The organism is Streptomyces sp. NPDC047081, from assembly GCF_040643775.1.
Lineage (GTDB): Bacteria > Actinomycetota > Actinomycetes > Streptomycetales > Streptomycetaceae > Streptomyces.
In genome coordinates this window covers 57324-114020 of record NZ_JBEYUY010000030.1, presented here as the reverse complement: position 1 = coordinate 114020, position 56697 = coordinate 57324, and the positions used below count along the sequence as shown (strand labels likewise).

Below are 56697 nucleotides of genomic sequence, written 5' to 3'. Positions count from 1 at the left end.
CGGGTGGCGAGCGTGTACGCGGCGTGCGCGTCCGGAGCACAGGCGGTCAACACGGCGCGGGCACAGATACTTTCGGGGCTCGCGGACGTGGTGCTGGTGGTGGGCGCCGATGCCGCGCCCAAGGGGTTCTTCCGGCCCGCGGGCGGGGACCGGCCCGATGATCCGGACTGGCTGCGCTTCCGTGTGCTGGGCGCGACCAATCCGACGTACTTCGGGCTGTACGCCCGCCGCCGGATGGCCGTGCACGGGGACACTCCGGAGGACTTCGCGCAGGTCAAGGTGAAGAACTCGACCCTGGGGGCGCTCAATCCCAACGCCCGCTACCGCAAGCGGGTCACGGCCGAGGAGGTCGCGGCCTCCGCCGTGGTCGCGGATCCGCTGCGGCTGCTCGACATCTGCGCGACGTCGGACGGCGGAGCGGCGCTGGTGCTGTCCAGCATGGAGTTCGCCCGGCAGCACGGGGTCGCGGGGCCGGTGCGGATCCGGGCCGTGTCGACGGTGACGCCGCGGTATCCGAGCACCGTGCTCGATCTGCCGGACATCGCGACGGACTCCGCGGTGGCGGTGGAGCCCGCCGACGAGACGTTCCGGGCGTCCATCGCGCGGGCGGCCTACGAGGAGGCCGGCATCGGACCCGAGGACCTCTCCCTCGCGGAGGTCTACGACCTGTCCACGGCACTGGAGTTGCAGTGGTACGAGGATCTCGGGCTGTGCGGGGAGGGCGAGGGCGCCAAGCTGCTGCGGGAGGGCGCGACCGCGCTCGGCGGGCGAATACCGGTCAACGTGAGCGGCGGGCTGGCCTCCTTCGGAGAGGCGGTTCCGGCCCAGGCGATCGCCCAGGTGTGCGAGCTGACCTGGCAGTTGAGAGGGGAGGCGGGTGACCGGCAGGTCGCGGGGGCGCGCGTGGGGATCACGGCGAACCAGGGCTTGTTCGGGCACGGGTCGGCGGTGATAGCGGTGCGGTGAGGGGCGGACTTTGGTCTCAGGCGGACACGCGCGGCCTCGGGCGGACACGCGCGCGGCGCGGTGGCGCTGTGGCACTCAACAGGCTTCAGCTCCTCGACCCCCGCGCGAGCCCTCCGCCTCGCGATAGGGCGCAAGCCCTTTCTCGTACGCTGTGTGATTGGCCCGGAATCCTGCGTGAACGTCTTATGAACCGCGCCCAGGCGTGCGCCTGCGGGGTCATCATGCTCCCGTGCACTCCTGGACGGATACTCTCCGCTTCGCCTTCCAGCCGGTGGTCAATCTGACCACCGGAGGAGTGGCAGGGCTGGAGATACTCGCCCGCCCGGAGACCGGGGACATCCTGGCCGAGGCCCGCCGGGATCCCGAACTCGACGGCAGGCTGGCGGTGTTGGCGTTCCGTGCGGCGGCGCGCAAGGAGACACTGCTGCCCCTGCACGTCAACGTGTTCGCGGGCACGCTCGCCGACCTCGGGGGTCTCACCCCGCTGCACGACGCCGTGCGCGAGGCGGGACGGCTGCCCTGGGAGGTGACGATCGACGTCGGGCCGCCGTACACGCACGTGCCTCAGCAGGCACTCCTGGAGGCGGTAGGCGACCTGCGCGCGCAAGGCTTCCGGATCAGTGCGGACGGCATCGGGGACGGGGACGTACCGCTGCGGCTGCTCACCGACATGGCGCCGGACCTGGTGAAGCTCGACGCCTCGCTGCTGGCGCGGCCGGCGGCGGTGCGGGCGATGCGGACGCTGTGCGAGCAACTGGGGGCGCTGCTGTCCGTAGAGGGCGTGGAGACGGAGCTGCAGTGCGCGGCCGCGGTGGCGGCCGGTGCCCAGCTGGCCCAGGGCGAGCTGTTCGCGCCACCGACCCGGCTGCCCGCGGCGGACGTATACATTCCGCCCCGCTTCCCGGCGACCGCGACGCTTCCGAAGTCGGGGCCGTCGGTGCGCGAGTTCGTGCGGCCGGCCGCCCTGCTGCCCGTCACCGCGTCCGCGGCGCAGGTACGGGCCCTGCTGACCGGGTCGCCCGAGGTGTCCGGAGTGCTCCTCGTGGACGTGAACGGGGCGCCGGTCAGGTCGGTGCACCGCTCACGCTTCCTGCTGTCGATGTCCGGGCGCTACGGGCACGCCCTGTACGCAGACCGGCCCGCCGCCAAGCTCGGCGATCCGCCGCGGACGGTGGGCATCGACGCCACCGCGTGGGAGGTCCTGGACGTGGTCGCCGTCGGCGGCAGCGACCGCACCTCGGACGACGTGGCGGTGGTCGACCGGTACGGGCGGTGCGTGGGCGTCGTACGGCTCGCGGACCTCGTACGGGCGCTGGCCGAGAGCCGGGTCGAGGAGGCGGCCGGGCTCAATCCGCTGACGCGCCTGCCCGGCTCGGACGCGATCACCGCGGAGGTCGACCGGCGCATCGCGGACGGGCGGATCTTCGCCCTGAGCTGGCTGGACGTGGACCACTTCAAGCAGGTCAACGACGGGGCCGGGTTCGCCGCGGGCGACGAGCTGATCAGGTCCGTGGGGCGGGCGCTGCAGCACTCGGCGTCCGGGAGCACGCGCGTGGGCCACATCGGCGGGGACGACTTCCTCGTGCTGGCCGATCCGGAGCGGCTGGAGCCGCTGGCCGTCTCGGTGCTGGACGCGCCCTGGTCGGCGGGCGGGCTGCCGGTCACGCTGTCCCTGGCGACGGTGCTGTGCCCGCCGGGGAGCGTGCCGGACCACCGGCAGGCCGCCGCCTGTCTGGCGCCCCTCAAGAAGGCCGCGAAGGCCCTGCAGGGCGCCAGCTGGGTGCTGGGCCGGGCGGGTCTGCCGGGGCACGAGATCCTGCGCGGCGCGCACGCGGCGCCCGCCCAGGCCGGCTGAGCCGCCGTAGAACCGGACGAGCTCGTCGTCGTACCCCCACCGGCCCTGCGTCCCGGGCGGGGGCGGTCCCGGTGGCTGTCACCGTTGCGGTCCGCGACCTTGACGCTCCCAGGGCGCCGGTGAACACTTCCGGTGTCAGCCGACATCGCCGTACATACACGGTGTATCCAGGCACACGCCGCGCGGGCCCCGCCTGAAGAACAGGCCCACTCCCCCACGGGCGATTCGGCTGCGACGGCACGCTCGTCACGGACGCCGGGCGGGGCGCGGGACCTCCCTGCCCTTCGGCTGAAGTAGCCATGGGAAACGCACCCTGCACGGAGGACCGGGGTCGAACACCCCGGGCCAGGGCCTAGGAGCCGCCATGAGCAACGGAGACATATTCGTCGGTGAGGTCATCGGTACCGCGATTCTGATCCTCTTCGGCGCCGGTGTGGTCGCCGCGGTCGTACTGAACTACTCGAAGGCGCAGAACGCGGGCTGGGTCGTCATCGCGTTCGGCTGGGGTTTCGGCGTGCTGGCCGGGGCGTACACGGCCGCGCCGCTGTCCGGCGGGCAGCTCAACCCGGCGGTCACGATCGGTATCGCCGTTGACACGGGGAAGTGGGACAAGGTTCCGCTCTACATCGCCGGGCAGATGGTGGGCGCGATGCTGGGCGCGGTCCTGTGCTGGCTGGTCTACTTCGCCCAGTTCCAGGCCAACGCCGAGGAGGAGATCGCCCAGCCGACGCTCGGGATCTTCTCGACGGCGCCCGCGATCCGCAATCCGGTGGCGAACCTCATGACCGAGATCATCGCGACCATCGGTCTGGTGCTTCCCATCCTCGCCTTCGGCCTGACCAAGGGGCTCGGCGAGTCCGGCACGGCGGTGCTGGTCGTCTCGTTCCTGGTGGTCGGCATCGGTCTGTCGCTCGGCGGCCCGACGGGATACGCCATCAACCCGGCCCGTGACCTGGGCCCCCGTATCGTCCACAGCCTGCTCCCGATCCCCAACAAGGGGACCTCGGACTGGAGCTACTCGTGGATCCCGGTGGTCGGACCGCTGATCGGCGGGGTGCTTTCCGGGCTCATCTTCAAAGCAGCCTTCTGATCTTCACAGCAGCCTCCTGCCCCAGGCAGCCTCTCGCAGGAACGACGAAGGGGACGTCATGACGGACAAGTTCGTCGCCGCTATCGACCAGGGCACCACCTCCAGCCGCTGCATCGTCTTCAACCAGGACGGCGCGATCGTCGCCGTCGACCAGCGTGAGCACCGCCAGATCTTCCCCAAGCCGGGCTGGGTGGAGCACGACGCCACCGAGATCTGGTCCAAGGTGCAGGCGGTGGTCGCGGGCGCGATCGCCAAGGCGGGACTGCGCGCCGACCAGCTCAGCGCGCTCGGCATCACCAACCAGCGCGAGACCACGGTCCTGTGGGACCGTGCGACGGGCAAGCCCGTGCACAACGCGATCGTCTGGCAGGACACCCGTACCGCGGGGCTGGTCAACCAGCTCGGCGGCCCCGACGGCCAGGACCGCTTCCGCGAGCAGACCGGACTGCCGCTGGCCACCTACTTCTCCGGCCCGAAGGCCGCCTGGCTGCTCGACAACGTGCCCGGCCTCAGGGCCCGCGCCGAGAACGGCGAGATCGCCTTCGGCACCATCGACTCCTGGCTCATCTGGAACCTCACCGGCGGCACCGACGGCGGACAGCACGTCACGGACGTGACCAACGCCGGCCGCACCATGCTGATGAACCTGGAGACCCTCCAGTGGGACCAGTCCATCCTCTCCGCGATGAACGTCCCCGAGGCCCTGCTCCCCGAGATCAGGTCGTCCGCCGAGGTGTACGGCACAGCCGTGGGCCAGCTCGCCGGGGTGCCGGTGGCGTCGGCACTCGGCGACCAGCAGGCGGCCGTGTTCGGGCAGGCCTGCTACGACGTCGGCACGGCGAAGAACACGTACGGCACGGGCTCCTTCCTGCTGCTCAACACGGGCAACCGGCCGGTGCCGTCGAAGAGCGGGCTGCTGACGACGATGGGCTACAAGATCGGGAGTGAGGCGCCGGTCTACTGCCTGGAGGGTTCAATCGCCATAACGGGCGCGCTCGTTCAATGGTTCCGGGACCAGCTCGGCATCATCCGCAGCGCCGACGAGATCGAGCCGCTCGCGGAGAGCGTCGACGACAACGGCGGCGCGTACATCGTGCCCGCGTTCTCGGGCCTGTTCGCGCCGTACTGGCGCTCCGACGCGCGCGGGGTCGTCACGGGCCTGACCCGGTACGTCACCAAGGCGCACCTCGCCCGGGCGGTGCTGGAGGCGACCAGCTGGCAGACCCGTGAGGTCGTGGACGCCATGTACCAGGACTCCGGGGTGCACATCACCACCCTGAAGGTGGACGGCGGCATGACCAAGAACAACCTGCTCATGCAGCACCAGGCAGATGTGCTCGACGTTCCGGTGGTCCGCCCGAAGGTCTCCGAGACCACCTGCCTGGGCGCCGCCTACGCGGCCGGTCTGGCCACCGGGGTGTGGAACGACCTCGACGAGCTGAAGTCGCACTGGCAGAAGGACGTCGAGTGGACGCCGTCCATGGAGGCGTCGGTGCGCGACCGCGAGTACCACAACTGGCGCAAGGCCGTGGAGAAGAGCTTCGGCTGGGCGGAGGACACGGAGAGCTAGGCACGCGCGCGTACGCAGAGCCGGCCACGCGCGCGTGCGCGCATGACCGCGGCCCGTACCCCGGTCGGCGGGGGTACGGGCCGTGCGCGTGCCTCAGGTCGTGATGGTCTGCCGGCGTTCGGCGGCATACGCCATCGCGTGCTCGACCACTCCGATGAGCACCTCCTTGACGGAGGCCCGGTCGCGGGCGTCGCAGAGCAGGACCGGTACGTCCTCGTCGAGGTCGAGGGCCTGGCGCACGGCATCCTCCGGGTAACGGACCGCTCCCTCGAAGCAGTTGACGCCGATGACGAAGGGTATGGAGCGCCGCTCGAAGTAGTCGACGGCGGCGAAGCAGTCCTCCAGGCGGCGGGTGTCGGCGAGTACGACGGCCCCGAGGGCCCCTTCGGAGAGCTCGTCCCACATGAACCAGAACCGCTCCTGCCCGGGCGTGCCGAACAGGTAGAGCACCAGGTCCTCGCGGAGCGTGATGCGGCCGAAGTCCATGGCCACGGTGGTGGTGTGCTTGCCCTCCACGCCGCTCGTGTCGTCGACCGGACGCCCGGCCTCGGTGAGCAGTTCCTCGGTACGCAGCGGCCGGATCTCGCTGACCGCGCCGACGAGGGTGGTCTTGCCGACGCCGAAGCCGCCGGCCACCAGGATCTTGAGCGTGACGGGCTCGACCGGAGACTTCCCGCGCTCAGAACGCCCGAAGATCATCGATCTCTTCTCCTGCTCGATGGGCTTGTTGGGGGTCCGGCGACGGCGGGCCGTAGCCTCCGCCCCCAGGGGTTTCGATGACGAGTACGTCGCCGGCGCCGACGTCCGCCGCGTCGCTGCCGGCGAGCGCGGTGACCGTCCCGTCGGCGCGTTCCACCCGGTTGGCGCCCAGCGCGCCGGGCTCGCCGCCCGCCATGCCGTACGGCGGGACCCTGCGGTGCTGCGACAGCGTGGAGACCGTCATGGGCTCCAGGAAGCGGATACGGCGTACGGCGCCGTCCCCGCCCGGCCAGCGCCCGGCGCCGCCGCTGCCGCGCCGTACGGCGAACTCGTCGAGCCGTACCGGCAGCCGCCACTCCAGGACCTCGGGGTCGGTCAGGCGGGAGTTGGTCATATGGGTCTGGACGACGGGCGCGCCGGGGAAGCCGTCACCCGCGCCGGATCCGGAGGCGACCGTCTCGTAGTACTGGTGGCGTTCGTTGCCGAAGGTGACGTTGTTCATGGTCCCGGAGCCCTCGGCCTGGACGCGGAGTGCCGCGTACAGGGCGCCGGTGATGGCCTGGGAGGTCTCGACGTTGCCGGCGACGACGGCGGCCGGCGGCTCGGGTCCGAGCATGGAGCCGGGCGGCACGACGATCTTCAGGGGGCGCAAGCAGCCGTCGTTGAGCGGGATGTCGTCGGCGACGAGGGTGCGGAAGACGTACAGGACGGCCGCGTTGACCACCGCGAAGGGGGCGTTGAAGTTGCTGGTGAGCTGGGGGGACGTACCGGTGAAGTCGACGGTGGCGGAGCGGTTCTCGCGGTCCACGCGCACGCGTACCCGGATGACGGCCCCCGAGTCGGTCTCGTAGGCGTACTCGCCGTCGTCCAGAGCGTCGACGACCCGGCGTACGGCTTCCTCGGCGTTGTCCTGGACGTGCTTCATGTACGCCTGTACGACGTCGAGGCCGAAGTTCTCGATCATGCGGGCGACTTCGTCGACGCCCTTCTGGTTGGCGGCGATCTGGGCGCGCAGGTCGGCCAGGTTGGTCTTGGGGTTGCGGGAGGGGTAGGGCGCCTCGGTGAGCAGGCGGAGGGTCTCCGCCTCGCGGAAGCGGCCGTTCTCGGCGAGCAGCCAGTTGTCGAAGAGAATGCCCTCCTCCTCGATGGTGCGGCTGTTCGCGGGCATGGAGCCCGGGGCGATGCCGCCGATCTCGGCGTGGTGGCCGCGGGAGGCGACGTAGAACAGGATCCGGTCACCCTGCGTGGCCGCCGTGTCGAAGACGGGGGTGATCACGGTGACGTCGGGCAGATGGGTGCCGCCGTGATACGGGTCGTTGACGGCGTAGGTGTCGCCGGGCCGCATCGTGGAGCCGCGGCGCCGGATGACCTCCTTGACGCTGGTGCCCATCGAGCCCAAGTGGACAGGGATGTGGGGGGCGTTGGCCACCAGGTTCCCGTCCGGGTCGAAGAGCGCGCAGGAGAAGTCGAGCCGCTCCTTGATGTTGACGGACTGGGCCGTGGACTCCAGCCGGGCGCCCATCTGTTCGGCGATGGACATGAACAGGTTGTTGAAGACCTCCAGCAGAACCGGGTCGGCTTCTGTGCCGAGATCGGAACTCTGCGTAATCGCCGCGCGTTCCATGACCAGATGCCCGTCGTCTCGCGCCACGGCCCGCCAGCCGTCGTCGACGACGGTCGTCGCGCTGGCCTCGGTGATGATCGCGGGGCCGGTGACGGTGTCGCCGGGAGGGAGGTCCTCGCGGCGGTGGAGGGGGACGTCGCGCCAGGTGCCGCCGGTGTGGAGGCGGACGGTGTCCGGGGTGGCGGAGCGGCCTTCGTACGGGGCGAGGGCGGAGAGATCGGGGGGTTCGGTGATGCCGGTGGCTTCGACGGAGAGGGCTTCGACGACGATCGGGCGGTCGAGCGTGAAGGAGTACGTGGCGCGATGACGTTCTTCGAAGGCGTGCCGCATCGTTTCCGGCTCGGTCAGCTCGACGGTGAGGGTGGTGTCGGTGCCGTCGTAGCGGAGCTGGGCGCGGCGGGTGACACGGATGCGGTCCTCGGGGATGTCCTCGGCGAGGAGTTCGGCGCGGGCCGCTCCTTCGAGGTCGTCGGCGGTCTTGAGGACGGCCGGCATCGAGACGGGCTTCAGGGGTGCCTCGACGGACTGTTCGCGCATGGCGGTGGTGTCGGCGAGGCCGATGCCGAGGGCGGACAGGACGCCGGCCATGGGCGGGACGAGGACGGCGCGGATGCCGAGCGAGTCGGCGACCATGCACGCGTGCTGGCCGCCGGCCCCGCCGAAGGTGGTCAGGGCGTAGCGGGTGACGTCGTGGCCCTTCTGGACGGAGATCCGCTTGACGGCGTTGGCGATGTTGGCTACGGCGATCTGCAGGTAGCCCTCGGCGACCTGCTCGGGCGTGCGGTCGTCGCCGGTCTTCTCACGGATCTCGCGGGCGAGGGCGGCGAAGCGGTCGCGGACGAGTTCCTCGTCGAGGGGCTGGTCGCCGCCGGGGCCGAACACCCTGGGGAAGTGGGCGGGTTGGATGCGGCCGAGCATGACGTTGGCGTCAGTGACGGCGAGCGGGCCGCCGCCGCGGTAGCAGGCGGGCCCCGGATCCGCGCCCGCCGAGTCCGGCCCTACGCGGTAGCGGGAGCCGTCGAAGTGCAGGACCGAGCCGCCGCCGGCCGCCACGGTGTGGATGTCCAGCATGGGTGCGCGCAGCCGGACACCGGCGATCTGGGTCGTGAAGACGCGCTCGTACTCGCCGGCGAAGTGCGAGACGTCGGTGGAGGTGCCACCCATGTCGAAGCCGATGACCCGGTCGAAGCCGGCGAGCTGCGACATGCGGGCCATGCCGACGATGCCACCGGCGGGCCCGGAGAGGATGGCGTCCTTGCCGCGGAACTGCCCGGCCTCGGCGAGCCCGCCGTTGGACTGCATGAACATCAGGCGGACGCCCGTGAGCTGGTCGGCGACGTGCTGGACGTAGCGGCGCAGCACGGGCGACAGGTAGGCGTCGACGACCGCGGTGTCCCCGCGCGGGACGAGCTTCATCAGCGGGCTGACCTCGCTGGACAGCGAGATCTGCGGGAATCCGATACGGGCGGCCAGCTCGCCGATCGCCTGTTCGTGGGCCGGGTGGAGGTGACTGTGCATGCAGACGACGGCGACGGCGCGGATCCCGTCGTCGTACGCCTCCTGGAGCGGCCCGGTGAGGGCGTCCAGGTCGGGGGCGGTGAGGACGGTGCCGTCGGCGGCGATGCGCTCGTCGGCCTCCACCACGCGCTCGTGGAGCAGTCCGGGCAGCTCGATACGGCGGGCGAAGATGTGCGGGCGGTTCTGGTAGGCGATGCGCAGGGCGTCGCGGAAGCCGCGCGTGACGACCAGGAGCGTGCGCTCGCCCTTGCGCTCGAGGAGCGCGTTGGTGGCGACCGTCGTCCCCATGCGGACGGCCTCGACGGGGTCCTGGGAGCCGTCCAGCAGCGCGCGTACGCCCGCGACGGCCGCGTCGGAGTAGCGCGCCGGATTCTCCGACAGCAGCTTGTGCGTGAGCAGACGGCCGTCCGGGCGTCGCGCGACGATGTCCGTGAAGGTGCCACCACGGTCGACCCAGAACTGCCAGCCTGTCACGTCGCTACCCCGCTTCCGCGCCGCTCACAGCGCCCTGAGGCCGCTGATCACGTCGCGCAGAATACTCTCGTCCACCAGCTCCGCAGGCGGCACGGGCCGGGTCACATGGACGAATTCCCCGTCGACGAGGTCCATGATGAGGACCCGTACCACTCCGATGGGCAGATCGAGTTCGGCGGAGAGCTCGGCGACGGACTGCGGGGCGTCCCGGCACAGGTCGACGATGTCCACGTGCTCCGGGGAGAGCGTCGAGTCGGTGTCCGGATCGTCCGCGTCGGGTTCGGTGACGACCACCGCGATCAGGTCGAGGCGGTGCTGGCCCGGACTGCTGGTCCGGCCGCGCGTCATCGCGAACGGACGGACGACCGGACCGGCCTCGTCGTCGAACCAGTGGCTTCTTCCCTGACCGTCAGCGCTCATGACATCCCACTACCCGCCTGCGGGCAGATCGGTGCGCGGAGTGGCACCCAGATGCACGCCGACCCTCTTGACCAGGAGCGTCATCTCGTAGGCGACCTGGCCGACGTCCGAGTCGGCGTCCGAGAGGACGGCGAGGCAGCTGCCGTCGCCCGCGGCCGTCACGAACAGGAAGGCGTCGTCGAGCTCGACGACGGTCTGCCTCACGTTGCCCGCCTCGAAATGCCGGCCCACGCCCTTGGCCAGGCTGTGGAAGCCGGAGGCGACGGCGGCGAGGTGCTCGCTGTCCTCGCGGGACAGGTCCTGGGACACGCCGGTCGGCAGGCCGTCGCCGGAGAGCACGATGGCTTTGCGGATGCTCGCGACGCGATCCACCAGCTCGTCCAGGAGCCAGTTCAGCTCCCCGGCCTTGTTGGTCGCGCTGTGGCCGGTCGCCTTCGGTGCGGTCATCGACCGTCCCCCTTAGTCGTTCCTCGTGGTGCTGTGCCGCTGTGGGCATTGTCGCCCGCGGCGTTCTCCTCGCGGCCACGCTGCCAGCCGCGCTGGAGCGAGGCCATACGGCTGCGTACCTCGTCGGCGTCCCGCTCCGCCGGCTCGGCGCTGGTCTCGGGGCGCCTTGGGGCGGCCTGCTTCAGCTGCGGGGCCAGGTTGGCCTGGCGTACGCGCCGGGGCAGGGGGGCCACGCCGGGAGGCGGGGCAGCGCCGTCCGTGCCGCCCGGTGCGATCTGGGCGGGGCGGGTGCGTGCGGGGAGGCCGGGCAGCTGCGGGGCCGCGCCGGGAGCGTGCTCGGGCGTCGAGGACGCGCCTTGTTCGCCGAGCCGTTCGGTTCCTCCGGGGCGCAGCGACGAGGCGCCGCGCCGACGGGTCGGCAGGGGCGGCGCGCCCTCCGGCGCCGACCGGTCGGGGCCGCCGCCCATGGGCGGTTCCTCGCCTCTGCGGCGCGCGGGCAGCGGGGCGACGGCGTCCGCTTCGGTCCGGCCGGTGCCCGCCGACGGCACGTCGTCGGTGTCCGCGCGGCGCGACCGCTGCTCGGTGACCGGCCGTCCGTGCGAGCTGACCAGCTTGGGCGTGCGGCGGCGGGGCAGCGCCACCGGGGCGCCCGGCTGGTCGTCCGGGCCGGTGTGGGCCGAATGATGGCCGTCATCGGCGTACGGGAGCTGATCGCCGTGGTGTGCCGCGGTCTCGTCCTGCGCGAGGGCTATGGAGCGCCGCGGGCGGAAGATCCCGCCGCGTTCGCCGTCCTCGTCGTCGAGCGCGCCCGGGTAGTCCTCGATGGCGTCGAGGTCGACGGGGGCCTCCAGCTCCACCGGGCCGTCCAGCACGGAGGCGGGCAGTCCGGGCAGCTTCACGGGCACGTGGGAGAGCGCGGCGCGGTGGCTCTCCTCGAGCTCGGCCTCCTTCGAGAGGTGCGGCCGGTCGAGGCGGAAGCCGATGCCGTTGGTGTCCGGGACGTCGTCCGTGAGCAGGGCGTCGGGGATGAAGACCACGGCGGTGGTGCCGCCGTACGGCGAAGGCTGCAGGGAGACCCGGACGTTCTGCCGCTGGGCGAGCCGACTGACCACGAACAGGCCGAGCCGGTCGGTGTCGGACAGCTCGAACTCGGGTGTCTCGGCGAGCCGCAGGTTGGCGTCCAGGAGGGCGTCGGCTGCCATGCCGAGGCCGCGGTCGTGGATCTCCAGGGTGAAGCCGTTGGCGACCCGTTCGCCCAGGACCTGGACGGCGGTGTGCGGCGGGGAGAACACCGTGGCGTTCTCCAGGAGTTCGGCGACGAGGTGGGTGAGGTCGGCGACGGCCGGGCCGGTGACGGCGACCCGGGGCAGCCGGCGGACCTCGATGCGCTCGTAGTCCTCGACCTCGGCGACGGCGGCGCGGACGACGTCCATGAGCTGGACGGGTTTGCGCCACTGCCGGGAGGGGGCGGCGCCGGAGAGGATCACCAGACCCTCGGCGTGCCGGCGCATACGGGTGGTCAGGTGGTCGAGGCGGAACAGGTCGGCGAGTTCGTCGGTGTCCTCGGTCCGGCGCTCCATGGTGTCGAGGAGCGTGAGCTGCTTGTGCAGCAGGACCTGGCTGCGGCGGGCGAGGTTGACGAAGACCTCGGAGACGCCGGCGCGCAACTCGGCCTGCTTGACGGCCGCTTCGACGGCGGCGCGCTGCAGGGTGTTGAGGGCCTGGCCGACCTCGCCGATCTCGTTCTTGTCGTACTCCAGGCGCGGGACCTCGGTCTCCACGTCGACCTGTTCGCCCGCCGACAGGCGCCGCATGACGCTGGGCAGCCGTACGCCGGACGCCTCGTGGGCCTCCAGGCGCAGCTGGCGCAGGTCGCGGATGAGGCCGCGGCCGACGCGCACCGACAGGAAGAGCGAGAACAGAAGAGCGAGCAGACCGAGGACGCCGGCGACGGCCGCCTTGGCGATGACGTTCAGGGCCACCGGCCGGACGCGGTCCTGATAGCGGTCGCTCGCCTGGTCGTTGAGCGTGCCGAGCTTGTCGAGCACGCTTCCGGCCGCGGTGTCCCAGCTCTGCGCGGTGACCTCGCCGGTGCCGCTCGTGGCGGAGACGGCGGACTGTTCGGCCACGCGCAGCGGAGCGGTGGCGGCGTTCTTCCAGAACCGCTCGTAGCGATCGCTCTCCGAGGAGGGCAGCAGCGGCAGGTTCACGTCGTACATGAGGCTGCGCTGGGCCACCAGGTCGGTGATGTCACGGTCCTCGTCGCGCGAGAGCTTGCCGACGATCAGGGCGGAGCCGAGCAGGGCGTCCTCGCGGGAGAGCAGCTCCCGGGCGCGGGCGAGGTTGACCAGCGCGCGGTACTGCTTGTCCATCTCCACGTTGTCGACGACATGGAGGTTGGCGAGCAGGACGTAGCAGGGGTCGACCAGGCGGTTGTAGAGGTCGAGGGCCTGGGCGCGGCTGACGGTGCCGTCCTCCACGCTGCGGCGCAGCGACTCGATGCCGTCGAAGGCGTCCAGCACGGCGGTCAGCCGGTCACCCGCGTCCGCGCCCATGGCGTCGCGCACATCGGGGTTCTTGGCGTTCTTGCGGATCTCGGCGACGGCCTTGTCGGTGGCGGTCCGGCTGCGCCGGAGATCGGCAGGCCCGTCGGAGGCCCGCGGATCGGCGAGGTAGACCAGGGACTGGCGGCGCTCCTGCTGCACGACCCGGACGGTGTCCTCGATCGGGTAGGCGATCTTCTCCACCACGTCGGACACGTTGAACAGCTGTTCCGCCTGGCGTCCCGTCAGTACCGTGGCGAAACCCCAGATGGCTGTCAGGGACACCAGCGGCACGAGAAGCAGCGCCACGATCTTCCGGCGGATCGACTTCCCGCGAAAGCGCATGGCCTCCCCCAGCTCGTCCCCCGCCGGCCGGGGGTACACATGTACGTCAACAAACGGCGCGAGCCTACTACTGACACACAGGTAACTCGAAGAGCGGTCCGGAAGCTGAACTTCCGCGCGGGCGACGAGACATGGGGAGTTGTCCGGTCATGAGGGGAGATTGCCTCCCTGTTTCCCGAAGTGGTCGCCCGGACCCATCCGGCAGGCCCGCTCGGACAGTTGGCCGAAATTTTTCGTTGCTTGGGAATCTTCAGGACGCGTCGTTCGTCCTTCTCTATGGGAAATGGGGGCGGAATCGGCCACACGAGCCGCATCCCGCACCCGGGCGGCGTAAAACAGCGCAAGCCGGGCAACCACTGGGGAGCCGTGCCGTCGGGCACGGGGCGAGCGGTCTGCTGGCGGTGGGGAGTGACACGGTGATGGGCACGGCGGAGCGGCGCAAGGCGTCCGGGGATGGGGCGGTGGCGCACGTGACGGTGCAGCAGCGGGGCCTTGAGGCACCGGATCGCGACATTCCGGCGGACGTGGACGAGGCGGTGGGCGGCGCGGGGCAGGTTCAGGCCCGGCCGCTGTGGGTCGAGGAGCCGGCGCGGCGGCGCCGGATGCCGGACCCGGTGCGTACGGCGGCGGTGCGGGCGGTGATCATCATCGCCGTGACGATGATCCAGGCGATGGTGGCCTTCTTCTGCACCATGGCCGGATCGTGGCTGGCGTTCCCCATGGTCATCAGCAGCGTCGTCAGCACGGTGGTGGCCACCTGGGGCGCGCTGGACGTGTGGGTGACCCGCCAGGTGTGGAATCAGCGCAACGGCGTGGTCTCGACCCCCAGCAGCACGGCCCGTGCCCTGCGCCGCGAGCGTCGCCGGGCGCGGCGGCAGGGACGGGCGGCGGAGCGGGCGCAGGAGCGGATACGCAGGCAAGGCGGCACCGGCCGGCTGTCGCACTCCTGACGCAGGCCTCCGTCAGCCGGCGGCCGGTGCCGGCCGCTTGAACATCCGGGTCGCCGTGATCTCGCTGTGCACGGCCTCGTCCTCCCCGGCCGACTGCTGGGGAAGTCCCGGCCTCAGGTGCTCCTCCACGCTGATGTACTTCAGACCGGCCCTGAGGTCCGCGTCGTTGCGCAGCCGGATGACGAGCGGGAACTCCGCGAGTGCGGTGGTGTCGAACAGGCCCGTGGTGTACAGGAGTTGGACACCGAGCGCGTCCGACACGGCCCGCTGGAGCTCCAGCAGATAGGTGGCGTTGGCGCGGCCGATGGGGTTGTCGAGGAACAGTGTGCCCGCGTGCCGGTGCTTGTCGCGGCCCCTGTCGTTCGACCGCAGCGCGGCCATCGTGCAGTACAGGGCGATGGCGGCGGTGAGCAGCTGGCCGCCCGAGAAGACGTCGCCCATCTGGCCGACGGGCACCCGCTCGGCGCGCAGCACGGCGTCCGGCTTGAGGATCTCGACGGCCACGCCCTTGGGCTGAAGTGCCGCGCCCACGCCCCGCAGCAGCAGGGACATGCCGTCGCGGCGCAGGTCGGAGTTCTTCTTCACGGCAGCCCGGGTCGCCTCGTCGATGACCTCGCCGAGCCGCTCGGTGAGGGTGGCCTGGTCGGGCTCCTCGAAGCGGATGCGCAGGAACTCCTGCCCGGACCACTCGCCGAGCCCCTCGGGCAGCCGGGACAGTCGCTGCGCGGAGCGCAGGGTCGCGAGGGCGGACTCGACCAGTCCGCGCAGCCGGTCCACGATCGAGTCGCGGTTCCGCTCCAGCTGGGCCAACTCGTCGGTGAGCACCCGCAGTCGGGGCGCGAAGGCGTCCGCCCACTTCTGGGCGTGCTCGGGCAGTGCGGAGGCGGGCAGCTCGCGGATCTGCTGCCGGGCGGGTGTGCGCACCTGTTCGTAGCGCGTGGAGTTGGCGTGCCGGACGAGGACGTCGCTCGCTTCTCTTACGGAAGTCTCGGCGGCGGAAAGGTCGGCGGCGCAGCCGCGCAGGGAGCGTCGGGCCTCGGCGGCGGAGTGCCGGGCCTCTTCGAGGCTGCCGGGGTAGGGCTCCGGCTCTTCCGGCTCCTCCTCAAGGGTGTGCTCGCGCAGCAGGTCCCGCAGCATCGCGGCGGTCTCGTCGAAGCCGCCGGCGCCGTCCTCGGCCGCGCGGTGGGCGTCGAGCAGCTCGGCGTGGGCTTCCCGGGCCTGGGTCAACGCCTCGGTGCGCGAGGCCAGTTCGGCGGTGGCCGTGCGCAGCAGGGCCTGGGCGTGCTCGGCGTCGCGCGGCTCCAGCTCCTCGGGCAGCTCGGTGTGGGCCTCACCGTCCTCGGGCGCGTGCCGCTCGGCCTCGCCGCGCAGCCGGCCGAGCTGCTCGCTGGCGGTGGACATCCTGGTCTCCAGGAGCTGCACCAGCTCCTCGGCGCGGGCGGCGGCGGCCTGCCGGGACGGTCCGTCGGAGCCGTCGGGCGACTGGAGCAGCTGCTCGGCGCGGGTGCGGACCTTGTTGCTGAGCCGGTCCAGCTCGGCGCGGGCCGCGCTCTCGTCGCTTTCCGCCCTGGCCTGCTCCGCGCGCAGGTCAGCGCCGACGCCGACCTTCTCGTAGACCTGGGAGGCGGCCCGGTAGGCCTCGCGGAGCGCGGGCAGGGACGCCTTGGGGGTGTCCGCGTCCGTTTCCGGTACGTCGTCGGGGGCGCCCGCGATCTCGGAGCGCTCGGCACGCAGCGCGCGGGCGGTGCGGCGGGCGTCGTCGGCGGCCCGCTGGGCGGCGCGCCGGTCCTCGTCGGCGGCGCGGGCCCGCTCCAGGCAGGCCTGGGCGCGGGCCTCCGACTCGGCGCCCTCGTCGGCCAGTTCGCGCACCTTGACCTGCCAGCCGGCCCGCTCGCGCAGCCGGAAGGCGAGCCCAGCGAGGGCGTCGGCGGCGCGCCGGGCCTTCTGCGCGGCCTCCTGCCGCTCGTCCCGCACCTGTGCGGCCTCGGCGGCGGCCTCGTCGGCCTCCGCGCGGACGGTGCGTGCCTCGGCCAGTTCGGCCTCCGCCTCCTCGGCGAACGCGCCCGCGTCCCGCGCGGCCTGCGCCAGCTCGACGAGCCGTCCCGCCGGGCAGCCGGTGCGCCAGGAGGCGAGCCGTGCCGCGAGCTCCCGGTCCTTGCCGAGGCGCGCGGCGAGCGTCCGGATCTCCTCGTCCCGCTCGCCTGCCCGCGCGCGCAGCGTCTGGCGCTCCTCGTCGGCGGCGTGCTCGTCGTGCATGGCCGGGTTCGGCGGTACGAGGAACACCTCGCCGGGCTGGTCGTCCGGCACCGGTGTCGGCGCGAGCAGGGCGGCCGCCGTACCCACCGCCACGGCGGACCGTGGGAGCAGCGCGGCGTCGGCGAGTGCGTCGCGGGCACGCGCGTGCGTGTCGGGATCGGTGATGATCACGCCGTCGACCAGTTCCGGCCGGGCGGCGAGTACGCGCGCGTGGTCGGCGGGGTCGACGGCCTGCGCGAGGTAGCGCCAGCCGGGCAGCGCCGGGATGCCGTGCTCGCCGAGGAACTCCACGGTGGCCAGCACGTCCGGACCCGGCGGCAGCAGCCCGCCGTCGCCGAGCGCGCCGAGGATGCGCGCGTCGTCGGCCGCTGCGGTACGCAGCTCGAAGAGTTGCCGCTCGGCGGAGGAGACGGAGTCGTCGAGCAGTTCGCGCAGTTCGTCGGCGAAACGGTCCAGTTCCTCCGGGGTGAGAGCGCCCTCGTCGCCCTCCGCCTCCTGGCGGGGCTGCGGGACCGCGGACCGGGCGGGGCCGCTGCCGGACAGGCTGAGCAGCTCGGCGAGCCGCTCCTCCGCCGCCAGCGCCTCGGCGATACGGCGCTCGGCCTCGTACGACCGCCGGGTCGCCGTGGCCGCGTCCGCCGCACGGGCGGCGGTCAGTTCCGCGCGGGACTCGGCCGAGGCCGCCTCACGCGCGTGCTCGCCGGTCTTGCGCGCGGCCTCACGCGCCGTGTCCCAGGCGGCGACCGCGCTCTTCTCGGCGTCGCTGGCCGCGAGGGCGGCGCGGGCCGGGTCGGCGTCGGGCGCGCTGTCGTCGAGCCAGCCGGCCCGCACCGCCTCGGCGGTCTCCTGCTCGACCTCGGAGAGACGCTGGCGCAGATGGCCGACCTCACTGCGGGCCCGCTGCGCCTCCGTGGCCGCGGCGGTCGAGTCCCGGTAGGCGGCCTCGCCCGTCTCCTGGAGCGCGGCGGACCGCTCCTCCTCCTCGTTGGCGAGGGCCTCGGCTCTCTCGGCGGCCGCGTGCAGGGCTCGTACGAGGTCCACGGCGGCCTTGGCGCGGGCGGCGAGCGCGGGGGCCGCGTCCCGCTCGGCCTCCTGGATGGCTGCGGCCACGCGCGCGACGCGGTCGGCGGCGGCGCGGTGGCGCAGAGCGGCCTCGGCGGCCTGCCAGGCGGAGTGCAGGGTACGCGCGTCGGCCAGCTCGCGCTTCTGTGCGGCGGCCGACTTCTCGGCGCGGGCGAGCGCCAGCGAGGCGTTCCGGTAGGCGAGTTCGGCCGCGATCAGCGCGCTGCGTTCGCGGGCCGCCTCGGCGTGCGTGACGGCGTAGGCGGCCGCTGTGACGCGCTGGGCGAGGTCGGCGGCCCGCGCCCGCTCCTGCACGCCCCGCGCGGACAGCCGCCGCGCCAGGGTGCGCGTACGGCGCTCGGCGCCCGCGTGGATGTCACGCGCACGCGCACGCCCTTCGGCGGCCTCGACGATCCGCCCGAGGAGGTCCACCGACCCGGCGGTGAAGTCCCGTTCGGCGATCAGTTCGGCCCGGCGGCCCAGCTTGTTGCCGAAGCCGCTGACCAGGTCGGCGAGGCCGTCGGTGTCCCGGGTGTCGGTGACCGCGCGCAGCAGCAGGTCGGTGAAGTCGGAGTCCTTCTTGACCGCGAAGAGGCCTGCGGCCTCACCCTCGTCGGCGTTCATCTCCCGCTGGTAGCGGAAGAGTTCGGGGTCCAGGCCGAGGTCGCCGAGGTGCTCGATCCAGCGGTCGTGGATCTCCTCCCAGTGCACCTCCAGGTGCGGATACGCCTTGCTCGCCTCGGTGATGGCGTCCCGGAATCCCTTCATGGTGCGGCGGCGGCCCTGTGCGCCCGACTGGCCCTCCACGGGCGGCCGTACGGAGGTGGCCTCGGCGACCGGCAGATTGTCCAGCGACAGCCCCGGCCCGGGCCGGAACGAATACCAGGCCTCGGCGAACTTCCGCGGGTCGTTGGAGACTTGGCGTCCACGCCACTCGCTGACCTTGCCGACGACGACGCACTCGCCGGTCAGCGTGTGCTGCCACTCCAGCGCGACATGCCCGCAGTCGTCGGCGAGCAGGAACTTGCGCAGCACACCGGAGCTGGCGCCGCCCAGGGTGTTGCGGTGGCCCGGCAGCATCACCGAGAAGATCAGCTTGAGCAGCACCGACTTACCGCCGCCGTTCTCCAGGAAGAGCACGCCGGCGGGCGCGGGGCGGCGCGGCGGGCCGACTGGCTCGTCCTCGAAGAACTCCGCCTGCGTCGGCGCGGGGTCGGGGACGGGCTCGCCGACGCCCCGCAGGTCAAGCACGGTGTCGGCGTAGCGCGCACCGGCGGGGCCGATGGAGTAGAGGCGGACCCGGGACAGCTCGTACATGGCGGACTCTCGTAAGTCTTCGGCAGGTCGGGAAAGTTCAGGAGGAGGACGAGGCGTGGAACGGCAGCCCGGCGTCGGCCGCCAGCTCCAGGCCCTCGGTGTCCTCGGGTGGCAGCAGGGTGGGCGTGCCGTCGGTCACCGGGACGACGCCGAGTTCCAGCAGCTCGGCCATCGCGGCGCTGCCGGCCATGTCCCGCACCTGCAGCTGGTAGCGGGCCGTCGTCCGGTAGGTCCCGCCGTTGTCGTCGCCGGTGCGCTGCAGGAACCCGGAGTCGGTGAGGAAGGCGACCGCCTTGCCGATGATCCCGGTCGTCGAACCGGCGAGTCTGCGGGCGTCCTTGGTGGCTCCGGCTGCGCTGCGTCTCACCCAGATCCGCCAGGCGGCCTCCAGACCGGGCGCGTCGGTGGCCGGGTCGGTGTTCTCGCCCTGCTCCTCGGCCCGCTCCTCCAGACGCCGGCAGGCCTGCCGTACGAAGGCGTCGACGCCGTTGACCGTCACGCGGCCGATGTAGCCGTCGTCGGCCAGGTCCTCGGGGCGCGGGAACGCCATCGCGGCGACGGCGAGATGAGCCAGGCCGTGCAGGAAGCGGTCGCCGCCGTCGGCGGACGTACGACGGGCGTAGTCGCCCATGCGGACGGCGAACACCGAGTCCTCGGCCGCCGTCACTGCCATCCCGGCGCGCGGGGACACCTCCAGGACGACGAGCCCGAGCCCGGCGGCGACGGCGTCCGCGAGCCGGGCGAACGGCGGGTCCTCGCGGTAGCGCCGCAGCAGCTCGGCGTACTCCTGGTCGCGCGCGGGCTGCAACTTGGGCTGCAGCCCGAAGGCGACGAGCCGGGCCGCGTCGGCGGCGTCGGCGGGCGTGACGGCGGCGGGCGCCGACGGGGCCGGGGTCTCCGGGTCGCTCCATTCGACGTGCTCGGTCACTGCTCGGGCTCCTTGTCCATCACGTGCTCACTCATGCTGCTTCCGTCCGGTCCGCCGCCATCCCCACCGCGTCCAGCAGGGCGGTCCCCACGATCAGGTCGGCCCCGCCGAACTCCGGGTCGTCCAGCTCGGTCCCGTCGTCCACGGCGAACAGCAGCTTCTCCTCGCCCTGGCGATAGGCCGTGCCCACAGCCGGGCTCGCCGCGTGGACCGACAACAGCGCCACCAGATACGGCAGTTCGGGGTCCCCGGTGCGGCGCGCCTCGGCGAGCAGACCCGACAGGCGGCGCGGGGCGTCGGCCGGCAGGTCGAGCAACTCCTTGGCCGCGGCCAGCTGTTCCTCACTGAAGCGGCTGTCGTCGGGCGTGGCGATCAGGTCCGGCTCCGGCATCTCGGCCCCGAGGTGCTCCCGCTCCACGGGCGGCGTCAGCAGTATGTCGACGAGGTCCGACACCCGAACCGCCACCGGCGTACGCATCCCGGTCCCGCGGGCGAAGAACGCGTCCGTGACCCGGACCGCCTGCTCCAGCGGCAGCGGCAGCACGGGCGAGACCAGATGCCCGTACAGGTCTATCCCGGAGGAGGTCATCGGCGTGGCGAAGGCCTGCCGGTCCTGCTCGGCGCGGAACAGCGGTCCGGCCTCCAGGAGGCGGGACTGCAACTGCGTGTGCCGGCGGATGCAGTCCTTGACGATGTCGACCAGCTCGGCGGCCCGCCGCTTGTGCTCGGGGTCCTCCGTCTCGTCGCGGGCCTTGCGGATGTTGGTGAGGATCGCGTTCTCGTGCCGATAGCGGTCGGCCACGTGGTCCAGCGCCTCGGCGATCATGTCGGGCACGGAGTTGAGCCAGTCCACCGCCCGGACGTTGCGCCGCGTCGCGTCCAGGGCGCGGCGCAGCGTCTCCGAGTACTGCACGGTCCGGTACCGGGCCTGCTCGGCGGCGAGCTGGGCGTCGGCCAGGCGACCCCGGTTGATCAGGACCTCCAGCTTGACCTCGGCGGCGATCTGGGCGCTGGTGACATCGGTGTCGAGGGCGCCGACCAGGACGTTGACCGCCTCGTCCGTCGTCCGCAGATAGACCGAGCCGCCGGGGCCCGGCACCTCCTCGATCAGCTTGAAGTCGTAGTCGCGGCGGACATAGCTGCCGTCGGTCGCGAACGTGCCGTACACAGCCCGGAAGCCGCGGTCCACGCTGCCGACGTTGATCAGGTTCTCCAGCACCCAGCGCGCCACGCGCTCGTGCTCGGCGACCGGGCGCTGCGGGGCCTGGGCGGCGATACGCGGGATGAGCCTGGCCACTATCTGGTCGTGGTCGGCACCCGTGTCGAAGTCCATGTTCAGCGTGACCAGGTCGATGGCGGCGAGGGCGACCTCCGCCATGCCGTACACCGAGTACTCACCGGCGAGGTTCGCCTTGCGTGCGTCGAGGTCGTGCAGCGGCGCGGTGCAGGCGAGCGCGCGCAGCCGCCGCGCCAGTCCCTCGTCGGCGGCCGGGCCCGGAGCGGGGCGCGGCCCCGCGCTGAGCTGGGGCGGAACACGGTCCGTCGATGCAGGCGAAGTCACGGTGCACAGACTAGGTCCTTGGTCTGACAACGACCCAAACGACGCGGAACGCTCCGCTGGTAGGGCCGGGTGACTGCGGGTTGTCGAAACAGTGCGGGCCGGTGGGGGTTGTTCGCGCCCACGCGGCGGAGCCGCATATCGGATGCAGCCCCGCGCCCCTAAAAGGCCTTCTCGTCGCCGACCCTTCGGCGGTAGACGTCGACCACCCGCTCCAGAGAGTCGCTCAAATAGACCGCCAGCAGCTTCTCGGCCTCGGCCCGCTCCCCGGCCTCCAAAGCGCCCAGAATCTGGCGATTTCTGGCCAAATACGGCTCATGCAGGGCCTTCGGGTCGTCCACGATGTGGAAGGCCAGGCGGAGTTCGGCGAAGACGCTGCGCATCAGTTCGTCGGTGCGGGCGCTGCCGGCCAGGGAGACCAGTTCCCGGTGGAAGTGGATGTTGGCCGTACCCACTGATTTCCAGTCACCTTCGCCGGCCGCCCGCAGGCCCTCCGCGACGGCGGCGGCGAGGGCTTCGAGGCCGTACGGCGGGGCACCCAGTCCGCGGACGACGGCGCACTCGACGAGACTCCGGGTGCGGTAGATGTCCTCGACGTCCTCGACGGTCAGGACCCGTACGAACACGCCCCGGTTGAGCTCGTGGACGAGCAGGCGTTCGTGCGTGAGCAGCCGGAACGCCTCCCGCAGGGTGTTGCGGGAGACCCCGAGCGCGCCGCCGATGCTGTCCTCCGAGAGCCGGGTTCCGGGCGGGAAGAAGCCTTCGGCGATACGGCTCCTGAGGATGTCCGAGACGCGTTCGGCCGTGCTGGTACGGCCCAGGAGGGCGCGGTCGTCGGCCAGTCCGCTCAGCTGCTCTGCCATGCCGGAATTCAATCGCAGACACGAGAACGAAACAACACGGGTATTGAAGGATCGTTGAACGATCCTCTACCTTGCTGCTCATTGCACCGCTCAGCTCCGCACCCTCCGTCTCCCTCTGCGAGGTGCCCATGAGCACGACCCCTCCACCGCAGGCCCTGGTCACCGGCTCACAGGCCGGTGAACTCTCCGATCACGACGGCGCGTTGGGCTGGCTGCGCGCGCTCGGCCCACACGGCCGGCGCGCCTTCGCCGGCGCGTTCGGCGGCTACGCCCTCGACTCGTACGACTACTTCACGCTGCCCCTGAGCATGGTGGCGCTGGCCGCCTACTTCGGCCTGGACAGCGGTCAGACCGGCCTCTTCACAACCGTCACGCTGGTGGTCTCGGCGGTCGGCGGCGCCCTCGCCGGGGTGGTGGCCGACCGGGTCGGCCGGGTCAAGGCGCTGATGATCACGGTGATCACGTACGCGGTGTTCACCGTGGCCTGCGGCTTCGCGCCCAACTACGAGACGCTGCTGGTCTTCCGGGCGCTCCAGGGCCTCGGTTTCGGCGGCGAGTGGGCGGTCGGCGCGATCCTGGTCGCCGAGTACGCGAGCGCGAAGCACCGGGGGCGCACGCTCGGCGCGATCCAGAGCTCCTGGGCCGTGGGCTGGGCGCTGGCCGCGATCGTGTACACCCTGGTGTTCTCGTTCGCCGGTGACGACCTGGCCTGGCGGATCATGTTCTGGACGGGCGCGTTGCCCGCACTGCTGGTGATCTGGATGCGGCGCCGCGTGCACGACGCCCCGAAGGCGGTCGCGGTACGTGAACACAGCGCCCAGAAGGGCTCGTTCACGGCGATCTTCAAGCCCGGCCTGCTGCGCACCACGATCTTCGCCGGTCTGCTCTCCACCGGCGTCCAGGGCGGCTACTACACGCTGGCCACCTGGGTGCCGACGTACCTGAAGAGCGACCGCGGGCTCTCGGTGGTCGGGACCGGCGGCTATCTGACCTTCCTGATTTCCGGGGCCTTCCTTGGCTACCTGACCGGCGGCTATCTCACCGACCGGCTCGGCCGCCGCCGCAACATCTGGCTGTTCGCCCTCCTGTCGGCGGTCTGCATCCTGGCGTACGCGAACATCCCGGATGGCGCCAACACCCTGCTGCTGGTGCTGGGCTTCCCGCTCGGGTTCTGCATGTCGGCCATCTTCAGCGGCTTCGGGTCCTACCTGAGCGAGCTGTACCCGACCGCGGTGCGGGGCACGGGGCAGGGCTTCACCTACAACACCGGGCGCGCCGTCGGTGCCGTCTTCCCCACCACGGTCGGCTTCCTGGCCGACAGCTGGGGCGTGGGCGGCGCGCTGGTGTTCGGCGCGATCGGCTACGGCATCGCCGCGCTGGCGCTGCTCGGGCTGCCGGAGACGCGCGGGAAGGAGCTCGCGTGAACCGGACGGACGAGCAGATCGCCACCGACGACCGCCCCGTGCCCCTCGCCGACGAGCACGCGCACGCGTGGAGCCCGAAAACTGCCCGGACCCGCTTCCGGAACGGCCTCACCGGCCCCACCGCCGGGGTCGCGGCCGGCCACACCCAGGCCAACCTGATCACCGTGCCCGCCGACTGGGCGTACGACATGCTGCTGTTCTGCCAGCGCAACCCCAAACCCTGTCCGGTGCTCGACGTCACGGACGCGGGCGACTGGACGACCGTCCTCGCGGAGGGCGCGGACCTGCGCACCGATCTGCCGCGCTACCGGGTGTGGCGGGACGGCGAGCTCGTGGACGAGCCGACGGACGTACGCGCGTACTGGCGCGACGACCTGGTGTCGTTCCTGATCGGCTGCAGCTTCACCTTCGAGTCGGCGCTGGCCCGGGCGGGCGTGCCCATCCGCCATCTCGAACAGGGCCGCAACGTGCCGATGTACGTGACCGACCGCCAGTGCCGTCCGGCGGGGCGGCTGCGTGGGCCCATGGTGGTGTCCATGCGGCCGGTGCCACCGCGGCACCTGGCGGCGGCGATCGACGAGAGCGCGCTGCTCCCGGCGGTGCACGGCAGCCCCGTGCACTGCGGCGATCCCTCGGGGCTCGGCATCGACGACCTCGGCCGCCCCGACTTCGGCGACCCGGTGGACGCCGCGCCGGACGACATCCCGGTGTTCTGGGCCTGCGGTGTGACCCCGCAGGCCGCGGTGATGGCGTCCCGTCCGCCCTTCGCCATCACGCACGCCCCGGGCCAGATGTTCCTGACCGACGCCCGCGACGAGCAGTACCGCGTGGCCTGAGAAGAGACACCCCCGAGAAGAGACACGAAGGATCCATGACCTCGATCGATCTCAACGCCGACCTCGGCGAGGGCTTCGGCCGCTGGCGGCTGACCGACGACGAACGGCTGCTGTCCGTCGTCACCAGCGCCAACGTGGCCTGCGGCTTCCACGCCGGGGACGCGGCCACCATGCGGCGGGTGTGCGAACTGGCGGCCGAGCGCGGCGTCCGGATCGGCGCCCAGGTCTCCTACCGCGACCTGGCGGGCTTCGGGCGGCGCGCGATGGACGTGCCGCCCGCCGAGCTCACCGCCGAGGTGGCGTACCAGATCGGCGCTCTGGAGGTCTTCGCGCGTGCGGCGGGCACGCGCGTGTCGTACGTCAAACCGCACGGGGCGCTCTACAACCGCGTCGTGCACGACGAGGAGCAGGCCGGCGCGGTCGTGGACGGCGTGCGCCTCGCCGACGCGACCCTGCCGGTGCTCGGTCTGCCCGGCTCGCGTCTCCTGGAGTACGCCGACAAGGCGGGCCTCCCGGCCGTCACGGAGGCGTTCGCGGACCGCGCGTACACCGAGGAGGGCACGCTCGTACCGCGCGGCCAGGACGGCGCCGTCGTCACCGACCCGGAGGCGGTAGTGGAGCGCTCGGTGGGCCTGGCACGCGACGGCGTGGTCAGCTCGCACTCAGGGGCGCGGGTCGAGGTACGCGCGCGTTCCCTGTGCCTGCACGGGGACACGCCGGGCGCCGTCGAACTGGCCCGGCTGGTCCGACGGCGCCTCCAGGACTCGGGTGTCCGGGTGGAGGCCTTCGCATGAGGGCGCTGCCGGTCGGCGACCGTGCCCTGCTCGTCGAGGTCTCCTCGGGCGACGAAGCCCAAGCCCTGCACGCCGAGTTGCTGCGCCGCCGCGCGGAGGGCGCCCTGTCGGTCCGCGAGATCGTCCCGGCGGCCCGCACGGTCCTCCTCGACGGCCTCGACGACCCGTCCCGCCTGGCCGCCGAGCTCACCGCCTCCGACGTACCCCCCGCTCCCCCACGCGCGCGTGCGGCGATCGAGATCCCGGTACGTTACGAGGGCCCGGACCTGGCCGAAGTCGCGGCGCACTGGGGCGTGACCGAGCACGAAGCGGCCCGCATCCACGCGGACACCGAATTCACCGTCGCCTTCTGCGGATTCGCACCCGGCTTCGGCTACCTCTCCGGCCTGCCGCCCCGCTACGACGTCCCACGCCGGGCCACCCCGCGCACGGCCGTCCCGGCGGGCTCGGTGGCGCTGGCGGGCGCGTACACCGGCGTGTACCCGCGTTCCTCCCCCGGCGGCTGGCAGCTGATCGGCCGCACGGACACGGTCCTGTGGGACCACGCGCGCGTACCGGCCGCCCTGCTCTCGCCCGGCACGCGCGTGCGCTTCGTCCCGGTGGACCCCTCATGACGGACCGCGCGCTCGTCGTCGTACGAGCCGGAGCACTCACCACGGTCCAGGACCAAGGCCGCCCCGGCCACGCCCACCTGGGCGTCCCCCGCTCAGGCGCCCTGGACTCCCCGGCAGCAACCCTGGCGAACCGCCTGGTCGGCAACCCCGCCGAAGCGGCCGTCCTGGAGACGACCCTCAACGGCTGCGCCGTACGCTCACGTTCGACGATCACCGCGGCCGTCACCGGCGCCCCCTGCCCGGTCACGGTGGACGGCCGCCCGGTCGCCTGGGGAGCACCGATCCGGGTCCCCGCAGGCGCGCTCCTGGAGGTCGGCACGGCCGCTTCCGGAGTACGCAGCTATGTGGCCGTCTCAGGCGGCGTAGCCGTGGACCCGGTCCTGGGCAGCCGCTCCACGGACCTCCTGTCGGGCCTGGGCCCACCCCCACTGACGGACGGCATGGTCCTCCCCCTGGGAACGCCGACCACACACCACGCGCGCGTGGACGTGGCCCCCCAGCCCGCGCCCCCGTCCGAACTGGTCCTACGAGTGACCCTCGGCCCACGGCACGACTGGTTCACCCCGGAGGCACAACACACCTTCACGACGAGCACGTACCGCGTCTCCCCCGCCAGCAACCGCATCGGCCTACGCACGGAGGGCCCCACACTGGACCGAGCCGTGCGAGGCGAACTCCCCAGCGAGGGCATGGTCCTGGGCACAGTCCAGGTGCCGCCCGACGGCCGACCGGTGATCTTCCTCGCCGACCACCCGACCACAGGCGGCTACCCGGTGATCGCGGTGGTCCACCCACAGGACCTCCCGGCCACGGCCCAAGCTGCACCGAACACGCCGATCCGCTTCGTTGGGGTACGGAGGCGGTGATGTCTTTAGGGGCGCGGGGAACTGCGCGACCAGCCCCCACGCACCCGCAGTGCCAAAACCGGCCAAACCTCACACCGCGTCGGCCTGTTCGACAGACAACGCAGCCAAAGCCGCCGACACAGCCGCAGAAGCCCGCAGATCAAGCCGCGCACTGGTCCCCCGAGCCCGATGCCGCATCTCATCCGCAGCCAGCCTCAGCAACTGCGGCAACAGATCGGTGCACCGCCGAGCCACCCACCCCGTCCCCGCCGTGGCCAGCCACAACAGACTCGCCGACTTGGTGGGCTCGGGAAACTCCGGCTCGGCAGCCGGCACCGGCCCCACGGCAACCCCCGCCTCCGCCAGCAACGCATGGAACCGCACCGCCAGTTGCCGATGCCCCCGCTCCCCCGGATGCAGCCGGTCCGCGCTCCACATCCCGCGGTCCATGATCCAGTCCTCCTCGGCGGCATGCAGATGCACGGCCCCGTACCGGTCGGAGAGGGCATGGACCACCCGGTTCACCGCCCGCTGCCGCCGGGCCAGCGGACGCGCCAGCGCCCCCGGCAGACCGAGCATCGAGCCGGGGTCGGGCAGACAGGCCGTGAGCAGCGTCGCCCCCTGCCGGGTGAAGGCCGCGTACACCTTGTCGAGGCGTTCGGCGACGGCGTGGATGTCGAACGTGCAGCGCAGGGTGTCGTTCACGCCGATCACCACGGACGCGAAGTCCGGCTTCAGGGCGAGCCCGGCCGGCGTCTGGATCTCCAGCACCTCCCGGGTCTGCGCCCCGCTCACCGCGAGGTTGGTGAACTCGACGGAGTCCTCGGCAAGGCCGGCGGCGAGCAGCGCGGCCCAGCCGCGCCACCCGTCGCCGACGCGGTCGCCCACCCCTTCGGTGAGCGAGTCGCCGAGGGCCACGAAACGTACCGGTCTCATGCCACGCCCCCGGGCACGTAACGACGCACCGGTACCGTCGCGTCGTGAGCGGCGAGGAAGGCGTCGACTGCCGTGTTCCACCCGAAGCACTCCGCACGCGCGCGTGCGATCTCCCGGCGCTCCCGCTCGGGGAGTTCGAGGAGCATGTCGACGGCGTCCGCGAAGGCGTGCCCGTTGTCCGCGGCGACGGCACCGGCGGATCCGACGACCTCGGGCAGCGCGGACGAGGTGCTGACCACCACGGGCGTGCCGCAGGCCATCGCCTCCAGCGCGGCGAGCCCGAAGGTCTCGGCGGGCCCGGGCGCCAGGCACACGTCGGCGGAGGCCTGGAGCGAGCCGAGCATCCCGCGGTCGGAGACGTGCCCGAGGAAGGTCACCGGCAACCTGCGCTCACGCGCCCGCTGTTCGAGCCGCGCCCGCAGCGGTCCGTCCCCGGCCACCACCAGGACGGCCTTGCGTCCGCGCCGCCGCAGCGCCTCGACGGCGTCCAGCGCCGTGCCGGGCCGCTTCTCCACGGACAGCCGGGTGCAGGTGACGAGCAGCGTCTCGTCCTCGCGCGCGTGGCGTGCGCGCAGCTCCGAGTCGTGCAGGGAGGGATGCCGCTCCACCAGGTCGACGCCCAGGGGGGCACGTACGACATTGCGGGCGCCGATCCGCACGAACTCGCGCTCGGCGAACTCGGTGGTGCACACCACGCGCGCGTACGTGTGCGCCGTACGGACGTTGAGGGCGTCCGCGGCGCGCCGGGCCGCGTTCTCGGACAGGCCCCAGGTGCGCAGGACGCCGTCGGCGGTCTCGTGGGAGACCATCACGGCGGGGACCCGGGCCCGGCGGGCCCACTTGCCGGTCCAGCGCAGGGTCGTACGGTCGGAGACCTCCAGGCGGTCCGGCGCCAGCTCCTCCAGGAGCCGGGCCACGCGCCGCTTGTCGGTCAGCACCCGGTAGCCGCCCGTGCCGGGCAGCAGCGGGCCGGGCAGGGTGATGACGCGGCCCTGCTCGGTGTCCCGGTCGTCGGCGCGCTCGCCGGGCACGATGAGCACGGGCTCGTGCCCGGCCGCCTTGTAGCCCTTGCCGAGCTCGCGCAGGGCGGTGCGCAGACCGCCCGACGCGGGCGCGACGAAGTTCGCGAGGCGCACGATGCGCAGCGGGGTCATGCCGCCACCGCCGTCTTCTTGCGCGCGGCGAGCACGTCCCCGTAGTGGCCGATCAGCTGGTCGCCGACGGCCGCCCAGGTGCGTCCCTCGACGGTGGCGCGCGCGGTGGCGCCGAAGGCGGCCCGGCGTGCCGGGTCGCCCACAAGCGACCGGACGGCGTCCCGTACGGCGTCCGCGTCACGCGGCGGCACCAGCAGCCCGGTGCGCCCCTCGGCGACCAGGTCGAGGGGACCGCCGACGGCGGGCGCTACCACGGCGACACCGCTGGCCATGGCTTCCTGCACGGTCTGGCAGAAGGTCTCGAAGGGACCGGTGTGCGCGAAGACGTCCAGCGAGGCGTAGATCCTCGCCAGGTCGTCGCCGGTACGGCGGCCCAGGAAGACCGCGCCGGGCAGCGCCTCGGCGAGGCTCGGCTGGCTCGGGCCGTCGCCCACGACGACGACCTTGACGCCGTCGAGGCCGCAGACGCCGGACAGCAGCTCGATGTGCTTCTCGGGGGCGAGGCGACCGACGTATCCGACGATCACCTCACCGTTCGGGGCGAGTTCGCGGCGCAGGGACTCGTCGCGCAGCTCGGGGCGGAAGCGGACGGTGTCCACGCCGCGCTGCCACAGCTTGACGCGGGGCACGTCGTGGGTCTCCAGGTCGTGCATGGAGGCGCTGGAGGGGGCGAGGGTGAGGTCGGCGGCGGAGTGGACGGAACGTATGCGCCGCCAGGCAGCGGCCTCTCCGGCGCCCATGTAGGTGCGGGCGTAGCCGGCCAGGTCGGTCTGGTAGACGGCGACGGCGGGGATGCCGAGCCGGGCGGCGGCCGCCATGCCGCGGACGCCGAGGACGAAGGGGCTGGCCAGGTGCACGATGTCGGCCCGGTGCTCGACGATGGCCGCGGCCAGCCGTCGGCTGGGGAGGGCGACCCGGACCTGGGGATAGCCGGGGAGGGGGAGGGAGGGGACACGGACGACGGGGCACGGCGCCGAGGCGTCGGGCCCGGTACCGGCCCGGCCGACGAGTGCGGTGCTGGCCGGAGCGACGACGAGCGGGGAGTGACCGCGATCTACGAGGTGCCGGGCGGTCTGGAGCGCGCAGTGGGCCACGCCGTTCACATCGGGGGGAAAGGATTCGGTCACGATGACGACACGCATACCGGTGTTCTCGCCGGGCTGGACGTGGTCGCGTCAACGTCGATCTTTGCGAACGATGAACGTCCCGTGAGCGTTCCTTCGCACACCCGAGCAGGTCAGGCCCTGTCCATGACCTCCTGACCCGCGAGTCATCCCCTGTTCACCCGAAGGCCGTGCCGCACCCCGGGGCACGTACGTGCGGCCGACTCGGACAGCGAAATCAGACAGCGATCTCAGACACCGGGTCCGTCCGGTGCGATCCGGCTCCGTACGGCGGTCTGCACCTCGGCCTCCTCGGCCGGATCGGCGGCGAGGCGGCGGAGCTGTTCGACGACCCGGGCGTCACCGGTCTCGGCGTGCCGGGCGGCGATCTCGCGGGTGGTCTCCTCGCAGTCCCAGAGGCATTCGACGGCGAACCCGGCGGGGAAGGAGGGGTCGGTGGCGGCGAGGGCGCGGGCGGCGCGGCCGCGGAGGTGGGAGGAGGCGGTCTCCCGGTAGATGTGCCGCAGGACGGGGGCGGCGCAGACGATGCCGAGCCGGCCGGTGCCGTCGACGAGGGTCCACAGCGTCGGGGCGTCGGGGCCTTCGCCCCGGACGGCTTCCCGTAGCGCGCCCAGGACCAGGTCCTTGTCCTCGGCTCCGCCCCGGCAGGCGAGCATGCGGCCGGCGGCGGCGCCCAGCGGATCGGGGCGGTGGGCCCAGCCGCGCGCCCGGTCGACGGCGGCGATGCTGCGCATCCGCTCGAAGGCGTCCACGGCGGCCTCCACGACGGCGGGCGTCCCGGTGGTCACGGCGCCCTCGATCAGGTCGAGGGCGTCGGGATCATTGCTGTCGGCGAGGTAGCGCAGGGCGGTGCAGCGGGCTCCGTCGGTGCCGTCCAGGGCGGCCCGGACGATCTCCGGCCGGTCCTCGGGTCCGGCGACGGCGGTGAGGCAGCGGGCGGCGGGCACGTGCAGCGCCGCGCCGCGTTCGACGCCCTGTTGGGCCCATTCGAACACCGCTTGCACGCTCCACCCCGGACGGGGCCCGGTTGGTCGCATCTGGCGTTGCCAGCGGTCGAAGCAGCCGGTCTCCTGGGCGGCACGCACGCGCGTGGCGATCGATTCGCGCGGATCATCGGCCCACAGCCGCCAGGGCCGGGGTTCGAAGGCGTCGCGCACGGCGGCGGCCAGCTCGGCCTCGCCCTCGGCGTCGGTGGCGAACCGGGCCAGCACGGGCGCCGCGAGGGCGCGCAGCCCGGCGTCGTCGTCGCGCAGCGCCAGCTCGTCCAGCGCCCAGGCCCAGTTGGAGCCGGAGGCGGCGTACCGGCGCAGCAGCGCCAGCGCGTCCAGCCTGCCGTAGGAGGCGAGGTGGCCGAGGACGGCGAGGGCCAGGCCCGTGCGTGACTCCTCGGAGTCGAAGGCGTCCTCGACGTCGAAGAGGTGCGCCTCGATCTCGTCCAGCTCGCCGTTCAGGTCGAGGTAGAGACGGGCGTAGTAGAGGGAGCGGTTCTCCACCTGCCAGTCGTGGCGGGGATCGCGCAGCACGCAGTGGTTCAGTGCCGCGAGCGCCTCGGCCCGCGGTGCGGTGAGCGCGTGCAGCGTGCCGTCGCCGCGGCCCCTCTGGAGCAGGCCGAGCAGCGTACCGCTGGGCGCTATGACCGGTTCGAACATGGGAAACAGCCTCACATCAAGCGTCGACGCAACCGGGGTTCTTGCTTCACCTGGCCGCGTGACAACACGTCGGGGCGCCCGCCGTTTCCTGCTTGCTGTAGACCATCTTCCTCTGCCTCTCGTCAGTGGCCCTCGCGGACCGCATCACGGCCCGCGCGGTGCGGCAACACCTGCCCAGCCATCGCGTCCGTGAATCACGACGTCATGATGACTCGGCACTTCGACCTGCCGCGACCGAAATTTCGGCGGCCCTGTACCGCCTCCCCCGTTTTCCGTGTTTCAGCTGTTCAGAACATGCGGATCAGTGTGCGCCGAACAAGTCGAGCAGTTCGGTCTTGCCGAACATCCGGGCCGTGTCCACGGCCGACGGGGTGCCCTCCGAGGGGTCGGCGCCACCTTCGAGAAGGGCCTTGATCACTTCTGTCTCACCCTTGAAGACGGCCCCGGCGAGCGGGGTCTGCCCCCGGTCGTTGACCCGGCCCGCCTCCGCGCCCCGGGCGAGCAGCGCGCGTACCGCGTCCGCGTGTCCGTGGTAGGCGGCGAGCATCACGAGCGAGTCCCCGCGGTCGTTGGTGAGGTTGGCCGGAACACCCGCGTCGACGTACGCCACGAGCGCCTCGGTCTGTCCCTGCCGGGCCAGATCGAAGATCTTGGTCGCCAGCTCCACGACCTCGGGGTCGGGGGCTTCAGTCATCGGCCGGACCGCCTCTCATACAACCGTTCAGGTGAATCGCAAGGGTACTGGCTCGGGCGGCACATGACCCGATGTGCCGGAGGTAAAGATCACCACAGACCCGGTCGGACGCAAATGCCCTGCTCAACCGGCCGGGACGGTTCCGCCAACCGAGGGAAATCCACCGAAATTCACCCAGTTGCACCTTTTATCGTATGGATACATCCTGTGAGCCTGGAAGTACTCATGGTGACTGTCCCCACGAAACCAGGAGATCCCAAATGATCCTGTCCATCTCAGGCGTGGTCCTTCTCGGCATCATCGTCTTCCTCTTCTTCCGCAAGGACGGCCTCAAGGCGTCGCACGCCATGGTGTCGGCCCTGTTCGGCTTCTACCTGGCTAGTACGGCGATCGCGCCGAGCATCAAGGCCGGCGGCGAGAGCCTGGCCAGCCTCCTCGGCGGCATCAAGTTCTGACGCCGTTCGTCCCGTCCGTACGCACCTTCAGGAGACAGCAGTGGCCCGGCGCCCCCTCCCCCGCATCCTGAGCACAGGCAGCGCGCAGATCGCCCGGAGCCGGGAGCTGGCCCGGACGGCGGCCGACAGCGCCACCGACGTCCTCCACCCGCTGATCACGATCACGCGCGGTCTGCGCCGGCTGGCGGCGGCCGGGCGGCGCAGATGGGCCGAGACCCCCAAGGACAAGCGCGGGCCGCTGCTGTTCCTGGTCGCGTCGGTGGTCCTGGTCGTGGCGCTCGTGCCGTACGGCCCGCTGCTCGCCGCCATCACCCTGATGGCGGCGGCAGCCTGGCAGGGCCGCGACCGCAAGCCGCCGGCCCCCGAAGGACCCGACGAATCCCAGACGCAGCGCCTCAAGTCGCTGTACGAGGCGCTGGTCCCGTACTTCTCCACCCCGGAGGACCCGGCGCCCGCCTACACCCACGGCGGCGAGTGGGAGAAGGCCTTCCCGGCGTACGACTTCGACGAGTCCGGCCGCATCACCCACCTCCTGATCCGCTACCCCGCGTACTTCCCGGACGGCGAAGCCGAGGCCCGGGCGCGGATCGAGCAGCTGCTGCACGCCAAGTCGGGCCGCGGCCGCGAGTACCACTTCGCCTGGGACGAGGAGGGCAACCAGCTCACCGTCACGGTCCTGTCCCCGCTCCCCACCGACATCGCCGCCCAGCGTTTCGTCACGGCCCCCGGCGAGACGGTCCTCGGCTTCACCGATCCCTCCCAGGTCCAGCGCACGCTCCCGCTCACCCACGGCGAGGAGCGGCGCGACGTCCCGCCGGTCGTCTGGCGCACCGGCATCCGCTCCACCGAGCCGCACCTCCTGGTCATGGGCCAGCCGGGCAGCGGCACGTCGACCCTCCTGCGCTCCATCGCCCTCCAGGCCCTCCAGTACGGCGACGTCGTGATCGTCGACGGCGGCGGCACCGGCGAGTACGCCTGCCTGACCGGCCGGGACGGTGTCCTCGCCGTCGAGTCCGGGCTGGCCGGGGCGATGGCGAGCCTGGAGTGGGCGGCGACGGAGACGGAGCGCCGCCTCATCGCGACCAACCGCGCCCGGCAGGCGGGCCACCCCGCCCCGGACGACACCAAGCGCCCGCTGTGGATCCTCCTGGACCGCCCGAGCGCCTTCTCCCACCTCGCCGCAGCCGACGGCCGCAAGGATCCGCAGACCCTCCTCCAGGTCCCGCTCCGCCACGGACGCGCCGCTGGGGTCACCGTGGTGGTGGCCGACCAGTTCGACAGCGCGGACGCGCTGAGCGACGGGGTACGGCAGCACACGCGCGCGCGTGTCGTGCTCGGGCCCGCGACGCCGGGCCAGCTGGAGGCGGTGCTGGGTGCGCCGCCGCACACGACGCCGGTGGCTCAGGTGCCGCCGGGGCGGGGGTACGCCCGCCTGGGCGCGGGCCCGGTGCATCGCCTTCAGGTTCCCTCCACACCGGACCCGTACGACGACGCGACGAGCGACGCGGACCGGCAGGCGGTACTCGCGCTGCTGCCGCCGCGGACGACTCCGGCCGACGCGGAGGGCGTGGAGGCGGAGCCGGTGCCTGCGGAAGCCGTGGTGGTCGAGAGCTCGTGAATCAAGGGATGTGGGGCTAAGCCACGAATGGATGTGGGGCTACGCCACGAACGTCCGCGGCGTCTCCCCACCCCCCGTCGCCCCCGACTCCACCAGCTTCGCCGCCGCGGCCAGCCTCACCGCCGCTTCCTCCGCCACCGCGCCGCCGACAGTGAACGGCAGCCGCACGTACCCCTCGAAGGCGCCATCGACCCCGAAACGCGGCCCGGACGGCACCCGTACCCCCACCCGCTCCCCTGCCTCCGCGAGCCGGGACCCGGATAGTCCCCCCGTCCGCACCCACAGCGTCAGCCCGCCCCGCGGTACCTCGAACTCCCAGTCCGGCAGCTCTCGTCGCACCGCCGCCACCAGCGCATCCCGGTTCTCCCGGGCCTGCCCCCGCCGGATCGCCACGGCCTGCTCCCAACCCCCCGTGTTGAACAGCCAGTTCACGGCAAGCTGCTCCAGCACCGGCGTGCCCAGGTCCGCATAGGCCCGTGCGGCGACCAGGCTGCGGATCACGTCCGGTGCCGCGCGTACCCAGCCGATCCGCATCCCGGCCCAGAAGGCCTTGCTGGCCGAGCCGACGGTGATCACGGTGGACCCGGCGGGGTCGAAGGCGCACACCGCCCGCGGCATCTCGACGCCCTCGTCGAGCCACAGCTCGCTCATCGTCTCGTCGGCGACCAGCACCGTCCCGGCCGAGCGCGCCGCCTCCACGAGCTGCCGTCGCTGGTCGTCGTCGGCGAGCGCGCCGGTGGGGTTGTGGAAGTCGGCGACGACGTACGCGATCCGCGGCGCCGCGTCCCGCAGCACCTGCCGCCAGCGGTCGACGTCCCAGCCGGCCAGCCCCTCGGCCATCGCGACGGGCACGAGTCGCGCGCCTGCCTCCCGCATGAGCTGAAGGATGTTCGCGTACGACGGTGACTCGACGGCGATCCGCTCACCCCGCCCGGAGAAGAGATGGCAGATGGCGTCGATCGCGCCCATGGCGCCCGTGGTCACCATGATCTGCTCGGGCATGGTCGGGATTCCGCGCGCGGTGTACCGGTCGGCGATCATCGAGCGCAGGGCGGGCAGGCCGGCCGGGTAGTCACCGTGCGTGTGGGCGTACGGCGGGAGTTCCTCCAGGGCGCCCTGCACGGCGCGGGTCAGCCAGGGCTCGGGCGCCGGGAGCGCCGCGCAGCCCAGGTCGATCATCGAGCCGAGGGCCTCGGGCGGAAGGGGTTCCAGGCCGCGCGCGGGAAGCGGATTCCCCGCCGGTACGGCCGTCCAGCTGCCGGCGCCGCGCCGGGACTCCAGGAAGCCCTCGGTGCGCAGTGCCTCGTAGGCCGCCGCCACCGTCGTACGGCTGACGGACAGGGCCAGGGCCAGCTCGCGTTCGGCGGGCAGCCGGGCGGCGACCGGGACACGGCCCTCCAGGACCAGCAGGCGGATGCCGTCGGCCAGCGAGCGGTAGGCGGGCGGGCGGCGCGTGCCGGGGCCCGCCGGGCGGTCCTGCTGGGAGTTGAGCAGCCGGGCGAGCTGAGCGGCACCCATCGCCGAAGTCCACTGCGCCATGGAAATCAGTCCACCTTCCTCGAATTGGCCATGGATGACATCTCCACTCAGATCCCAGGGTGACATGCAGCAGGCCACTACGACCACAGGGGGTATCCCTTGGCCACGAAGGACCGTCTCGGGCGGCGGCTGATCCAGCTCTACGCCGGGCTCGCGCTGTACGGCGCGAGTTCCGCGCTTCTCGTCGAGGCGGGCCTGGGCCTGGAGCCCTGGAACGTGCTGCACCAGGGCCTCGCCGAGCTCACCGGCCTGACGATCGGTGTCGTGTCGATCATCGTGGGTGCGGCGGTGCTGTTGCTGTGGATCCCGCTGCGCCAGCGTCCGGGGCTCGGCACGGTCTCCAATGTCTTCGTGGTCGGCATCGCCATGGACGGCACGCTCGCCCTCGTGCCCGAAGTGCACTCCCTGGCCGTCCGCGTCCCGCTCCTCCTGGCCGGCATCGTCCTCAACGGCGTGGCCACCGGCCTCTACATCTCCGCCCGCTTCGGCCCGGGCCCGCGGGACGGGCTGATGACGGGGCTGCACCGCCGTACCGGTCGCTCGATCCGGCTGATGCGGACGGCGGTCGAGGTGGCCGTCGTCGTGACGGGCTTCGCCCTCGGCGGCACCGTCGGCATCGGCACCGTCCTGTACACGGTGTCGATCGGACCGCTCGCGCAGCTCTTCCTGCGGGTGTTCGACGTCCCCTCTGCATCCGGCGGCAGCACGGTCGTTGCCGAAGGGCAACCGCGGGGAGCCATACTGCGACGGTGACCTCGCGGATACGCCACCCCTACCTCGACCATCCCGGCCCGATCGCCTTCGCCCATCGGGGCGGGGCGGCGGACGGTCTGGAGAACACCGTGCTGCAGTTCCGGCGGGCGGTGGACATGGGTTACCGGTACATCGAGACCGATGTGCACACGACTGCCGACGGCAAGCTGGTCGCCTTCCACGACTCGACGCTCGACCGGGTGACGGACGGCGCGGGGCGCATAGCCGACCTGCCGTGGAAGGACGTCAGCCACGCGCGCGTGGCGGGCAAGGAGCCGGTGCCGCTCTTCGAGGAGCTGCTCGAGACCTTCCCCGAGGTGCGCTGGAACGTCGACCTCAAGGCGGAGTCCTCGCTCCACCCCTTCCTGGAGCTGATCGAGCGTACGAACGCCTGGGACCGCATCTGCGTCGGTTCCTTCTCCGAGGCGCGCGTCGTCCGCGCCCAGCGGCTGGCCGGGCCGCGCCTGGCGACCTCGTACGGCACCCGGGGCGTGCTCAACCTGCGGCTGCGCTCCTGGGGCGTGCCCGCGGTGCTGCGTGCCTCCGCCGTCGCCGCGCAGGTGCCGGAGGCCCAGTCGGGCATCCAGGTCGTCGACCACCGCTTCGTGCGCACGGCACACGCGCGTGGCCTGCAGGTGCACGTGTGGACCATCAACGAACCCGATCGCATGCACCGGCTCCTGGACCTGGGAGTCGATGGCATCATGACCGATCACATCGACACGTTGCGCAAGGTCATGGAGGACCGCGGCGTCTGGGTGCCCCACACCTGACACCTCCGCACCACCGCCCCCTTGGCACGGCACCTTCGGCGGGGAAGCGAGGGCACGGGTGAGCACCGACACCGTGCGGGCGGAAGCCCATGACCAGCGGCGCGAGCAGCGCGGCTGGTACTTCTACGACTGGGCCTGTTCCGTCTACTCGACGAGCGTGCTCACGGTGTTCCTCGGCCCCTATCTGACGTCGGTCGCCAAGTCGGCCGCGGACGCGGACGGGTTCGTGCATCCGCTGGGGATCCCGGTGCGGGCGGGGTCGTTCTTCGCGTACTGCGTCTCCGCGTCCGTGATCGTGTCGATCCTGGTGATGCCGCTGGTGGGCGCGGCCGCCGACCGCACGGGACGGAAGAAGCCGCTGCTCGCCGCCTGCGCCTACGTGGGCGCCACGGCCACGACCGGCCTGTTCTTCCTCTCCGGGGACCGCTATCTGCTCGGCGGCCTGCTGCTGATCGTGGCCAACTCCTCCGTGGCCGTCTCGATGGTCGTGTACAACTCCTACCTGCCGCAGATCGCCCCGCCCGAGGACCGCGACCGGGTCTCCTCGCGCGGCTGGGCGTTCGGCTACGCGGCCGGTTCCTCGATGCTGATCGTGAACCTGGTCCTGTTCACGGCGCACGACTCCTTCGGCGTCTCCGAGTCGACGGCCGTGCGCATCTGTCTGGCCTCGGCGGGCATCTGGTGGGGCGCCTTCACCCTCGTACCGCTGAAGCGGCTGCGCGACCGCCGTACGGAGTCCGCGACATCCGCGGCACCCGCCGTCCACGGCTGGCGGCAGCTGGCGGCCACCGTCCGGGACATGCGGGGCAAACCGCTCACCCTCGCCTTCCTGCTCGCCTACCTCGTCTACAACGACGGCATCCAGACGGTGATCTCCCAGGCCTCGGTGTACGGCTCCGAGGAGCTGGGCCTGAGCCAGTCCACACTCATCACGGCCGTCCTGATGGTCCAGGTGCTCGCGGTCGCCGGCGCCCTGGGGATGGGACGGCTGGCACGGACGTACGGCGCGAAGCGGACGATCCTCGGCTCGCTGGTGGCGTGGACGGTGACGCTGGCGGCCGGGTACTTCCTGCCCGCCGGGGCGCCGGTGTGGTTCTTCGTGCTCGCGGCCGGAATCGGACTGGTCCTCGGCGGCAGCCAGGCCCTCTCCCGGTCCCTCTTCTCCCATCTCGTCCCGCCCGGCAAGGAGGCCGAGTACTTCTCCGCTTACGAGATGAGCGACCGGGGTATGAGCTGGCTCGGTCCGCTTCTGTTCGGGATCACCTACCAGCTGACCGGAAGTTATCGGGACGCGATCATCTCGCTGGTCGCCTTCTTCGTCATCGGGTTCGTGCTGCTCGCACGGGTTCCGGTGCGGCGGGCGATCTCCGACGCGGGCAATCCGGTTCCCGAGAGGATTTAGCGTTCGGCGCGAAAGGGCGGTAGTGTACGCGTTTGGCCTGCCAGGCGTACCGTTACTGCGCGTCAAAGATGCCGAAACGCTGGGTGACATCTGCTAGCAGATGTGACAAACCGGGCGCTGGTGGGTACAACAAGGGGCGGCTACGACGGCGACGCATGACCCAGAACGGGAATCTTTACCGCCGACCGGACGTTGACCGGATGACGACGACAGCGACACCTGTCCTGTGGGCGACAAGCCCGGGAGGCACGATTCATGAGTGAGCGAGCTCTTCGCGGCACGCGCCTCGTGGTGACCAGCTACGAGACGGACCGCGGCATCGACCTGGCCCCGCGCCAGGCCGTGGAGTACGCATGCGAGAAGGGGCACCGCTTTGAGATGCCCTTCTCGGTCGAGGCGGAGATCCCGCCGGAGTGGGAGTGCAAGGTCTGCGGGGCCCAGGCACTCCTCGTTGACGGCGACGGCCCTGAAGAGAAGAAGGCCAAGCCCGCGCGTACGCATTGGGACATGCTGATGGAGCGGCGCACCCGCGAGGAGCTCGAAGAGGTCCTCGAGGAGCGCCTGGCCGTTCTCCGCTCGGGCGCGATGAACATCGCGATCCATCCGCGGGACAGCCGCAAGTCGGCTTAGTCCCTGCCGGGGTCGGGCGGACTACAACACACGCAAGAGACTGCGGGCGGCTACGTGAAATCACGTAGCCGCCCGCAGTCGTGCGTCCATGCCCTTACGGCGCCGTCATCGCGTCAGCGGCGGGCGCGGGTCCTGCGGGGTCTCGCCGCCCGCCTCCTCGTCCCGGACGACCTCGCCCTGCACGACCTTGCCGTCGGGGCGGTGGATGCGGGCCTGCTGGAAGGCGTCGCCGAAGCCGCCCGGGGCGGCCGCACGCAGCTTGCGGTCGAGGGTGCGCTCCGTGAAGCGGCCCAGGGCCTTCTGGACCGGCGGGACCAGCAGGAGCAGGCCCACCGCGTCGGAGATCAGGCCGGGGATCATCAGGAGCAGGCCGCCGAGCATCATCAGCCCGTTGCCCCCGCCGCTCTGCGGAGGCGTGCCCCGCTGGAGCGCCTCGTTCAGGTTCTGGAAGGCGCGGCGGCCCGCCTTCTTGATCACCGCGCCGCCGAGCACGAAGCCGGCGAGCAGCAGCAGAAACACCGTGAACCCGCTCGACGCGCCCGCGACCACGGTCAGCAGCCAGATCTCCAGCACCAGCCAGGCGGCCATGCCCAGCGGCAGGAAGGTCCGCAGCCGGGAGCGGCGGGGCCGGGCGGGGTACGTGGGGGTCGGAGCACCAGTCGTCATGCGTCCAGTGTGCCTGGGCCCGGCTCAGTGCGGGATAAGGGAACGATCAACGGGGCCTGTGAAGCCGTACGAGAACCTGACGCCGCGCGGCCGGGATACCCGCCGTCAGGCCTTCTTGCCGCGGCCGAGCGCCTTGCCGACCTTGCCGGCCCGCTCCGTGGCGCCCCACGCGGTGACCCGCCACAGGGCCTCGACGAGGATGTCGCGGCTCATCTTGGAGTCGCCCAGCTCGCGCTCGACGAAGGTGATGGGCACCTCGACGACGTGGTAGCCCGCCTTGACCGCACGGCGGGCGAGGTCGACCTGGAAGCAGTAGCCCTGGGAGGCGACCTCGTCCAGGCCGAGGCCTTCGAGGGTCTCGCGGCGGAAGGCGCGGTAGCCGCCGGTGATGTCGCGCAGCGGGAGGTCGAGGGCGAGGCGGGAGTAGAGGCTGCCGCCACGGGAGATGACCTCGCGGGACTTGGGCCAGTTCACCACCCGGCCGCCGGGCACCCAGCGGGAGCCGAGCACCAGGTCGGCGCTCTTGAGCGCGGTGAGCAGCCGGGGCAGCTCCTCGGGCTGGTGGGAGCCGTCGGCGTCCATCTCGACCAGCACGCCGTAGCCGTGCTCCAGGCCCCAGCGGAAGCCCGCCAGGTAGGCGGCGCCGAGGCCCTCCTTGCCCTTGCGGTGCAGCACCTGGACCTGGTCGTCCTCGACGGCCAGCTCGTCGGCGAGCTTGCCGGTGCCGTCGGGGCTGTTGTCGTCGGCCACGAGGACGTGCGCCTCGGGGACGGCCTTGCGCACCCGGCCGACGATGGACTTGATGTTCTCCGCCTCGTTGTAGGTCGGAATGATCACCAAGGCCGTGCCGAGCGGGCCGAACTTCCCCCGGTCCTGTGCCGCGAGGGTCCCGTCGCCGTCGTTCACTGCTGCCCCTTCTGTCCGTACGCAGACGTCCACCATAGTGGCCGCCGCCTGCGATGACGTGACAGAAGGTTCGTATGGTGGTGTCGATTCCACAAGAGCGGGGTAAGAGCCCGGATTCGGCCTGTTTGCGTGCCGACCAGCCGACGTGGCGTCGTGCCGGTCCGCGGCGGATGGGGGCCCGGTGCCCTTCGGGCCGACCTGGGACCCGCTGGCTGCGGGTCGACCTGAAGCCGTTGTCTACTGAGCCCGGGCCCCACCCGGGTCACACCTCCCCGACCGGCCGGAACGTTCCCTCGCCGCGGCACGGGCGCTGAGCCTGGCTCCCAGTGGCGGTGCCCCGGTGCGGCACACCGTCCCTGACCCAGCGGTGCCGCGGGCGAGTGCGTGGAGGTTCCCCGGTCGGGCGTCCGGTGGTGGACTCGGCCGAACCTACCGGCCCCCTGCCGCCGCCTGTCAACAGCTGTTTGACCTGCGCGTTTTTTCTCAAAGGCCTGGTCAGCGCGGAGGATGCGCAGGTCGCGCGACAGGGCGGCGGCCGCCGATCCGCGGCGCGCCACCCCGGTAGATCACTCGCCCGGCCGTACGAACACCGTCCGGCCGCCCACGACCGTGCGAAGGCAGACCGGCAGGTCGCGGCCCGGGGTCAGGTCGGGCAGACCGGGGGTGCCGGAGCGGGGGTCGGTGGACCAGCGGGCGACCCGGTCGTCGGGGGCCTGGACCACGAGCTCGTCGGTGCGCCACACGGCGTAGTCGGCGGGCGCGCCCGGCACCAGGACGCCCGCGTCGTCGCGCCCGACGGCCCGCCAGCCGCCGCGGGTGTGGGCGGTGAAGCCGGCGCGTACGGAGACGCGGTGCTCGGGGGTGCGGTGGAAGGCGGCGGCGCGGACCGTGCCCCAGGGGTCGAGGGGCGTGACCGGGCTGTCGGAGCCGAAGGCGAGGGGGACGCCGGCGCGCAGCAGGGCCGCGAAGGGGTTCAGCGACCGCGCCCGCTCGACGCCGAGGCGCTGGGCGTACATGCCGTCCTCGCCGCCCCACAGGGCGTCGAAGGCGGGCTGGACGGATGCGGTCAGGCCCAGTTCGGCGAAGGCGGCGATCGTCTCCGGGGTGAGCATCTCGGCGTGCTCGACGCGGTGCCGGGCGGCGCGGATCCGGGCGAGCCCGACCTTCTCGGCGGCGGCACGCACGCCCTCGACGACGGCGGTGACGGCGGCGTCCCCGATGGCGTGGAAGCCCGCCTGAAGGCCGGCCTCGGTGCAGGCGACGACGTGGGCGGCGACGGCGGTGGCGTCCAGGTAGGCGGTGCCGGTGTGTCCGGCGTCGGTGTACGGCTGGTGCAGACAGGCGGTGTGCGAGCCGAGGGCGCCGTCGACGAACAGATCCCCGGCAGCCCCGGCCGCGCCCAGCTCCCGCGCCTTCTCGACATCCTGCTCGGCCCAGTACCCGACGACCCGCAGGCCGGGCTCCTCGGCGGCGAGCCGCAGCAGCCCGGTGAAGTCGTCCTCGGAGGAGATGTCCGGCCCGGCGCACTCGTGGACCGAGCCGATGCCGAGGGAGGCGGCCCGGGCGAGGGCGGCGCGCTGCGCCTCGGTGCGCTGCTCGGGGGTTACGGCTGCGAACGCGGCGGCGCGGACGGCGTGGTGGGCGTCGGCGGTGAGCGGACCGTCGACCGCGCCCAGGCCGGGCGTCAGGTCCAGCAGGGCCGTGGTGACGACCGCCGAGTGGACGTCGATACGGCTCAGGTAGAGGGGCCGCCCGCCGGTGGCCTCGTCCAGCTCCGCGCGCGTCGGCGGCCGACCGTCCGGCCAGCGGGCCGCGTCCCAACCGTGCCCGAGCAGGACCCGGTCATCGGGGCGACCGGCGGCGAAGTCCCGTACGAGAGCGAGCGCCGCCTCCAGGGAGGGTGCGTCGGACAGGTCGAGGCCGGTGAGCGCGAGGCCGGTGGCCGTGGTGTGGACATGGGCGTCGGTGAACGCCGGTGTGACCAGAGCGCCGTCGAGGTCGACCACTTCGTCGACCCCGTCCGCGAAGGCGTCGGCGGCCCCTTCGGATCCGACCCAGGCCACCTGCCCGCGCTCGACGACCATCGCGGTCGCGAAGGGATCGGCGGGGCTGTGGACCTCGCCGCGACGGAGCAGGACGGTCTTCGGCTCGGGGCTGCGCTCACTCATGGGGACCAGTCTCGCGCCTCGCCCGGACCGCTCTGCACGCAGGTCGGTCAGATCCGCGGCGGCCGTGCCTCGTAAGGCGTCGACAGGACCACCGTCGTCCTGGTCGAGACGCCCGCCAGCGTCCGCAGTCGCGCCAGCAGCTCCTCCAGCTCGTGGGGCGTGGCCACCCGCACCTTGAGGATGTAGTTCTCGTCGCCGGCGACGCTGTGGCACGCCTCGATCTCGGGAACCCCGGCCAGCCGGTCCGCGATGTCGTCCGGCGCGCTGGGATCGAACGGTTTGACCGAGATGAACGCGGTCATGGGCAGCCCGACCGCCTCGGGGTCGACCACCGCGGCATAGCCGCGGATGACGCCCCGCTGTTCCAGCCGCCGCACCCGCTGATGCACGGCCGACGTGGACAGGCCCGTGGCCTTGCCCAGGTCCGTGTAGCTCATCCGCCCGTCCTTGACGAGCAGCTGAACGATTTGTCGGTCGAGCTCCTCCATGGCGCAAGAACCTACAGTGCGCTTGATCTCCTCGGATACCTCAGCCGCCCAGGTCATGCCCGGTTCGTGATGTAGGCGTCCGCCATGGGCACCTGCGAGCGGCATGTGACGAACGCCACAGTCGTCGGGACGTCTCCGTGATGCTCCCGTGATTACCGCCGTGACCGGACGGGAAGTGCTTGCTGTGGTCGAGGCCGCAGCGCCTTCACGGCCCCAGCCCGAGGGGGAGTTATCCATGCAGAGTCTTAAGCGCCCTGGTCGTACCGCGCCCAAGCGGCTCCAGGCGGTCGTCGAGCCCGAGCCGGAGGGCGTCGAACCCGACGCCGACGAATACGGCGACGAACTCGACGCGTACGACACCTTCGAGATGTTCCGGGTCATCTGCCCGGACTGCGCGCAGCCCATCGCGCTGCTGGCCGACGAGGAGGTGCTGCCGGAGCACGCGCTGTGCGCCTCGCCGTGGAACCCGTTCGGCCTCACCGTCTGCGCCGGCACGGGCCGCAGGGCCGCCGAGGCCCGCTCCGCGGACGAGTCGGCGGACCCTCAGGAGCAGGACACGGCCCTCCTGTTGACGCTCCCTCAGGGGCTCGACTGGCGGACGCAGCCGTTCTCGCACGTCGGCGGCCCGGGCTCGCGCCCGATGCGCGTGCCGGTGATGCGCCGCCAGGCCGCCTGAGCCGGCTCGCTCAGTCCCAGTAACTGCCCTGCACCATGGCCCGCAGGCTGCCGTGGTGCAGGATCAGTGTGTCCGGATCCGGCGGAACGGCCGACTCACCGAAGTGCACCTGGCGATAAGCGACGCGGAGCATGACGATCGCGTGCCGCAGGGCCGCGTACAGGGTGTAGAAGTCCATGTCGCGCGGTGTGTGACCGGTGAGCTGGGCATAGCGGGCCTCGACGCGGTCGCGGCGCAGGAAGTCCGGCAGACCCCGCTGGCCGAAGGCGACCGTCAGGTCGTGGAAGAAGCGGTGCAGATACACCGTCCAGCCCAGGTCGACCTCGCGCGGGGCCAGGGCCGCCATCTCCCAGTCGAGTACGGCGACGGGGTCGAAACCGTCGTAGACGACGTTCCCGATGCGCGCGTCGCCCCAGTTGAGCACGGGTGTGCCGGGATCGCGAGGCCAGAGGTCCGCCAGCCGGTCGAACGCGGCCTCGATGAGCGGTGAGCGGGTGCGTCCGTCGACGACCCAGTCGTAGTAGGCGCGTTGAGCGGTGACATGGCGGTGCAGTGCGTCGCCCTCACCGGGGAGCGCGAGGAACTCGGCGGCTTCCAGGGGCACTTGGTCGTGCAGCCGGGCCAGCAGCCCGATCGAGGCCGCCTCCAGCCGCTCGCGCTCGGCATCGGTCGCCGCGTGCAGCCAGTTGCCCTCGTAGGTGTACGGCATCACGTCCGGCGGGACCCGCCCCTCGACGCGCTCCATCACGAAGAAGGGCGCCCCGAGCGGGCCCGGATCCTCCTCCAGCCACAGCACCTTGGGCACGGGCAGGTCCGTGTGCTCGGCCACGGCACGCATCGTGCGGTACTGGCGCGGCATGTCGTAGACGGGGAAGACGGTGTACGCCGCCGGGTCCGCCGCGAGCCTCAACGCGCAGGCACGCAAGGGCGGTTCGGGATGCTCGATGTCGAAGAGCAGGGTCTCGCTGGACATGCCGTTGGACTCGGGGACGGTGACGCCGACCGCCTTGGCGCCGGGCAGGCGGGTGCCGAGCCAGGCGGTGAGGCGGCGGGCGATCTCCTCCGGGTCGCGGGTGCTGGTGCGGGGGCGGGGTGCCGTGGCTGCCATGTCGTGAACCCCCTTACGGTGCCGTCGACTTGAAGTCCGTGAACCCGCTCGGGTCGTGCCGCCCGAACGAGCCGTGCTCGAAGATGCCGTAGCCGGTCCGGCCGTCGAGGCGGAAGCGCGCCGCGTGGTCGGTGACGCCGTAGTCGGCCAGGGGGTGCGGCTGGGTGAGGTCGTAGGTTCGGCGGTCGGTCCAGCCCCGGCCCCGCCAGGTGCCGTGCTGCCAGTCGTCGGCCGGCGGGTAGCCGGCGCCGATCGCGAGCGGCGAGGAGGTGAGGATCTCGACCTCCAGCTCCTGCGGTTTGCGGGGGTCGCCGAGGTGGATGAGGGCGCGTTCGGGGTGGCGGGTGCCGGGGTGGTAGGTGATGTCGGGGACGGGCCAGCCGAGCTGGCGGTCGCGGTGGCGTCCGGTGGTATGTGACATAGCACTGTCGTGACTGCCAGTGGTATGTGACATAGCACTGACGCCGTGGACCACAGTCGCGTCGTTCAGGGTCCGATACCCGTCCGCATCCTCCTGGACGATCACCATCAGGAACCGGTCCTCGAAGCGGACCGGACACCACAGCCAGTGGAAGCCCTCGGTAGGCCGTTCTTCCGCGAACCGGCCGCCCTCCTCCCCCGGTATGGGGCGTACGCCCCAGCTGCGGTCACGGGTCCCCGTCCACTCACCGGCCGTGACCCGCAGCTCCTCGCCGGCCGCCCGGATCACCCCCTCCACACCGCCCGCCTGCACGAACCGGCGCCCTTCGAGGGTGAGCCGGTCGCCGCGGCGCTGGAGGTGATGGGGTTCCCACAGGGCCGGGAATTCGGCGGTCCACACGATGTCGTAGGACAGGGACTCGTCGTCACAGCGCAGCCGCAGCCGCCGCAGGGGTTCCTCGACCTCGATGCGCAGCGGTCCCACGGCGAGATGCATGCGGTCGTCGCCGAGCGCGTCCGAGGCGCGTACGGCGTGGAGGGTGTCGCCCAGGCGCAGGGTGGCATACGCGTCGATCACCCCGACGTTGGGATAAACCCCCAAGCCGAGGATCAGCAGGGCCCGCCCCTCGTGGTCGAGGACGTGGAAGATGCAGCGGTCGTAGGCGTTCCGGTCACCGGTCGCGACGTGCTTCATGGACAGCGGGACCTGGTGCACGGGGTACTCGTCGAGTGGTACGGGACGGTCGTCGGCCACGCCAAACCTCCCTGGAGACGGTTCGGCTGACGGTACGTCAGACAATCGCAGGTGACCAGACAGGAGGCCGGACGGCCCGTGAACTCACGCTCGATTCCGTGGATCGGTGACCTGTCCCCTTACCTTCGCGTTGCCCTGGTATGACCCCCACCTATACAGCGACCGGGCGTCAGCGCCGTATCTTCGTTCCGCCACCCGCAGGAACGGTTCCGCCGGCGCCGCCGCAGCACCCTGATCCGCCGATCTACCGCGATCTGATGCGCGCCTGGGCCGACCGGGGCCGCACTCTGCCGGGCCGGCACGACCCGGAGTGGGTCAGGCTGGCGGCCCCGCAGGTGCGCCCGGGTCAGTTCAGCGCGTCTCCGGACCCGCTAGGTGACGCGCGATGACCATCCGCTGGATCTGGTTGGTGCCCTCGACGATCTGCAGCACCTTGGCCTCGCGCATGTAGCGCTCGGCCGGGAAGTCCGCGGTGTAGCCGTACCCGCCGAGGACCTGCACGGCGTCGGTGGTCACCTTCATCGCGGTGTCGGTGCAGTGCAGCTTGGCCATGGCCGCCTGCTTGGCGAACGGGCGGCCGGCGTCCCGCAGCCGCGCCGCCGCCAGGTAGAGGGCGCGGCCCGCCTCGATCTGCGTGGCCATGTCGGCCAGCATGAAGCGCAGGCCCTGGAAGTCGGCGATCGGGCGCCCGAACTGCCGGCGCCCGGTGGCGTATGCGACCGCCTCGTCGAGTGCCGCCTGGGCGAGCCCGATCGCGCAGGCCGCGATGCCGAGCCGGCCGGAGTCGAGCGAGGCCAGCGCGATGGCGAAGCCCTGCCCCTCCTCGCCGATGCGCCGCTCGTCCGGCACCCGCACCCCGTCGAAGTGGACCTGGGCGGTGGGCGAGCCCTTCATGCCCATCTTCCGCTCGGGCGCCGCACCGCTCAGTCCCTCGGCGTCGCCGGGCACCAGGAAGGCGGTGATCCCGCGCGCCCCTTCCTCGCCGGTGCGGGCCATGACGGTGTAGAAGTCGGCGATCCCGCCGTGCGTGATCCAGGCCTTGGTACCGGTGATCACCCAGTCCTCGCCGTCGCGCACCGCCTTCGTGCGCAGGGAGGCCGCGTCCGAGCCGGAGGACGGCTCGGAGAGGCAGTACGCCCCGAGCAGGCCCCCGCCGAGCATCGCCGGCAGGTACTCGACCTGCTGCTTCTTGGTGCCGTAGGCGGCGAGGGCGTAGGAGGCGAGGGTGTGGACACTGACGCCGAGACCGACGGTGAGGCGGGCCGCGGCGAGCTCTTCGAGGACCTGGAGGTAGACCTCGTACGGCTGGTCGCCGCCGCCGTACTCGGAGTCGTACGGCAGTCCGAGCAGGCCCGACCGGGAGAGCAGGGTGAAGACCTCGCGCGGGAAGCGTCCGGCGTCCTCCTCCTCGGCCGCCTTCGGGGCGATCTCGCCCTGGGCGATGTCGCGGACGAGCGAGATCAGGTCCCGGGCCTCGTCCGTGGGCAGTTGACGGTCCACCGGCTGCGGGGCGCGGTCGGGCATGTCGACGCTCTCCTCCCTGTGTCGGGCATGCGGCGGACGAGCGCCTTGGGTGGGGCGGCGCCGCCGGGTCGTACCGGTCCTGGCCGATGCTCCGCTTCCGGGTCTCGGAAGCTGCTGACCAGCGACTCTGCGCTGTGAGTATGCCCGATCGGAGGCTGCCAGTCACCAGTTAACGACCGCTTACTTCAAGAATATCCCGGGCGGGACGGAAGCCGTAACGGAAGCCTTACCGGATGACCGCGAGATTGGTCCGCACCATTGACCGGACTGGTCTAGTCCTCCTACTGTTCATGACCAACGCTTTACCGCGTTCATGCCAATCGGCGCGCGTTCCCTCTCCCCCACGAGGAGACACCGGATGCACGTTCCGCACCTTCCCCGCGCCTCTTTCCGGGCGCTCGTCTCGGCCGCGTGTTGCGCGGTCCTCGGCGCCGGGCTGCTCGCCGGCGCGGGCACCGCCACCGCGAAGCCCTCGGCCCAGGAGGCCGCCGGCTCGAAGGTCGTCGGCTACTTCACCGAATGGGGCACCTACGACCGCAAGTACTTCGTCAAGAACATCGAGACGTCCGGCTCCGCCGCCAAGCTCACGCACATCAACTACGCCTTCGGCAACGTCACCGGCGGCAAGTGCGCGATGGGCGACTCCTACGCGGCGACCGACCGCGCCTACACGGCCGCCGAGTCGGTGGACGGCGTCGCCGACACCTGGGACCAGCCGCTGCGCGGCAACTTCAACCAGCTGCTGAAGCTGAAGAAGAAGCACCCGGGGCTCAAGGTCCTGTGGTCGTTCGGCGGCTGGACCTGGTCGAGCGGGTTCGGCGAGGCCGCGAAGAACCCGGCCGCGTTCGCCCAGTCCTGCTACGACCTGGTGAAGAACTCCAAGTGGGCGGGTGTCTTCGACGGTATCGACATCGACTGGGAGTACCCGAACGCCTGCGGCAACAGCTGTGACACCAGCGGGCGGGACGCCTTCAAGAACCTGATGGCGGCGCTGCGTTCGAAGTTCGGCGGCTCGCTGGTCACCGCGGCCATCACCGCGGACGCCACCAGCGGCGGCAAGATCGACGCGGCGGACTACGCCGGGGCCGCGCAGTACGTCGACTGGTACAACCCGATGACGTACGACTACTTCGGCGCCTGGGACTCGGCGGGACCGACGGCTCCGCACTCGCCGCTGAACTCCTACTCCGGCATCCCGAAGGCCAACTTCCACACCTCGGCCACGATCGCCAAGCTCAGGGGCCTCGGCATCCCGGCCTCGAAGCTGCTGCTCGGCATCGGTTTCTACGGCCGCGGCTGGACCGGCGTGACCCAGGCCGCGCCCGGCGGCACGGCGACCGGCCCGGCTGCGGGGACGTACGAGCAGGGCATCGACGACTACAAGGTGCTCAAGACCAAGTGCCCGGCGACCGGCACGGTGGGCGGCACCGCCTACGCCAAGTGCGGGAACAACTGGTGGAGTTACGACACGCCCGCCACCATCGGGACGAAGATGACGTACAAGAACCAGCAAGGACTGGGCGGTACGTTCTTCTGGGAGCTGAGCGGGGACACGGCGAACGGGGAGTTGATCAAGGCGATCAACTAGCCGCGCAGGTCAGGGACTTGGGGTGGGGGCGCGGGAGCCTCCGCCCCTTGTTCAGGTGTCGCGGCGGGCCGGGCCGGGGGCCGGGTAGGCGGGGTCCAGTTCCTCGATGGCCCTCATGGCGCCGCCGAGGGTCTTGACCAGGAGTTCGCGCATCTTGTCGCGGGTGAGCCGGGGGCGGTCGATCCAGTCGAGGGTGGCGCCCTCCACGCTGCACACCCAGGAGAACAGGCCCATGCGCGCGAGCGGGGAGATGTCGGTACGGCCGTACGCCCCCTCGGCGACGGTCGCCACTATCGCGTCGCGCACTCCGTCCCGGATGGCGTGCACCTCGGCGTCGAAGCCGACACCGCCGCTGACGATCGCGCGGAACGCCGCCTGGTTGTGCTCGGCGTAGCGCAGGTAGGCCTCCATGGTGCGGTGCACCCGGTCCAGCTGCTCCAGTTCGATCTCGCTCGACGCGAAGTTCACCAGGTCGGCGACCGAGTCGTGGATGATCGCCAGGTAGTAGCCGCGCTTGGACTGGAAGTAGTAGTAGATCAGCCCCTTGGCGACATGGGCCTGGCGGGCGATGTCGTCCATGGAGAGTGTGTCGTAGGACGTGTCCGCGAACAACTTCCGCCCGATGGCGATGAGTTCGGCGCGACGCGCCAGCGAACGCTCGGTGCCCCGGGCCTTCGGACGGGCGGAGTCGCTCTGTTCGCTGATCTTCAATGTCGACCCTGGTCTGAGAGGGGCGCTGGGACATCCGCAGTATGTCAGAACAACCACTCCCACTCGTTCGAGTCTGATCGATCTCGTGGGAACCGGTGGAGCCGGGGCCGCGCGCGTCAGATCACAGCAGGCCGAGCTGGGTGACGAGCATCGCGACGACCACGACGAGCGTCCAGCCCATGACGTGCTCGAAGATCTTCGGGCCGGCGTCCTTGGGACCGCCGGTGCGGGTGCGGGCGGCGGTGGCTGAGTGTGTGGTCATGGCGTCTCGCTGAGGTCGGGTGTGCGGTGGACTCCCCCCAGGGTTCTGTCCACCTTGCCACCTGGAACGGCTTTTGCGGCAGAGACGTTGGTCACAGGGAAAGGCCCCGGTTTCCCGGGGCCTTCGCAGGTGAGCGGGGTGCCTCAGCGGACGCCGACCGCCGCGAGCGCCTTGCGCTGGCGGGCCGTGGGGCGGGCCGGGAAGTACAGGTAGCAGACCCCGCCGGTGCCGGAGACGACCTTGCCGGAGGCGTTGTACCGCTTGGTCCTGAGCCAGATGTTCTCCCACTCGCGCCGCTTGTAGACCCGGCGCACCGCGTCATCGCTGGGCGAGGCAGGGTCGTTGGCGATGACGTCGCCGTCCGCGGTGAAGCCGATCACCGTCATCAGGTGCCCGGAGGTGCCGTAACCCGCCCCGGTCAGCTCCTCCTTGAGGAAGGACTGGGACGTTATGGCCGGGATGCCGGCCGCGATCAGCGTCTCCAGGTCGGTGAGCGAGCCGAGCCGGGTGACCACACCCTGCAGGTCCTTGTACGTCGCCGCATAGGCCGCGTTGAAGGGCCAGTTGCCGCAGCCCTCGTACTGGTAGTCGTACGTGAAGCGGGCCGCGTGGTCGACCTGCGGATCGGCGTAGCTCGGGTCCACCCACGCCAGTTGCTCGGGGGTGAGCCGGCCGCCCCAGTACTCGATGATCATCTGCGAGGAGGTGGGGCTGCACCAGGCCTCGCCGCCGTTGTCGTACTCGGGGTACTGGCCCTTGTGGATCTCCTGCGAGTAGCGCGGGACGACCAGTTCCCCGCTCAGGCCCGGGGTGGAGGCGGGCACGGTGAAGCGGTCGGGGATGTCGGAGCCCATCGCGCCGAGCCGCCACACCGTGGGGGTGAGCTTGGTGCCGGGCTTGCGGTAGAGGGTGAGGCGCAGGCGGTACGAGACCAGGCGCAGGCCGGTCGTCGCGTCGTCGACGGCGAAGGTGTCGGTCCAGATGGTGCTCTTGCCGTCGGTCTGGCCGTCCACCGAGGTCCGCTTGATGTCCTGGTCTCCGGCCGCCCAGCGGCCCATGACGTACCAGGGGGTGTCGGTGCCGTCGGAGTACGTGCCGTGCAGTTCGACCTGGAGCCAGGTGCCGGCCGGGGTGTGCGCGTTCCAGGAGGCGATCGCCTCGGTCGAGGGGACGCCCAGCCGGTGGACGGGTGAGGTCCAGGTCGCGTACTCCCAGGTGGCGGTCGTACCGGTGTGCGGGTCCGTGTAGTCGGTCGTGCCGGCGGGCTTGGCGATCACCACGCCGGGGCGGACACCGGCGAGGGCACGGGTGCCCTGGGCGGTGCCACTGCGCCAGTCCTTGTACGAGGTCCAGGAGCGGTAGTCGACGGGGCTGGCCGGGTCCTCGGCGGCGTCCGAGGCGTCGGCCGTGCCGGCGGTGATCGCCGGGGCCGCGACCGCGGCGGCCACCGCGGCGGCGAGGACGGTTCTGCGGGACGGCTGTTCGGCTCTGCTCATGGGTGGCATGACCCCCAGGTGTCCGAGTCGGGGCAGGTGCGGAATGCGCCCACTATGGCCGCGGGCAGGGCGTCCTGCCAGCACTTCGGCCCGTGCCACGCCCGCCAATATTGGTCTGAACCACTGGCATGACCTGCGCGGCCGTCCCGGGACCAACTGACCAGGACCTCGAAGCGGCGGCGGGCGAGCCCTCCGATACGTCCTGATTTCATCCGCCACTAAAATGTTCCCGTCGAATATGCCGCCCCCTCCGACCGGCCAAGGAACCACCATTCACGACCTCGCCCACCGGCTCCGCCGCCTCCCGCCCTCCTGCGGCCCGGTCCGCCTGATCGGCGTGGACGGACACGCCGGCTCCGGGAAGTCCACGTTCGCCGGGCAGTTGGCCACGGCTCTGGGGGATGCCCCCGTACTGCACCTCGACGACATCGCCAGCCACGAGGAGCTGTTCGCGTGGACGGGCCGCCTTCTGACCCAGGTGATCGAGCCCCTGAGCCGCGGCGAGAGCGCGCACTACGCCCCCTACGACTGGCGCGCCCGCCGCTTCGCCCCGCCGCGCGCCCTGCCCTGCGCCCCGGTGGTCCTCGTCGAGGGCGTCGGAGCCGGCCGCCGCGCCCTGCGCCCGTATCTGGCCCACCTGTTGTGGATGGAACTGGAGCACGAGGATTCCTGGACGCGGGGACAGCTCCGGGACGGGGCGGAGCAGCGGGAGTTCTGGGCCGGGTGGGTCACGGCGGAACGACGACACTTCGCCGAAGATCCGTCGCGGCCCTTCGCCGACCTTCTGGTACGGCAGTGCGAGAAGGGGTACGAGGTACTCCCGGGGCCGGGAAGGACAGTTGGACCGGACCAGCCGCTCACGCACGGTGACGGACCATCCGCAGTGTGCTGAACTTGTGAAGACGCTTGTCCCGGAACTTCCCGGAGTGCTCCAACTCGGCTTGACCGGGGGGCCGTACAGGTCTTACGTTCTGAATGTGCGGCCATTCGAAGCCGCCCATTGTCGCGAAGCCCCCGGTTGTTCCCCCGTGATCGGGGGCTTCGTTCTGCCCTCACTCCACAATCCGGACGCTGTGAGCCCCGATTCGATCACTCTCGGTCACCGTCCGGTCTCCGCCCCATCCGCTCCCACCTCGTCAAACGGCCTGTGCGGCACCCTTCGGCGGGCGACACCCCCGCAGGTACGATGCCCTGGGTGCGACCTACGAACGCGGGTGCGCGCACCGCAACTCCGGTCCGCGGCACGGCGGTTCGATCAATGCGGACACCGGGGCGACGACCCGGTGACCAACCGACGGGGGCACGGTTTGTGGGGGACGTGATGGACTTCGGCACGCAGGGCCCCGAGGCCCCGGCCGACCTCGCCTGGCTGCGAGGTGTGGATGCCTACACGATGGGCGCCTATCCGCAGGCGGAGGAGGAGTTCCGGGCCGCGGTCCGGATGGATCCCGGGATGGCCGACGGCTGGCTCGGGCTGCACGCGCTGCGCGTCGACACGACGACCGCGCTGCTGCGGATGTTCCGGCACCGGGACCGCTTCGGGGAACAGCGCGCCCGGCACCGCCGCGCCCTCAACTCCTGGTACTGGCTGGGCTGGTGGGTGCAGCCGGTGCTGGAGAGCCCACGCGATCTGCTGCTCGCGCACGCCTCGCACTGGCTGGACGGCCGCCATGTCCCGGAGCTCGACCGGGCGCTGGCAGGTCTGCCGCCCGTGGACACCGACCACCAGGTCCGCTTCCTGCACGCCTGCCGCGCCTACCTGGTCAAGGACTGGGAGCAGCTGGTCCGCCACACCGACCCGCTGATCGACGACGCCCTGCTGGGCATCGAGGCGGGCCTGTTCGGCGGGATGGCCCGGGTGCGTCTTGAGATGTACGGCCAGGCGGAGCCGCTGCTCTCCTCCGCGCTGATGCGCTGCCGCAGCGAGCAGCCGCAGCGCAAGGAGCTGCGGTACTGGCTGGCGCGGGCCCACGAGGGCACCGGCCGCACTGCCGCCGCGCTCCCCCTGTACCGGGCCGTGCACCGGGTCGACCCCGCCTTCATGGACACCTCCGCGCGGCTCGCCGCGATCGCCGAGGGCGACGGCTACGACGAGTCCACCGACTTGGCGGCCATCGCCCTCTCCGGAGCGCAGGACGTCCTGGAGGGGCCCGACGCCCTCGACCCGCTGTTCGGCGCGGAGGGTCGGGACCTGAGGCTGTCCGAGCCGGAGCTGCCGCCGGTCGGCGCGGTGCCGTCGGTGATCGACCCGGCGGTGCGCGAGCGGAACTTCCCGGGTTCGCCGCTGCCCGCCGGCCCCACCGACCCGGCATTACTCGAGGAGGCGCTCGCCGAGCTCGAGCGCATGGTGGGCCTGGAGCCCGTGAAGCGCCAAGTCAAGGCGCTGTCCGCCCAGTTGAACATGGCGCGACTGCGGGCCGGTCAGGGACTGCCGGTCCAGCCGCCCAAACGGCACTTCGTCTTCTCCGGCCCCTCCGGCACCGGCAAGACCACCGTCGCCCGCATCCTGGGCCGCGTCTTCTACGCCCTCGGCCTGCTCGGCGGCGACCACCTCGTCGAGGCCCAACGGGCCGACCTGGTCGGCGAATACCTCGGCCAGACGGCCGTCAAGGCCAACGAACTCATCGACTCGGCCATCGGCGGCGTCCTCTTCGTCGACGAGGCGTACTCGCTCTCCAACTCCGGCTACGGCAAGGGGGATGCGTACGGCGACGAGGCGTTGCAGGTGTTGCTGAAGCGGGCGGAGGACAACCGGGACCACTTGGTGGTCATCCTGGCCGGTTACCCGGAGGGCATGGACCGCCTGCTGGCCGCCAACCCCGGCCTGTCCTCCCGCTTCACGACCCGCGTCGACTTCCCGTCCTACCGGCCCCTCGAACTCACCTCGATCGGCGAGGTGCTGGCCGCGGAGAACGGTGACGTATGGGACGAGGAGGCCCTGGACGAGCTGCGCTCGATCGCCGGGCACGTGGTCGACCAGGGCTGGATCGACGAACTGGGCAACGGCCGCTTCCTGCGCACCCTGTACGAGAAGAGCTGCGCGTACCGGGATCTGCGGCTGACGACGTATCCCGGGATGCTGTCCCGGGACGACCTGTCGACGCTGCGGCTGCCGGATCTGATGCAGGCGTACGGGGAGGTGCTGTCGGGGCGGGGGCCGCAGGATCCCAGTGCTATGTGACATAGCACTGGGGCGTGGGTGACAGTGGTATGTCACATGACACTGGGCCCGGTGACAGTGGTATGTGACATAGCACTGTCACCGCACCCCGTTCGGCCTAGGTAGCCAGCACCCCCTCCGGCTCCCCACTCCCCCGAGGCTCGGTCACCCTCACCTCACGCACCTCCCGATGCGCAGGATCCGTGACCTCCCCCACCAGCAGCTCCAGCACATCCTCCAGCGCCACCAGCCCCAACACCCGGCCCGACGCGTCCGCCACCTGCGCCAGGTGCGTCGCGGCCCGCCGCATCACCGTCAGGGCGTCGTCCAGGGGCAGTTCCGAGCGGAGTGTCGTCATCGGGCGCCACAGCTGCTGCGGTACCGCCCGCTCCGAGTCCTCAAGATCGAGTACGTCCTTCACGTGCAGGTAGCCCATGAAGGCGCCCTTCTCCGCCGCGATCGGGAAACGGGAGTAGCCGGTGCGGGCGGTGAGGGCGACGATCTGGCCCGGGGTGACCGACGGCGGGACCGTGACCAGGGACTCGCGGCCGAGCAGGACGTCCGTCACCGGGCGGGAGCCCAGTTCCAGCGCGTCCTCCAGGCGTTCCTGCTCCTCGGGGTCGAGGAGGCCCGCCTGGCCGGAGTCCTCGACGAGGCGGTTGAGCTGCTCGCTGGTGAAGACCGCCTCGACCTCGTCCTTCGGCTCGACGTGGAAGAGCCGCAGGATGGCCTGGGCGACCGCGCCGAGGGCGATGGTGATCGGCTTGCAGAGGCGGGCGAAGGCGACCAGGCCGGGGCTCAGCCAGAGGGCCGCCTTCTCCGGAGCCGCCATCGCCAGGTTCTTCGGGACCATCTCGCCGATGACGAGGTGGAAGAAGACCACCGCGGCGAGGGCGATGACGTAACCCAGCGGGTGGATCATGCCGTCGGGCAGGTGGATCCATTCGAAGACCGGCTCCAGCAGGTGCGCGACCGTCGGTTCGGCCACCGCGCCCAGCGTCAACGAGCAGACCGTGATGCCGAACTGGGCCGCCGCCATCATCTG

The 56697-nt window shown here is 71.8% G+C and carries 46 protein-coding genes (2 of these 46 running past the window's edge); 20 read left to right on the top strand and 26 right to left on the bottom strand.

Annotated features, from left to right (window positions below):
* The 4 genes from ABZ848_RS39960 to glpK all read left to right on the top strand — a co-directional run.
* On the top strand, positions 1-966 hold the 3' portion of the coding sequence (locus ABZ848_RS39960) for a lipid-transfer protein (protein WP_360840007.1). It extends 225 nt beyond the left edge of the window; only the last 966 of its 1191 coding nucleotides appear in the window; its start codon lies beyond the left edge, outside the window; the stop codon is at positions 964-966.
* A gap of 229 nt (positions 967-1195) precedes the next feature.
* The gene (locus tag ABZ848_RS39955) at positions 1196-2821 is read left to right on the top strand and encodes a GGDEF domain-containing protein (RefSeq protein WP_360840005.1); all 1626 of its coding nucleotides are present in this window, start codon (positions 1196-1198) and stop codon (positions 2819-2821) included.
* A 364-nt stretch (positions 2822-3185) separates the two neighbouring features.
* Positions 3186-3911, top strand: coding sequence for an MIP/aquaporin family protein (locus ABZ848_RS39950; RefSeq protein WP_360840003.1), 726 nt, complete (start codon positions 3186-3188; stop codon positions 3909-3911).
* Between the two features lie 58 nt (positions 3912-3969).
* Entirely contained in the window at positions 3970-5481 is a 1512-nt protein-coding gene (glpK, locus tag ABZ848_RS39945) for a glycerol kinase GlpK (protein WP_360840002.1), read from the top strand.
* Between the two features lie 93 nt (positions 5482-5574).
* Here the strand turns inward: glpK and ABZ848_RS39940 are convergent, their stop codons facing one another.
* From ABZ848_RS39940 to ABZ848_RS39920, 5 genes are read right to left on the bottom strand one after another with little or no spacing between them, the layout of a single operon-like run.
* Positions 5575-6180: an ATP/GTP-binding protein gene (locus tag ABZ848_RS39940; protein ID WP_360840000.1), complete on the bottom strand. Its 606-nt coding sequence runs from the start codon at positions 6178-6180 to the stop codon at positions 5575-5577.
* Positions 6161-9796 (bottom strand): hydantoinase B/oxoprolinase family protein, encoded by a 3636-nt coding sequence (locus tag ABZ848_RS39935; RefSeq protein ID WP_360839998.1) that lies wholly within the window; start codon positions 9794-9796, stop codon positions 6161-6163. Before ABZ848_RS39935 ends, ABZ848_RS39940 begins: the two co-directional genes overlap by 20 nt.
* Positions 9797-9820: 24 nt before the next feature.
* The gene (locus ABZ848_RS39930) at positions 9821-10216 is read right to left on the bottom strand and encodes a DUF742 domain-containing protein (RefSeq protein WP_360839996.1); all 396 of its coding nucleotides are present in this window, start codon (positions 10214-10216) and stop codon (positions 9821-9823) included.
* Between the two features lie 9 nt (positions 10217-10225).
* Complete coding sequence (locus tag ABZ848_RS39925; protein ID WP_360839994.1) at positions 10226-10663, bottom strand: roadblock/LC7 domain-containing protein; 438 nt, start codon at positions 10661-10663, stop codon at positions 10226-10228.
* The gene (locus ABZ848_RS39920; RefSeq protein WP_360839992.1) at positions 10660-13551 is read right to left on the bottom strand and encodes a nitrate- and nitrite sensing domain-containing protein; all 2892 of its coding nucleotides are present in this window, start codon (positions 13549-13551) and stop codon (positions 10660-10662) included. Before ABZ848_RS39920 ends, ABZ848_RS39925 begins: the two co-directional genes overlap by 4 nt.
* A 419-nt stretch (positions 13552-13970) precedes the next feature.
* On the opposite strand from ABZ848_RS39920, the gene ABZ848_RS39915 reads away from it, so the two are divergent.
* Positions 13971-14501, top strand: coding sequence for a hypothetical protein (locus ABZ848_RS39915; protein ID WP_360840027.1), 531 nt, complete (start codon positions 13971-13973; stop codon positions 14499-14501).
* 12 nt (positions 14502-14513) lie between these two features.
* Here the strand turns inward: ABZ848_RS39915 and ABZ848_RS39910 are convergent, their stop codons facing one another.
* The 4 genes from ABZ848_RS39910 to ABZ848_RS39895 form a co-directional block, all read right to left on the bottom strand.
* Positions 14514-19136, bottom strand: coding sequence for a hypothetical protein (locus ABZ848_RS39910; protein WP_360839991.1), 4623 nt, complete (start codon positions 19134-19136; stop codon positions 14514-14516).
* A 37-nt stretch (positions 19137-19173) separates the two neighbouring features.
* Positions 19174-20064 carry a hypothetical protein gene (locus tag ABZ848_RS39905; protein WP_360839989.1) on the bottom strand — a complete coding sequence of 297 codons (891 nt, stop codon included), beginning with the start codon at positions 20062-20064 and terminating at the stop codon, positions 19174-19176.
* Positions 20065-20095: 31 nt separating this feature from the next.
* Positions 20096-21625: a hypothetical protein gene (locus ABZ848_RS39900; protein ID WP_360839988.1), complete on the bottom strand. Its 1530-nt coding sequence runs from the start codon at positions 21623-21625 to the stop codon at positions 20096-20098.
* A 158-nt stretch (positions 21626-21783) separates the two neighbouring features.
* Complete coding sequence (locus ABZ848_RS39895) at positions 21784-22485, bottom strand: GntR family transcriptional regulator (RefSeq protein WP_360839986.1); 702 nt, start codon at positions 22483-22485, stop codon at positions 21784-21786.
* A gap of 128 nt (positions 22486-22613) precedes the next feature.
* Here ABZ848_RS39895 and ABZ848_RS39890 point away from each other — a divergent pair, with 128 nt between their 5' ends.
* From ABZ848_RS39890 to ABZ848_RS39870, 5 genes are read left to right on the top strand one after another with little or no spacing between them, the layout of a single operon-like run.
* Complete coding sequence (locus tag ABZ848_RS39890; RefSeq protein WP_360839984.1) at positions 22614-23909, top strand: MFS transporter; 1296 nt, start codon at positions 22614-22616, stop codon at positions 23907-23909.
* Positions 23906-24745 (top strand): putative hydro-lyase, encoded by an 840-nt coding sequence (locus ABZ848_RS39885; RefSeq protein ID WP_360839982.1) that lies wholly within the window; start codon positions 23906-23908, stop codon positions 24743-24745. Before ABZ848_RS39890 ends, ABZ848_RS39885 begins: the two co-directional genes overlap by 4 nt.
* 35 nt (positions 24746-24780) lie before the next feature.
* Entirely contained in the window at positions 24781-25539 is a 759-nt protein-coding gene (locus ABZ848_RS39880; RefSeq protein ID WP_360839981.1) for a 5-oxoprolinase subunit PxpA, read from the top strand.
* Positions 25536-26153 carry a 5-oxoprolinase subunit PxpB gene (pxpB, locus tag ABZ848_RS39875; RefSeq protein WP_360839979.1) on the top strand — a complete coding sequence of 206 codons (618 nt, stop codon included), beginning with the start codon at positions 25536-25538 and terminating at the stop codon, positions 26151-26153. Before ABZ848_RS39880 ends, pxpB begins: the two co-directional genes overlap by 4 nt.
* Positions 26150-27019, top strand: a complete 870-nt coding sequence (locus tag ABZ848_RS39870) for a biotin-dependent carboxyltransferase family protein (RefSeq protein ID WP_360839978.1) — start codon at positions 26150-26152, stop codon at positions 27017-27019. Before pxpB ends, ABZ848_RS39870 begins: the two co-directional genes overlap by 4 nt.
* A gap of 69 nt (positions 27020-27088) precedes the next feature.
* Here the strand turns inward: ABZ848_RS39870 and ABZ848_RS39865 are convergent, their stop codons facing one another.
* From ABZ848_RS39865 to ABZ848_RS39845, 5 genes are all read right to left on the bottom strand, one after another.
* Positions 27089-27934: an SGNH/GDSL hydrolase family protein gene (locus ABZ848_RS39865; protein ID WP_360839976.1), complete on the bottom strand. Its 846-nt coding sequence runs from the start codon at positions 27932-27934 to the stop codon at positions 27089-27091.
* A complete protein-coding gene (locus tag ABZ848_RS39860; RefSeq protein WP_360839974.1) occupies positions 27931-29088 on the bottom strand; it encodes a glycosyltransferase in 1158 nt (385 codons plus the stop codon). The genes ABZ848_RS39865 and ABZ848_RS39860 overlap by 4 nt, the downstream gene beginning before the upstream one ends.
* Positions 29085-30230: a glycosyltransferase family 1 protein gene (locus tag ABZ848_RS39855; protein WP_360839972.1), complete on the bottom strand. Its 1146-nt coding sequence runs from the start codon at positions 30228-30230 to the stop codon at positions 29085-29087. The genes ABZ848_RS39860 and ABZ848_RS39855 overlap by 4 nt, the downstream gene beginning before the upstream one ends.
* 212 nt (positions 30231-30442) lie before the next feature.
* Entirely contained in the window at positions 30443-31861 is a 1419-nt protein-coding gene (locus ABZ848_RS39850; RefSeq protein WP_360839971.1) for a HEAT repeat domain-containing protein, read from the bottom strand.
* Positions 31862-32162: 301 nt separating this feature from the next.
* Positions 32163-32555: an ankyrin repeat domain-containing protein gene (locus ABZ848_RS39845; protein ID WP_360839970.1), complete on the bottom strand. Its 393-nt coding sequence runs from the start codon at positions 32553-32555 to the stop codon at positions 32163-32165.
* A 260-nt stretch (positions 32556-32815) separates the two neighbouring features.
* On the opposite strand from ABZ848_RS39845, the gene ABZ848_RS39840 reads away from it, so the two are divergent.
* Entirely contained in the window at positions 32816-33010 is a 195-nt protein-coding gene (locus ABZ848_RS39840; protein WP_037742059.1) for a hypothetical protein, read from the top strand.
* Positions 33011-33050: 40 nt separating this feature from the next.
* Positions 33051-34628: a hypothetical protein gene (locus ABZ848_RS39835; protein WP_360839968.1), complete on the top strand. Its 1578-nt coding sequence runs from the start codon at positions 33051-33053 to the stop codon at positions 34626-34628.
* A gap of 39 nt (positions 34629-34667) precedes the next feature.
* Here the strand turns inward: ABZ848_RS39835 and ABZ848_RS39830 are convergent, their stop codons facing one another.
* Positions 34668-36167, bottom strand: coding sequence for a PLP-dependent aminotransferase family protein (locus tag ABZ848_RS39830; RefSeq protein WP_360839966.1), 1500 nt, complete (start codon positions 36165-36167; stop codon positions 34668-34670).
* A 99-nt stretch (positions 36168-36266) separates the two neighbouring features.
* Between ABZ848_RS39830 and ABZ848_RS39825 the strand changes: the two genes are divergently transcribed.
* The 4 genes from ABZ848_RS39825 to ABZ848_RS39810 all read left to right on the top strand — a co-directional run bounded on the left by ABZ848_RS39825 (position 36267) and on the right by ABZ848_RS39810 (position 39725).
* The gene (locus ABZ848_RS39825) at positions 36267-36920 is read left to right on the top strand and encodes a hypothetical protein (protein ID WP_360839964.1); all 654 of its coding nucleotides are present in this window, start codon (positions 36267-36269) and stop codon (positions 36918-36920) included.
* Positions 36917-37693, top strand: coding sequence for a glycerophosphodiester phosphodiesterase (locus ABZ848_RS39820; RefSeq protein ID WP_360839962.1), 777 nt, complete (start codon positions 36917-36919; stop codon positions 37691-37693). The genes ABZ848_RS39825 and ABZ848_RS39820 overlap by 4 nt, the downstream gene beginning before the upstream one ends.
* Before the next feature lie 58 nt (positions 37694-37751).
* Positions 37752-39095, top strand: coding sequence for an MFS transporter (locus tag ABZ848_RS39815; RefSeq protein WP_360839960.1), 1344 nt, complete (start codon positions 37752-37754; stop codon positions 39093-39095).
* Positions 39096-39350: 255 nt separating this feature from the next.
* A complete protein-coding gene (locus ABZ848_RS39810; RefSeq protein WP_010046329.1) occupies positions 39351-39725 on the top strand; it encodes an RNA polymerase-binding protein RbpA in 375 nt (124 codons plus the stop codon).
* Between the two features lie 105 nt (positions 39726-39830).
* Here ABZ848_RS39810 and fxsA read toward each other — a convergent pair whose 3' ends face one another.
* The 4 genes from fxsA to ABZ848_RS39790 form a co-directional block, all read right to left on the bottom strand.
* Complete coding sequence (fxsA, locus tag ABZ848_RS39805) at positions 39831-40391, bottom strand: FxsA family membrane protein (protein ID WP_360839958.1); 561 nt, start codon at positions 40389-40391, stop codon at positions 39831-39833.
* 105 nt (positions 40392-40496) lie between these two features.
* Positions 40497-41297, bottom strand: a complete 801-nt coding sequence (locus ABZ848_RS39800; RefSeq protein WP_360839956.1) for a polyprenol monophosphomannose synthase — start codon at positions 41295-41297, stop codon at positions 40497-40499.
* A 566-nt stretch (positions 41298-41863) separates the two neighbouring features.
* A complete protein-coding gene (locus ABZ848_RS39795; protein ID WP_360839955.1) occupies positions 41864-43465 on the bottom strand; it encodes an amidohydrolase in 1602 nt (533 codons plus the stop codon).
* A 47-nt stretch (positions 43466-43512) separates the two neighbouring features.
* A complete protein-coding gene (locus ABZ848_RS39790; RefSeq protein ID WP_121888443.1) occupies positions 43513-43953 on the bottom strand; it encodes an Lrp/AsnC family transcriptional regulator in 441 nt (146 codons plus the stop codon).
* A 235-nt stretch (positions 43954-44188) separates the two neighbouring features.
* Between ABZ848_RS39790 and ABZ848_RS39785 the strand changes: the two genes are divergently transcribed.
* Positions 44189-44629, top strand: coding sequence for a hypothetical protein (locus ABZ848_RS39785; RefSeq protein ID WP_360839953.1), 441 nt, complete (start codon positions 44189-44191; stop codon positions 44627-44629).
* A gap of 10 nt (positions 44630-44639) precedes the next feature.
* Here the strand turns inward: ABZ848_RS39785 and ABZ848_RS39780 are convergent, their stop codons facing one another.
* From ABZ848_RS39780 to ABZ848_RS39770, 3 genes are all read right to left on the bottom strand, one after another.
* Positions 44640-45737, bottom strand: coding sequence for a phosphotransferase family protein (locus tag ABZ848_RS39780; RefSeq protein WP_360839951.1), 1098 nt, complete (start codon positions 45735-45737; stop codon positions 44640-44642).
* Positions 45738-45750: 13 nt separating this feature from the next.
* Positions 45751-46911 carry a hypothetical protein gene (locus ABZ848_RS39775; protein WP_360839949.1) on the bottom strand — a complete coding sequence of 387 codons (1161 nt, stop codon included), beginning with the start codon at positions 46909-46911 and terminating at the stop codon, positions 45751-45753.
* Between the two features lie 351 nt (positions 46912-47262).
* A complete protein-coding gene (locus ABZ848_RS39770) occupies positions 47263-48435 on the bottom strand; it encodes an acyl-CoA dehydrogenase family protein (RefSeq protein WP_360839947.1) in 1173 nt (390 codons plus the stop codon).
* Between the two features lie 358 nt (positions 48436-48793).
* Here ABZ848_RS39770 and ABZ848_RS39765 point away from each other — a divergent pair, with 358 nt between their 5' ends.
* On the top strand, positions 48794-50023 hold the full coding sequence (locus ABZ848_RS39765; RefSeq protein ID WP_360839945.1) for a glycoside hydrolase family 18 protein: 1230 nt from the start codon (positions 48794-48796) through the stop codon (positions 50021-50023).
* 51 nt (positions 50024-50074) lie between these two features.
* Here the strand turns inward: ABZ848_RS39765 and ABZ848_RS39760 are convergent, their stop codons facing one another.
* The 3 genes from ABZ848_RS39760 to ABZ848_RS39750 all read right to left on the bottom strand — a co-directional run bounded on the left by ABZ848_RS39760 (position 50075) and on the right by ABZ848_RS39750 (position 52492).
* Positions 50075-50734 carry a TetR/AcrR family transcriptional regulator gene (locus tag ABZ848_RS39760; RefSeq protein ID WP_360839944.1) on the bottom strand — a complete coding sequence of 220 codons (660 nt, stop codon included), beginning with the start codon at positions 50732-50734 and terminating at the stop codon, positions 50075-50077.
* A 121-nt stretch (positions 50735-50855) separates the two neighbouring features.
* Positions 50856-50996, bottom strand: coding sequence for an SCO1431 family membrane protein (locus tag ABZ848_RS39755; RefSeq protein WP_360839943.1), 141 nt, complete (start codon positions 50994-50996; stop codon positions 50856-50858).
* Between the two features lie 143 nt (positions 50997-51139).
* On the bottom strand, positions 51140-52492 hold the full coding sequence (locus ABZ848_RS39750) for a peptidase C39 family protein (RefSeq protein WP_360839941.1): 1353 nt from the start codon (positions 52490-52492) through the stop codon (positions 51140-51142).
* Between the two features lie 238 nt (positions 52493-52730).
* Here ABZ848_RS39750 and ABZ848_RS39745 point away from each other — a divergent pair, with 238 nt between their 5' ends.
* Both ABZ848_RS39745 and ABZ848_RS39740 read left to right on the top strand, forming a co-directional pair.
* Positions 52731-53384 (top strand): hypothetical protein, encoded by a 654-nt coding sequence (locus ABZ848_RS39745; RefSeq protein ID WP_360839939.1) that lies wholly within the window; start codon positions 52731-52733, stop codon positions 53382-53384.
* A 429-nt stretch (positions 53385-53813) separates the two neighbouring features.
* Positions 53814-55673, top strand: coding sequence for an AAA family ATPase (locus ABZ848_RS39740; protein ID WP_360839937.1), 1860 nt, complete (start codon positions 53814-53816; stop codon positions 55671-55673).
* 97 nt (positions 55674-55770) lie between these two features.
* Here ABZ848_RS39740 and ABZ848_RS39735 read toward each other — a convergent pair whose 3' ends face one another.
* Positions 55771-56697, bottom strand: partial view of a hemolysin family protein gene (locus ABZ848_RS39735; protein ID WP_360839935.1) — the 3' portion only. Its footprint extends 159 nt past the window's final position; 927 of the gene's 1086 nt are visible here — the last part of the coding sequence; its start codon lies off the right edge, out of view; the stop codon is at positions 55771-55773.

Excerpts from the sequence above, each read along its gene's own strand:
- ABZ848_RS39950 (WP_360840003.1), top strand. The coding sequence starts at position 3,186 with ATGAGCAACGGAGACATATTCGTCGGTGAGGTCATCGGTACCGCGATT.
- glpK (WP_360840002.1), top strand. The coding sequence starts at position 3,970 with ATGACGGACAAGTTCGTCGCCGCTATCGACCAGGGCACCACCTCCAGC.
- ABZ848_RS39940 (WP_360840000.1), bottom strand. The coding sequence starts at position 6,180 with ATGATCTTCGGGCGTTCTGAGCGCGGGAAGTCTCCGGTCGAGCCCGTC.
- ABZ848_RS39930 (WP_360839996.1), bottom strand. The coding sequence starts at position 10,216 with ATGAGCGCTGACGGTCAGGGAAGAAGCCACTGGTTCGACGACGAGGCC.
- ABZ848_RS39925 (WP_360839994.1), bottom strand. The coding sequence starts at position 10,663 with ATGACCGCACCGAAGGCGACCGGCCACAGCGCGACCAACAAGGCCGGG.
- ABZ848_RS39920 (WP_360839992.1), bottom strand. The coding sequence starts at position 13,551 with ATGCGCTTTCGCGGGAAGTCGATCCGCCGGAAGATCGTGGCGCTGCTT.
- ABZ848_RS39915 (WP_360840027.1), top strand. The coding sequence starts at position 13,971 with ATGGGCACGGCGGAGCGGCGCAAGGCGTCCGGGGATGGGGCGGTGGCG.
- ABZ848_RS39910 (WP_360839991.1), bottom strand. The coding sequence starts at position 19,136 with ATGTACGAGCTGTCCCGGGTCCGCCTCTACTCCATCGGCCCCGCCGGT.
- ABZ848_RS39895 (WP_360839986.1), bottom strand. The coding sequence starts at position 22,485 with ATGGCAGAGCAGCTGAGCGGACTGGCCGACGACCGCGCCCTCCTGGGC.
- ABZ848_RS39890 (WP_360839984.1), top strand. The coding sequence starts at position 22,614 with ATGAGCACGACCCCTCCACCGCAGGCCCTGGTCACCGGCTCACAGGCC.
- ABZ848_RS39880 (WP_360839981.1), top strand. The coding sequence starts at position 24,781 with ATGACCTCGATCGATCTCAACGCCGACCTCGGCGAGGGCTTCGGCCGC.
- pxpB (WP_360839979.1), top strand. The coding sequence starts at position 25,536 with ATGAGGGCGCTGCCGGTCGGCGACCGTGCCCTGCTCGTCGAGGTCTCC.
- ABZ848_RS39870 (WP_360839978.1), top strand. The coding sequence starts at position 26,150 with ATGACGGACCGCGCGCTCGTCGTCGTACGAGCCGGAGCACTCACCACG.
- ABZ848_RS39865 (WP_360839976.1), bottom strand. The coding sequence starts at position 27,934 with ATGAGACCGGTACGTTTCGTGGCCCTCGGCGACTCGCTCACCGAAGGG.
- ABZ848_RS39860 (WP_360839974.1), bottom strand. The coding sequence starts at position 29,088 with ATGACCCCGCTGCGCATCGTGCGCCTCGCGAACTTCGTCGCGCCCGCG.
- ABZ848_RS39855 (WP_360839972.1), bottom strand. The coding sequence starts at position 30,230 with ATGCGTGTCGTCATCGTGACCGAATCCTTTCCCCCCGATGTGAACGGC.
- ABZ848_RS39850 (WP_360839971.1), bottom strand. The coding sequence starts at position 31,861 with ATGTTCGAACCGGTCATAGCGCCCAGCGGTACGCTGCTCGGCCTGCTC.
- ABZ848_RS39845 (WP_360839970.1), bottom strand. The coding sequence starts at position 32,555 with ATGACTGAAGCCCCCGACCCCGAGGTCGTGGAGCTGGCGACCAAGATC.
- ABZ848_RS39840 (WP_037742059.1), top strand. The coding sequence starts at position 32,816 with ATGATCCTGTCCATCTCAGGCGTGGTCCTTCTCGGCATCATCGTCTTC.
- ABZ848_RS39830 (WP_360839966.1), bottom strand. The coding sequence starts at position 36,167 with ATGGCGCAGTGGACTTCGGCGATGGGTGCCGCTCAGCTCGCCCGGCTG.
- ABZ848_RS39810 (WP_010046329.1), top strand. The coding sequence starts at position 39,351 with ATGAGTGAGCGAGCTCTTCGCGGCACGCGCCTCGTGGTGACCAGCTAC.
- fxsA (WP_360839958.1), bottom strand. The coding sequence starts at position 40,391 with ATGACGACTGGTGCTCCGACCCCCACGTACCCCGCCCGGCCCCGCCGC.
- ABZ848_RS39795 (WP_360839955.1), bottom strand. The coding sequence starts at position 43,465 with ATGAGTGAGCGCAGCCCCGAGCCGAAGACCGTCCTGCTCCGTCGCGGC.
- ABZ848_RS39790 (WP_121888443.1), bottom strand. The coding sequence starts at position 43,953 with ATGGAGGAGCTCGACCGACAAATCGTTCAGCTGCTCGTCAAGGACGGG.
- ABZ848_RS39785 (WP_360839953.1), top strand. The coding sequence starts at position 44,189 with ATGCAGAGTCTTAAGCGCCCTGGTCGTACCGCGCCCAAGCGGCTCCAG.
- ABZ848_RS39780 (WP_360839951.1), bottom strand. The coding sequence starts at position 45,737 with ATGGCAGCCACGGCACCCCGCCCCCGCACCAGCACCCGCGACCCGGAG.
- ABZ848_RS39770 (WP_360839947.1), bottom strand. The coding sequence starts at position 48,435 with ATGCCCGACCGCGCCCCGCAGCCGGTGGACCGTCAACTGCCCACGGAC.
- ABZ848_RS39765 (WP_360839945.1), top strand. The coding sequence starts at position 48,794 with ATGCACGTTCCGCACCTTCCCCGCGCCTCTTTCCGGGCGCTCGTCTCG.
- ABZ848_RS39755 (WP_360839943.1), bottom strand. The coding sequence starts at position 50,996 with ATGACCACACACTCAGCCACCGCCGCCCGCACCCGCACCGGCGGTCCC.
- ABZ848_RS39750 (WP_360839941.1), bottom strand. The coding sequence starts at position 52,492 with ATGAGCAGAGCCGAACAGCCGTCCCGCAGAACCGTCCTCGCCGCCGCG.
- ABZ848_RS39745 (WP_360839939.1), top strand. The coding sequence starts at position 52,731 with ATGCCGCCCCCTCCGACCGGCCAAGGAACCACCATTCACGACCTCGCC.
- ABZ848_RS39740 (WP_360839937.1), top strand. The coding sequence starts at position 53,814 with ATGGACTTCGGCACGCAGGGCCCCGAGGCCCCGGCCGACCTCGCCTGG.